Source organism: Paraburkholderia madseniana (genome assembly GCF_009690905.1).
GTDB classification, from domain to species: domain Bacteria; phylum Pseudomonadota; class Gammaproteobacteria; order Burkholderiales; family Burkholderiaceae; genus Paraburkholderia; species Paraburkholderia madseniana.
The window spans coordinates 1-54855 of sequence record NZ_VOSW01000046.1 but is presented as its reverse complement, the minus strand read 5'-3'; the positions used below and the strand labels follow the sequence as shown (position 1 = coordinate 54855).

Annotated in this window: 58 protein-coding genes; 25 read left to right on the top strand and 33 right to left on the bottom strand. The window is 61.4% G+C overall.

From position 1 onward, the window contains the following. Positions 1-48: 48 nt before the first annotated feature. Both FSO04_RS23690 and FSO04_RS23685 read left to right on the top strand, forming a co-directional pair. The gene (locus FSO04_RS23690) at positions 49-252 is read left to right on the top strand and encodes a DUF3562 domain-containing protein (protein ID WP_154563037.1); all 204 of its coding nucleotides are present in this window, start codon (positions 49-51) and stop codon (positions 250-252) included. A 179-nt stretch (positions 253-431) separates the two neighbouring features. Beyond that, positions 432-1535 (top strand): NAD(P)/FAD-dependent oxidoreductase, encoded by a 1104-nt coding sequence (locus tag FSO04_RS23685; RefSeq protein WP_154563035.1) that lies wholly within the window; start codon positions 432-434, stop codon positions 1533-1535. Positions 1536-1573: 38 nt separating this feature from the next. Here FSO04_RS23685 and pdxR read toward each other — a convergent pair whose 3' ends face one another. Beyond that, complete coding sequence (pdxR, locus tag FSO04_RS23680; RefSeq protein WP_154563032.1) at positions 1574-3046, bottom strand: MocR-like pyridoxine biosynthesis transcription factor PdxR; 1473 nt, start codon at positions 3044-3046, stop codon at positions 1574-1576. 157 nt (positions 3047-3203) lie between these two features. Between pdxR and FSO04_RS23675 the strand changes: the two genes are divergently transcribed. The 4 genes from FSO04_RS23675 (at position 3204) to FSO04_RS23660 (ending at position 7470) form a co-directional block, all read left to right on the top strand. Then, positions 3204-3665 (top strand): GNAT family N-acetyltransferase, encoded by a 462-nt coding sequence (locus tag FSO04_RS23675; protein ID WP_154563030.1) that lies wholly within the window; start codon positions 3204-3206, stop codon positions 3663-3665. 286 nt (positions 3666-3951) lie between these two features. Continuing rightward, a complete protein-coding gene (locus FSO04_RS23670) occupies positions 3952-5661 on the top strand; it encodes a molecular chaperone HscC (protein WP_154563028.1) in 1710 nt (569 codons plus the stop codon). A 6-nt stretch (positions 5662-5667) separates the two neighbouring features. Then, positions 5668-7323 (top strand): J domain-containing protein, encoded by a 1656-nt coding sequence (locus tag FSO04_RS23665; RefSeq protein WP_154563026.1) that lies wholly within the window; start codon positions 5668-5670, stop codon positions 7321-7323. Between the two features lie 27 nt (positions 7324-7350). Further along, on the top strand, positions 7351-7470 hold the full coding sequence (locus FSO04_RS23660; protein WP_154563024.1) for a SymE family type I addiction module toxin: 120 nt from the start codon (positions 7351-7353) through the stop codon (positions 7468-7470). A gap of 124 nt (positions 7471-7594) precedes the next feature. Here the strand turns inward: FSO04_RS23660 and FSO04_RS23655 are convergent, their stop codons facing one another. The 4 genes from FSO04_RS23655 to FSO04_RS48545 form a co-directional block, all read right to left on the bottom strand. Then, positions 7595-8113, bottom strand: coding sequence for a hypothetical protein (locus FSO04_RS23655; RefSeq protein ID WP_154563022.1), 519 nt, complete (start codon positions 8111-8113; stop codon positions 7595-7597). Positions 8114-8121: 8 nt separating this feature from the next. Beyond that, positions 8122-8448, bottom strand: a complete 327-nt coding sequence (locus FSO04_RS48760; protein WP_154563020.1) for an RHS repeat-associated core domain-containing protein — start codon at positions 8446-8448, stop codon at positions 8122-8124. Positions 8449-8786: 338 nt separating this feature from the next. Beyond that, the gene (locus FSO04_RS23645; RefSeq protein ID WP_154563018.1) at positions 8787-9044 is read right to left on the bottom strand and encodes a hypothetical protein; all 258 of its coding nucleotides are present in this window, start codon (positions 9042-9044) and stop codon (positions 8787-8789) included. 186 nt (positions 9045-9230) lie between these two features. Further along, positions 9231-9374: a hypothetical protein gene (locus tag FSO04_RS48545; RefSeq protein ID WP_266240399.1), complete on the bottom strand. Its 144-nt coding sequence runs from the start codon at positions 9372-9374 to the stop codon at positions 9231-9233. Here FSO04_RS48545 and FSO04_RS48540 point away from each other — a divergent pair. Next, positions 9373-9573, top strand: a complete 201-nt coding sequence (locus tag FSO04_RS48540) for a SymE family type I addiction module toxin (RefSeq protein ID WP_154563016.1) — start codon at positions 9373-9375, stop codon at positions 9571-9573. The genes FSO04_RS48545 and FSO04_RS48540 overlap by 2 nt on opposite strands. Positions 9574-9623: 50 nt before the next feature. Here the strand turns inward: FSO04_RS48540 and FSO04_RS23630 are convergent, their stop codons facing one another. From FSO04_RS23630 to FSO04_RS23610, 5 genes are all read right to left on the bottom strand, one after another. Continuing rightward, on the bottom strand, positions 9624-9941 hold the full coding sequence (locus FSO04_RS23630; protein ID WP_233464961.1) for a DUF4279 domain-containing protein: 318 nt from the start codon (positions 9939-9941) through the stop codon (positions 9624-9626). Between the two features lie 84 nt (positions 9942-10025). Then, positions 10026-10370, bottom strand: a complete 345-nt coding sequence (locus FSO04_RS23625) for an RHS repeat-associated core domain-containing protein (RefSeq protein WP_233464960.1) — start codon at positions 10368-10370, stop codon at positions 10026-10028. Positions 10371-10573: 203 nt separating this feature from the next. After that, a complete protein-coding gene (locus tag FSO04_RS23620; RefSeq protein WP_154563012.1) occupies positions 10574-10960 on the bottom strand; it encodes a hypothetical protein in 387 nt (128 codons plus the stop codon). A 17-nt stretch (positions 10961-10977) separates the two neighbouring features. Then, positions 10978-14583 (bottom strand): RHS repeat-associated core domain-containing protein, encoded by a 3606-nt coding sequence (locus tag FSO04_RS23615; protein WP_154563010.1) that lies wholly within the window; start codon positions 14581-14583, stop codon positions 10978-10980. 42 nt (positions 14584-14625) lie between these two features. Then, positions 14626-14868 (bottom strand): RHS repeat domain-containing protein, encoded by a 243-nt coding sequence (locus FSO04_RS23610; protein ID WP_233464959.1) that lies wholly within the window; start codon positions 14866-14868, stop codon positions 14626-14628. Here FSO04_RS23610 and FSO04_RS47660 point away from each other — a divergent pair. Continuing rightward, positions 14867-15007 (top strand): hypothetical protein, encoded by a 141-nt coding sequence (locus tag FSO04_RS47660; protein ID WP_233464958.1) that lies wholly within the window; start codon positions 14867-14869, stop codon positions 15005-15007. The two genes, FSO04_RS23610 and FSO04_RS47660, sit on opposite strands and share 2 nt — an antisense overlap. Before the next feature lie 287 nt (positions 15008-15294). On the opposite strand, the gene FSO04_RS23605 is transcribed toward FSO04_RS47660, so the two are convergent. The 14 genes from FSO04_RS23605 to FSO04_RS23540 are packed head-to-tail and all read right to left on the bottom strand — an operon-like array spanning position 15295 to position 28715. Further along, positions 15295-16698 carry an MFS transporter gene (locus FSO04_RS23605; RefSeq protein ID WP_154563006.1) on the bottom strand — a complete coding sequence of 468 codons (1404 nt, stop codon included), beginning with the start codon at positions 16696-16698 and terminating at the stop codon, positions 15295-15297. Between the two features lie 25 nt (positions 16699-16723). Then, positions 16724-17989 (bottom strand): NAD(P)/FAD-dependent oxidoreductase, encoded by a 1266-nt coding sequence (locus tag FSO04_RS23600; protein ID WP_154563004.1) that lies wholly within the window; start codon positions 17987-17989, stop codon positions 16724-16726. After that, complete coding sequence (locus tag FSO04_RS23595) at positions 17982-18947, bottom strand: VOC family protein (RefSeq protein ID WP_154563002.1); 966 nt, start codon at positions 18945-18947, stop codon at positions 17982-17984. The genes FSO04_RS23600 and FSO04_RS23595 overlap by 8 nt, the downstream gene beginning before the upstream one ends. A 26-nt stretch (positions 18948-18973) precedes the next feature. Continuing rightward, positions 18974-20464 carry an aldehyde dehydrogenase gene (locus tag FSO04_RS23590; protein WP_154563000.1) on the bottom strand — a complete coding sequence of 497 codons (1491 nt, stop codon included), beginning with the start codon at positions 20462-20464 and terminating at the stop codon, positions 18974-18976. A gap of 40 nt (positions 20465-20504) precedes the next feature. After that, positions 20505-21335 (bottom strand): aspartate dehydrogenase, encoded by an 831-nt coding sequence (locus tag FSO04_RS23585; protein WP_054034124.1) that lies wholly within the window; start codon positions 21333-21335, stop codon positions 20505-20507. Further along, a complete protein-coding gene (locus tag FSO04_RS23580) occupies positions 21328-22986 on the bottom strand; it encodes a thiamine pyrophosphate-binding protein (RefSeq protein ID WP_154562998.1) in 1659 nt (552 codons plus the stop codon). Before FSO04_RS23580 ends, FSO04_RS23585 begins: the two co-directional genes overlap by 8 nt. After that, positions 22979-23788: an SDR family oxidoreductase gene (locus FSO04_RS23575; protein ID WP_154562996.1), complete on the bottom strand. Its 810-nt coding sequence runs from the start codon at positions 23786-23788 to the stop codon at positions 22979-22981. The genes FSO04_RS23580 and FSO04_RS23575 overlap by 8 nt, the downstream gene beginning before the upstream one ends. Next, positions 23785-24666: an IclR family transcriptional regulator gene (locus FSO04_RS23570; RefSeq protein WP_372342747.1), complete on the bottom strand. Its 882-nt coding sequence runs from the start codon at positions 24664-24666 to the stop codon at positions 23785-23787. The genes FSO04_RS23575 and FSO04_RS23570 overlap by 4 nt, the downstream gene beginning before the upstream one ends. Positions 24667-24687: 21 nt before the next feature. Beyond that, the gene (locus FSO04_RS23565) at positions 24688-25578 is read right to left on the bottom strand and encodes an alpha/beta fold hydrolase (protein WP_154562992.1); all 891 of its coding nucleotides are present in this window, start codon (positions 25576-25578) and stop codon (positions 24688-24690) included. A gap of 39 nt (positions 25579-25617) precedes the next feature. Next, on the bottom strand, positions 25618-26145 hold the full coding sequence (locus FSO04_RS23560; protein ID WP_154562990.1) for a cupin domain-containing protein: 528 nt from the start codon (positions 26143-26145) through the stop codon (positions 25618-25620). A gap of 26 nt (positions 26146-26171) precedes the next feature. Further along, positions 26172-26948: an SDR family oxidoreductase gene (locus FSO04_RS23555; RefSeq protein ID WP_154562988.1), complete on the bottom strand. Its 777-nt coding sequence runs from the start codon at positions 26946-26948 to the stop codon at positions 26172-26174. Then, positions 26941-28038 carry an aromatic ring-hydroxylating dioxygenase subunit alpha gene (locus FSO04_RS23550; RefSeq protein WP_154562986.1) on the bottom strand — a complete coding sequence of 366 codons (1098 nt, stop codon included), beginning with the start codon at positions 28036-28038 and terminating at the stop codon, positions 26941-26943. The genes FSO04_RS23555 and FSO04_RS23550 overlap by 8 nt, the downstream gene beginning before the upstream one ends. Before the next feature lie 49 nt (positions 28039-28087). Further along, a complete protein-coding gene (locus tag FSO04_RS23545; RefSeq protein ID WP_154562984.1) occupies positions 28088-28399 on the bottom strand; it encodes a recombinase-like helix-turn-helix domain-containing protein in 312 nt (103 codons plus the stop codon). Between the two features lies 1 nt (position 28400). Beyond that, complete coding sequence (locus FSO04_RS23540; protein WP_020068683.1) at positions 28401-28715, bottom strand: non-heme iron oxygenase ferredoxin subunit; 315 nt, start codon at positions 28713-28715, stop codon at positions 28401-28403. Positions 28716-29155: 440 nt separating this feature from the next. Between FSO04_RS23540 and FSO04_RS23535 the strand changes: the two genes are divergently transcribed. Beyond that, the gene (locus tag FSO04_RS23535) at positions 29156-30232 is read left to right on the top strand and encodes a porin (protein WP_168435803.1); all 1077 of its coding nucleotides are present in this window, start codon (positions 29156-29158) and stop codon (positions 30230-30232) included. A gap of 2 nt (positions 30233-30234) precedes the next feature. On the opposite strand, the gene FSO04_RS23530 is transcribed toward FSO04_RS23535, so the two are convergent. Next, positions 30235-31206 (bottom strand): IclR family transcriptional regulator, encoded by a 972-nt coding sequence (locus FSO04_RS23530; RefSeq protein ID WP_154562982.1) that lies wholly within the window; start codon positions 31204-31206, stop codon positions 30235-30237. 175 nt (positions 31207-31381) lie between these two features. On the opposite strand from FSO04_RS23530, the gene FSO04_RS23525 reads away from it, so the two are divergent. Further along, complete coding sequence (locus FSO04_RS23525) at positions 31382-31669, top strand: hypothetical protein (protein WP_097395004.1); 288 nt, start codon at positions 31382-31384, stop codon at positions 31667-31669. Between the two features lie 115 nt (positions 31670-31784). Next, positions 31785-33470 (top strand): acid phosphatase, encoded by a 1686-nt coding sequence (locus FSO04_RS23520; protein WP_154562980.1) that lies wholly within the window; start codon positions 31785-31787, stop codon positions 33468-33470. Positions 33471-33524: 54 nt separating this feature from the next. On the opposite strand, the gene FSO04_RS23515 is transcribed toward FSO04_RS23520, so the two are convergent. Continuing rightward, entirely contained in the window at positions 33525-34199 is a 675-nt protein-coding gene (locus tag FSO04_RS23515) for a DUF4410 domain-containing protein (RefSeq protein ID WP_154562978.1), read from the bottom strand. 161 nt (positions 34200-34360) lie between these two features. Between FSO04_RS23515 and FSO04_RS23510 the strand changes: the two genes are divergently transcribed. From FSO04_RS23510 to FSO04_RS23485, 6 genes are all read left to right on the top strand, one after another. After that, positions 34361-34720, top strand: a complete 360-nt coding sequence (locus FSO04_RS23510; RefSeq protein ID WP_154562976.1) for a DUF3564 domain-containing protein — start codon at positions 34361-34363, stop codon at positions 34718-34720. A gap of 379 nt (positions 34721-35099) precedes the next feature. Beyond that, on the top strand, positions 35100-35849 hold the full coding sequence (locus FSO04_RS23505; RefSeq protein WP_154562974.1) for a DNA/RNA non-specific endonuclease: 750 nt from the start codon (positions 35100-35102) through the stop codon (positions 35847-35849). Further along, positions 35842-36102 carry a hypothetical protein gene (locus tag FSO04_RS23500; protein ID WP_154562972.1) on the top strand — a complete coding sequence of 87 codons (261 nt, stop codon included), beginning with the start codon at positions 35842-35844 and terminating at the stop codon, positions 36100-36102. The genes FSO04_RS23505 and FSO04_RS23500 overlap by 8 nt, the downstream gene beginning before the upstream one ends. A 235-nt stretch (positions 36103-36337) precedes the next feature. Further along, on the top strand, positions 36338-36709 hold the full coding sequence (locus tag FSO04_RS23495; RefSeq protein ID WP_154562970.1) for a hypothetical protein: 372 nt from the start codon (positions 36338-36340) through the stop codon (positions 36707-36709). Between the two features lie 292 nt (positions 36710-37001). Next, positions 37002-37343: a hypothetical protein gene (locus FSO04_RS23490; RefSeq protein ID WP_154562968.1), complete on the top strand. Its 342-nt coding sequence runs from the start codon at positions 37002-37004 to the stop codon at positions 37341-37343. 2 nt (positions 37344-37345) lie between these two features. Beyond that, positions 37346-38230: a 4-hydroxy-tetrahydrodipicolinate synthase family protein gene (locus FSO04_RS23485; RefSeq protein WP_154562966.1), complete on the top strand. Its 885-nt coding sequence runs from the start codon at positions 37346-37348 to the stop codon at positions 38228-38230. Between the two features lie 63 nt (positions 38231-38293). Here the strand turns inward: FSO04_RS23485 and FSO04_RS23480 are convergent, their stop codons facing one another. Both FSO04_RS23480 and FSO04_RS23475 read right to left on the bottom strand, forming a co-directional pair. Continuing rightward, complete coding sequence (locus FSO04_RS23480; RefSeq protein WP_154562964.1) at positions 38294-38905, bottom strand: lytic transglycosylase domain-containing protein; 612 nt, start codon at positions 38903-38905, stop codon at positions 38294-38296. A gap of 160 nt (positions 38906-39065) precedes the next feature. Then, the gene (locus FSO04_RS23475; protein WP_154562962.1) at positions 39066-39779 is read right to left on the bottom strand and encodes a Crp/Fnr family transcriptional regulator; all 714 of its coding nucleotides are present in this window, start codon (positions 39777-39779) and stop codon (positions 39066-39068) included. Positions 39780-39870: 91 nt separating this feature from the next. Between FSO04_RS23475 and FSO04_RS23470 the strand changes: the two genes are divergently transcribed. Then, a complete protein-coding gene (locus tag FSO04_RS23470) occupies positions 39871-40410 on the top strand; it encodes an Mpo1 family 2-hydroxy fatty acid dioxygenase (RefSeq protein WP_154562960.1) in 540 nt (179 codons plus the stop codon). Positions 40411-40439: 29 nt separating this feature from the next. On the opposite strand, the gene rarD is transcribed toward FSO04_RS23470, so the two are convergent. Beyond that, the gene (gene rarD, locus FSO04_RS23465) at positions 40440-41336 is read right to left on the bottom strand and encodes an EamA family transporter RarD (protein WP_154562958.1); all 897 of its coding nucleotides are present in this window, start codon (positions 41334-41336) and stop codon (positions 40440-40442) included. Between the two features lie 607 nt (positions 41337-41943). Here rarD and egtD point away from each other — a divergent pair. Next, positions 41944-42927, top strand: coding sequence for an L-histidine N(alpha)-methyltransferase (egtD, locus tag FSO04_RS23460; protein WP_154562956.1), 984 nt, complete (start codon positions 41944-41946; stop codon positions 42925-42927). Positions 42928-43038: 111 nt separating this feature from the next. Here the strand turns inward: egtD and FSO04_RS23455 are convergent, their stop codons facing one another. Beyond that, entirely contained in the window at positions 43039-43332 is a 294-nt protein-coding gene (locus tag FSO04_RS23455) for an acylphosphatase (protein ID WP_120293712.1), read from the bottom strand. A 162-nt stretch (positions 43333-43494) separates the two neighbouring features. Here FSO04_RS23455 and hpnA point away from each other — a divergent pair, with 162 nt between their 5' ends. Continuing rightward, a complete protein-coding gene (gene hpnA / locus FSO04_RS23450; RefSeq protein WP_063500557.1) occupies positions 43495-44505 on the top strand; it encodes a hopanoid-associated sugar epimerase in 1011 nt (336 codons plus the stop codon). A gap of 235 nt (positions 44506-44740) precedes the next feature. Next, positions 44741-45322 carry a hypothetical protein gene (locus tag FSO04_RS23445; protein ID WP_154562954.1) on the top strand — a complete coding sequence of 194 codons (582 nt, stop codon included), beginning with the start codon at positions 44741-44743 and terminating at the stop codon, positions 45320-45322. A gap of 78 nt (positions 45323-45400) precedes the next feature. Here FSO04_RS23445 and FSO04_RS23440 read toward each other — a convergent pair whose 3' ends face one another. Beyond that, positions 45401-46573 carry a glycosyltransferase gene (locus FSO04_RS23440; RefSeq protein WP_154562952.1) on the bottom strand — a complete coding sequence of 391 codons (1173 nt, stop codon included), beginning with the start codon at positions 46571-46573 and terminating at the stop codon, positions 45401-45403. Continuing rightward, positions 46573-47439, bottom strand: coding sequence for a squalene synthase HpnC (gene hpnC, locus FSO04_RS23435; protein WP_154562950.1), 867 nt, complete (start codon positions 47437-47439; stop codon positions 46573-46575). The genes FSO04_RS23440 and hpnC overlap by 1 nt, the downstream gene beginning before the upstream one ends. A 333-nt stretch (positions 47440-47772) precedes the next feature. Here hpnC and ispH point away from each other — a divergent pair, with 333 nt between their 5' ends. Both ispH and hpnH read left to right on the top strand, forming a co-directional pair. Then, a complete protein-coding gene (ispH, locus tag FSO04_RS23430) occupies positions 47773-48717 on the top strand; it encodes a 4-hydroxy-3-methylbut-2-enyl diphosphate reductase (RefSeq protein WP_054034174.1) in 945 nt (314 codons plus the stop codon). Between the two features lie 10 nt (positions 48718-48727). Then, on the top strand, positions 48728-49888 hold the full coding sequence (gene hpnH / locus FSO04_RS23425) for an adenosyl-hopene transferase HpnH (protein WP_063500562.1): 1161 nt from the start codon (positions 48728-48730) through the stop codon (positions 49886-49888). 105 nt (positions 49889-49993) lie between these two features. Here hpnH and FSO04_RS23420 read toward each other — a convergent pair whose 3' ends face one another. Then, positions 49994-50599 carry an MlaC/ttg2D family ABC transporter substrate-binding protein gene (locus FSO04_RS23420; RefSeq protein WP_154562948.1) on the bottom strand — a complete coding sequence of 202 codons (606 nt, stop codon included), beginning with the start codon at positions 50597-50599 and terminating at the stop codon, positions 49994-49996. Between the two features lie 212 nt (positions 50600-50811). On the opposite strand from FSO04_RS23420, the gene hpnN reads away from it, so the two are divergent. Together hpnN and FSO04_RS23410 are read left to right on the top strand one after the other, a co-directional pair. Further along, positions 50812-53433: a hopanoid transporter HpnN gene (gene hpnN, locus FSO04_RS23415; RefSeq protein ID WP_154562946.1), complete on the top strand. Its 2622-nt coding sequence runs from the start codon at positions 50812-50814 to the stop codon at positions 53431-53433. Next, positions 53430-54434, top strand: a complete 1005-nt coding sequence (locus FSO04_RS23410; RefSeq protein WP_154562944.1) for an MlaA family lipoprotein — start codon at positions 53430-53432, stop codon at positions 54432-54434. Before hpnN ends, FSO04_RS23410 begins: the two co-directional genes overlap by 4 nt. Positions 54435-54855 lie beyond the last annotated feature (421 nt).

The following is a 54855-nucleotide window of genomic DNA, read 5'->3' as shown; positions in this document are numbered from 1 at the left end:
CGTTCCCGGCAACCCCGCCGGTCCACCCCGTTTGCCCCGGAGAGTTCCATGTCCCAACCCGAGCCTAATGTCGACGAAGTGGTGAGAAGCATCGCAGAGGAAACCGATACCCCCACGGAAACGGTCTCGAGGATGTATGCAGACACACTGGCCGACTACCGGCACGAAGCGCGTGTATTCGATTACGTGCCGCTGTTCGCCGCGAAGAAAGTACGCGACAAGCTGCGCCATACCTCGAAACACAAACACTGATTTGGCGGCGCGCGGAGACCACCCCCTGCCTGGTAGCACGCTGGATCGACCCCGCTGGCTCGCGCGGCGATTCTTCAGAACACATACCGAATTATTTTTCGCGTTGCCAGAACGCGTACCTGTTTATTTTTCCCACTGCTAGACTCTGACCCGGATACATCGACTCGGGGGAAGATGGCATGCGGGTGACAATCGTAGGCGCGGGCATTGCCGGCTTGAGCACAGCGTGGTCGCTTGCGAAGCTGGGACACGACATCACTCTGATTGAGCAGGGCTCGATTCCGAACCCACTCGCCGCCTCGGGCGACCGGAGTCGCATGATCCGTCGCGCCTATGGCGATGCTGACGGCTACGCACGTAACATCGCCGAGGCATTCGATAGTTGGGATCTGCTGTGGAATGACCTGGGCGTGTCCCACTATGCGAACTGCGGCGTGCTCGGCATTTCGCAACACGCAGGCGATGGCGCCGAGCAATTTCGCACCGGTCTCGATCGGATGAAATTCGAGTACGAACAGCTCGACCCGCGCGAAGCGGCCGAGCGTTATCCGTTTCTCGACCCCTCCACGTTTCGCTACGCCTATCTCGATCAGGATGGCGGCGCGCTGTTTAGCGAACGCATCGCACGCGACATGAAAGCGTGGCTCAAGATGCGCGGCGCCGAAATTCGCACGCATACCAAGGTGCTCGCAGTCGATGCGCATGCGGCCTCCGTGCGGATCGAAGACGACACGATCATTCGCGCCGACCGCCTCGTGGTCACCGCCGGCGCGTGGACGCTGCAACTGTTCCCCTCGCTCGCCGAAAACCTGATGACTTATCGCAACGTGGTCGCCTATCTGGAGCCACCCGCGGATCTGGCGGACGCGTGGTCGAATGCGCCCGCTATCGTCGATATTGGCGGCGCCAGCAGCGGTTACGTGCTGCCGCCAATCGACGACGTCGGCCTGAAGTTCGGCGCCAGTGTGCACAAATCGCGTGCGCCTGATCCTGATGCCAATCGCATCGCGGCGCCCGGAGAAGGCGACAGTCTGCGCCGGTTGTTTTCACCGCCGTTCAGCCGCATCGACGAATATACGGTCACCGAAGTAAAAACCTGCGCTTACACGTTCACTGCGGACGAACGCTTTTTTTCGAAGCGCATCGGCAACACGCTGGTGGTGTCGGCATGCTCGGGCCACGGCTATAAATTCGGCGCGGCAGTCGGGCGCCGGGTCGCGCAAGCGCTGGATACCGGTGACGACGCTGGGCTTGCGCGTTGGCTCAGGGCGGAAGCGGTCTAGTTCTCTTTCGTCACAACAATACGACGCTCGTTCGTGATCTAGCGTAGCCCACGCACCACGGTGGCGAGTCGCGCCACCAATGCGTCCGCTTCGTGTGGCTTGACACCCGCGTAGCCAAGCATGAAACCGTTATAGCGCGCGGCGTCTTTAGCAGGCGGCTGACAAAACGCACTGAGCGCAGCGATGTGCAAACCGTGCTCGCGTGTCACTGCGCTCACGTCCTGGTCGCGCAGCGGCACATCGAGCCGCATCGTCAGATGCATGCCGCCGCCGTCGGACGAGACGGTCACCAGGTCGCCCATATGCCGCTCGATCGCATTCACCAATGCGGTGCGGCGCTGCTGATACAGTCGCCGCATGCGCCGCAGATGCCGCGCATATTTCCCACTATCGATGAAGTCCGCCAACGCGATCTGTTCAGCCACGCGGCCTTGCCGTGCGATCTCGCTGAGCGCCTCGTCGATATCGGCGACGAGGTGCGCCGGCACGACCATGAAGCCCATCCGCAGCGCCGGAAACATCGTCTTGCTGAAGGTGCCGAGGTAAATCACTGGCGTGTCGGCCGCGAGGCCCTGGATCGACGGCAACGGCGGACCGCTGTGGCGCAGTTCGCTGTCGTAGTCGTCTTCGATGATCCACGCGCCGCGCGCCACTGCGTTCTCGATGATCGACCAGCGCCGCTCGAGGCTCAGCACGCTGCCGAGCGGATATTGGTGCGAGGGTGTGATGTACATCAGACGCGGTGGCGTCTGTTCCCAGTGATCGGGCGTCGGCGCCATGCCGGCGGCGTCGACGGGAATCGGCACCAGTTGCAAACCAGCGGCCTGGAATGCAGCCTTTGCACCGTGGTAGCCGGGGTCCTCAACCCAGACGCTATCGCCGGGGTCTGCCAGCATGCACGCGCATAGATCGAGACTCGCCTGCGTGCCCGAGGTGATGAACACCTGCTCCGCGGAACACCGCACACCACGCGACACGCGCACATATTCCGCGATCGAGCGGCGCAATGCAGGGTGCCCGGCGTTGTTGCCGTAACCGAGTTCGCGCGGTTCGACCACACGCCATGCGCGCTCCATCGAGGCACGCCATTGCGCGAGCGGAAATTCATCGAGTGCGGGTACGCCGGGACGAAACGGCGTGGGGTCGTCGGGATTCGTGCGCTCGCGCGGCAGGTCGGCGACACGGCGTGACAGGTGGTTTTCAGGCGTCGGCACGCTGCCGCTTGCTGCCGAGATCGAAGCACCTGAACCGCTTACCATGCTGACAATGGAACCATGCCGGCTCGCCGTGATGAAGCCCTCGTCGGTGAGCCGCTCGTACGCGTAAAGCACCGAGTTGCGCGCAATGCCCAATTGTTCGGCAAGCGCTCGCGTCGCAAGAAGACGGCTGCCGTGGCGGATATCGCCATCAAGAATCGCGCGACGCAGACTCTCGTAGAGCAAGTCCTGCTGCGTAAGCTTGCGCCCACCCATTGCGCGTTCGACGTTCGACATCAACAGGCCGTAGTCCAATTCCGTGGCTCCAAATTCCGGTCGCATTGTGGAGCTAACAATGGTGCCACAATTTTCTTATGCTGACGGTTGGTGCAGCCGTCTACGCCTGTTCGACCCAGCCATAGCGGTCGCGAGCCACTCCCCCTCAACCATCACAACACAAGGAGCCACGTCCATGTCCGACGCGATTCAAATCCGCCCCGTCACGCCCGCCGACTTCGACGCCTGGCTGCCGCTGTGGGACGCCTACAACGCGTTCTACGGCCGCTCGGGTGAAACGGCATTGCCGTTCGAGGTCACGCAGGTCACATGGGGGCGTTTCTTCGACGCCTACGAGCCGATGCACGCGATGGTCGCCGAACGCAACGGCCAGTTGCTTGGCCTCGTGCACTTCCTGTATCACCGTCACACGACCATGGTGGCGCCGACCTGCTATCTGCAAGATCTCTACACGCTGGAAGCGGAGCGCGGCAAAGGTGTCGGCCGTGCGTTGATCGAAGCGGTGTATGCGCGCACCAAGGCCGACGGCTTGCAACGGGTCTACTGGCAGACGCATGAGACGAATCACACGGCAATGAAGCTGTACGACAAGGTCGCGGACCACTCCGGTTTCGTGATCTACCGCAAGGCGTTGTGATACACAGCAGCAGGCCCGCCTAGCGGGGTTTGCGTCCCCGCTTTGCATCCCCTTCTCGCGTCGCCATTCTTGCGCGACCAGGCACCGCATTCGCATACCCGGCGGCCGATCCTGCCGGCATGCGTAGCGCATCGCCCTCATCGACTCTCACCGCACTCGTTCCCCTTCACCGCTCAAGTTTGCAGGCAGCCTGCCGTTATCGCCATTGGACGGAGCGCCATCTGGCTCCCACGCGACCTTGGGCGATCTCCTCACGGAGGGGCGCAAAACGAATCGGAAACTGTACATGCCTTCGATCATCGGCATCGATCTTGGAACCACGCATAGTCTTGCGGCCGTCTGGCGCAATAACGAGGCTGCCCTCATCCCGAACGCACTGGGCGACGTGCTGACGCCGTCGTGCGTCTCGATCGACGACGACGGCTCCATCCTTGTCGGCCGGCCCGCTCATGACCGGCTGCATACGCATCCCGAACGCACCGCCGCCAACTTCAAACGCTACATGGGCACGAATCGCAACGTGTCGCTCGGCATGCAGACACTGCGTCCTGAAGAACTGTCCTCGCTGGTGCTCAAATCGCTGAAAGCCGATGCTGAGGCGTTCCTCGACGAAACGGTAGGCGACGCCGTGATCGCCGTGCCCGCCTATTTCAGCGACGCGCAACGCAAAGCCACGCGCATCGCCGGCGAACTGGCCGGGCTCAATGTGCTGCGCCTCGTCAACGAACCGACCGCAGCCTCGCTTGCGTACGGCGTGCATCAGCGCGACAGCGAACGCAAATTCCTGATCTTCGATCTGGGCGGCGGCACGTTCGATGTCTCCGTGCTCGACTTCTTCGAAGGCGTGATGGAAGTGCGCGCCAGTACGGGCGACAATTTTCTGGGTGGTGAGGATTTCACGGAGGCGCTTGTTGAGTTGTTCTGCCAGCGCAATCGCCTTCAAGTCAAATCGCTCACGCCCATTGCTGCACAACGTCTGCATCAGCAGGCCGAACGTGCGAAGCGTCTGTTCACGCAGAGCGGCGCCGATAGCGTCACGCTCAAGCTTACGGTTGGCGATAACGAGCACAGCCTCGAACTCGATGCGGCGGCCGCGGAACGGACCTGCGAGCATCTGCTGCAACGGCTGCGCAAACCAGTCGAACGTGCGTTGCGCGATTCGAAGATCGCCGTTGATGCGCTCGATGAAATCATCCTCGTCGGTGGCGCCTCGCGTATGCCGATGGTGCGCAAGCTGGTCTCGAAGATGTTCGGCCGTTTGCCCGCCGCGAATCTGAACCCGGACGAAGTCGTCGCGCTCGGCGCTGCTGTGCAGGCAGGGCTCGTTACGCGAGACGCAGGTCTCGACGAAATGGTGCTGACCGACGTCGCGCCGTATAGCCTCGGCATCGAGGCTGCGATGCAGGTCAGTGCCAATCAATATGTGCCGGGGCATTTTCTGCCGATTATCGAGCGTAATACGATCGTGCCGGTGAGCCGCATGCAGCGCATTTTTACGGTCAGTGACCGTCAGCAGATGTTGAGCATCAAGGTGTTCCAGGGCGAAGCGCGTTTGACGGTCGACAACGTGCCGCTTGGTGAATTCACGCTCGACGTGCCGGTCAAGCCGGCCGGTCAGGCCGGTGCGGATGTGCGCTTCACCTACGACGTCAACGGCGTGCTGGAAGTGGAAGCCACTGCGTTTCCCGGCGGCGTGAAGCGTGCGATGGTGATCGAAGAAAACCCCGGCGTGCTGACTCCGGAAGAAATTGGCGAACGACTCGCGACATTGAGTGCGCTAAAGATTCATCCGCGCGATCAACTGGAGAATCGCACGCTGCTCACGCGCGCGGATCGAGTCTATGAGGAAACGCTGGGGGAGCATCGGCAATATCTGGCCGCGCATATCGCGCGCTTCCAGTCGCTGCTCGAGCGGCAGAACGCCGAGGAGATCGCCCATGCGCGCGGCGAATTGAGCGCGCTGCTGGATCGCTTCGATGTGCATGTGACGTACTGACCGGCTATGGATACGACTTCTGCCCACCACTGGCCGTGGGACGTGCTCGGCATTGCGGCAAACGCCGACGAGCGGACCGTGCGCCGCGCTTATGCGCGTCTTTTGAAACAGCAACGCCCGGATGAGGATGCCGAGGCGTTTCAGCGGCTTCGGTACGCGTATGAGTCGGCTTTGCAGATGGCGAGCGGCGGCGCTGCGGGGACGATAGCCGTGGTGTCGGCTTCAGTGCCAGTCTCGGTGCCAAGCCCACCGCCTGAGGCACACCTCCGCGAACACGACGCCTTCGAAAGCGCCGTGCAGTTGTGGCAGCACTTCGTCTCGCAACGGGGTCAGCTCGAGTCGCGTCGTTCGCTGCAGGATCTATTTGCGGTCGTCGTCAATATTCAGACGCGCGACGAACTCGAATGGCAAGCGCTGGTTCATTGTTTGAACGAAGATGCGCCGGCCACGCTGCGTATGAATCTAAGTGCTGTCCTGGGATGGCGGGACAACGCTGCCCACCTGAGGCGGCGCAACGCAGCCATCGCAACACTCGCGCTGGATCGTGTATTCGCCGATGAGGACTACAACGCGTTGCGCCTACGCTTCACAAATGCAATGGCGCTGCTCGAGGGGCCGCAGCCTCAGTTGGCGGCCGGCGCACATGCATTGCTGCGCGCTGGCGTGCGAACCGAGATGGAACAGTTGTTGACCACGCTCGGTCGTTATCATCCGAATGTCGTACGCCTGCGGCTCGACAGCGAGAAGGTCGAATTCTGGACCCGCTGCCTGTCGTTCCGGATTGGCGCGGGCCGCCTGTTCGGTCCAGCGCTTGTGCTGAGCGCATGGTGCGGCTTGCTGTTCGCCAACGCGTCGATGAACCTGAATAGCGATCGGTGGTTCGATCAATGGACGCCCGTTCAGCTGGCCGTGCTTCTGGCCACTCTGATGGTGACGCTGGTCACCAGCGCCGCGACGACTGTGCTGCTGTCTGAACCACAGCAACAGCGGCTGCGGATGCTGCGCTCGATTGGCTGGCTGCGTTACGGATGGATTCCGGTGTGGCTTGGCGCGACCGCCGCCGCGTTGTGCGACGGAGGCAGCGGGCGCTTGACGTCGATCGCAATGGACACACTCGGGATCTGCACGATGTGGGCCGCGCTGATCTATGGATGGCCGCGCATCAAACAACTCGCGATACTCGCCGCCGTCGGAGCGATCGGGTTCGGCTTCGCCGGCCATTGGCTCTCCACGGATCCTCGCGCGTGGCAGATGCCGTTCGCGCACGGCGTGCTGTTTGCTTTCTTCTTCTCTTTTGCGCAGCAGGAGTGTCGCGGCTGGCTCGCACGTCGCCCCCGCCTCGCATGGTTTGGAGCGACGATGTGGTTTGCGGGTTTCGTCACGTTGATCGTTTTGCTGTTGCAAAGGGACGAGCGTTCGACGCAATTTGCGTGGGCGCTTTTTACGGTGATGGCCGCAGCGGGTGGTGTGTTGGCGACGACGCGTTGGGCTGATTTGCGTCGGGTTGTGCCGCCCTTTTTCCGTGGCTACGTACACCTCGTCTGGTTGGCGCTTGCACTCTCCAAGCCGGACATCATCGCTTGCGTGAGCGCGGGATTGATGAGTGTTTGGATTATTGAAGAGCTGAAACAACGACGTCTATCGCAGCGGACGGCGCAATAACCGCTCGCGTGGGCACCTGTGCATGGGATGACCCTACTTCAGTGGATGAAGCTCTCCGGGCGATGGATCGAGACCGTCGGCTTTGAACCTCGATCCCGCGTGCGTATCACCGTCGAGCACAAGAGACTCATCACTACACCGCTTTAAAAGCAGAAGGGCCGTGAAACACGGCCCTTTGTTATCTAAACCACGACAGACAACAAATATAGCGATTTGCAATTCAATATTTGTCTTGTACGGCTAGACACGATGCGGCAACGGCAGCAACAGATCAATCATCTAATGGCTCACAAAGCCAAGTCCCGTCACCTCTAAGCGTCTGCACCTTCTTCGCCTCATAGTCGTAGAGCAGCCATTGCTCCTCATATCGATCTCCCTCGTCCAGATATGGCCATGTTGCAAGCTCTCCGCCGAGATCAAACCGAAAGACCGTCTTTACATCTTTCGGTAAGACCTCGATCGACATCAATATTTGCCCATCGAGATATTGCGACGCTTCATTGATGGCTTCGCTCGACGCCTCGTTGTCCGCGAGCCACGTACCATTCGAGCTTATCGTCCAGTTGCACATATAGATCCAAAGGTGCCACCGACCAGACACGACTACCCGACGACGATCTGCGGACTTGTGCACTTCAGGCAACTCCGATCGCGACAAACGCGGTTCCTGAATCCGCAGATGCGGGTCACCGTACTCCAGGGTAAGGTACGATCCGACGCCTTTCCGGACCTGCCAGGTGGGCAAGCCGCAGACGTCCGAAAAAGCGTCTTTTATGTCATCACGCAACATACTTCCGCCTAGTTATTGGTCGGGCAAAACATACCTATCGCTTTCGCTTTGATCTCATGGTAGCCGTAGTCTTGACCAGTTATCGCGTCATGCAACTTACGACGCTGACCTTTGGTCAAGCCAAGCTCCCTAACGATATCGCTAACTTGTTTGTTTTGAGCTTGATTGTTGCCCGGCGTACCTGTCGACCTGAGACCGAACGGGTCGTTAAGTTGAACCGGATTCCCGTTGACGTGAGCATACGCATTCGTCCGCCCACTGGCCCACCCAATCGGATCCTCACTGATGAACCGTCCGGTCTGCGGACTATAGTACCGGCTCCGATAGTAATACATCGGTACTACGATAGACCAACCCGGTTTGCAGTTGGAAGGTCACGTCATTGTTGCACCAGTCGAACGTACGTACCGCACTATTGACGTATGCCGAATTGCAGGTGGCGCATCGCCGGTTACGCGAGGGTCAGCGGTAGATAAACCCTATACAAAAATTCCCTCACGAAGGCGCAAGCACTCTGGACTTAAAAATCACAACCCCAAGTCGAACGCCAATCCATATCCCACACGCCATTCCGAACGGGAACAATGCCAACGTAGCCTCACGCCACCCGTGCTTCGCCCATAGAGAAAATCCGCTACTGACAACCACAACCATCAAAACCATAGAGTAAAAATCAAACAGTTGCCACGGTGACAACAAACCGTTCGACCATGCCGGCAGCCCCCCATTTTTTACCTTTTGGCCAGAAAAGATGGTTTAAAAAGAGAACACACAAGGCCAGGAAAAAACCCATCGCACTTGCTAGCGCGCCTATGAATACCCAACTCCCAAGCGGCATATTGGCAACGGGCTGCACGGACAATCCTGCCACAAGCACTACCAATAGTATTACCACCTTGATCACAGGCCAGAACATGAATTTATTTGCCACGAGTATAGGTCACCTCAATGCCGACTGCTGCGCAAGCAGCCCCTCCAAAACCTGCACTTGGGAAGCCGATCGCAATACCGCCGCCGGCTCCTCGATAGGGCCTTCCACCGAATCCCGGAAGGCCTGAAGAATCAGACTGGTTAAATTCCACTCCGTTGGAAACACCGATGCTTGTGTTAAAGGGACCTAAGCTAGCAGCCCATCGAGCGTCCTCTTGTGACGCTGCAAACGGTGAATCGCCTCGGTCTGCTCGCGGCCCTCGTCGACCGTCAGGATCAGGCAGCGGTTCAGCAGTTCCTCATCGATCTCGATCGCCGTCGTCGTCAGCATGATCGACACCGGTCCCTCAACACGGTATTCCTGCGTCACTAGGTTACCCGTCTGCGCATCCTCCCATCTGCGCAAGGACCCGCCCACCTTTCCGTGGATGAAGCTCTCCGGGCGCTGGATCGAGACCGCCGGTTTCGGGCCCGGATCCCGCGTGCGTAACACCGTCGAACACCAGAAGCTCATCATTACGCCGCTTTAAAAGCAGAAGGGCCGCAAGCGGCCCTTCTTCAATTCACAATCCCGCTACAGCTACTCTTCTTCCGGCGGGTCAAACCACAAATCAAAGTGCAACTCCATATCCAGCGATGCCAGTGCCGCCATTTGCTTCGGCCCAAGCGCAGGGCCACCATTTCCCGAAACGGAAGACCAGAAGCAGTAAGTTCGGTACCAGCAGCCCATCTCCTTAATCTTTTTCATGTCAACGCCATACGCTTCCAACTCTCGCAGTAAAAGATCCAAATGATCCGCGACGTCGACAGAGTCGAGTTCCTTGGTGTCGAAGAACCAGCCAAGAAGGCCGTTCTTGTTGCTGGTTCTGGTCGGCGACATTTTGATCTCGTCCGCCATGCGATTCATCGTGTCCGCATCAGAACCATAAATACAAAGCGTTACATAGGTCCGCGCACAAGCTGACATGTTTCGTCCAATAAGTTAATACCGCGACTGGCCACCTTTGCCGCTCTTGCCACCCTTCCCCGCCGGACAACCTTGGCCGTTCCACTGAGTCCAGAAGTCGTCAAGCATGGGCTTAGTGAAATTAACTGGACCCGGGATACCTTCGTCCTGCTTTATGCCATGCACCCAATCGCGGAAATTCCTATCGTTGTACCCGTACCATTGGTCGCCCTTATGTAGACCGTAGGGATCGTTAAACTGAACCGGGTTCCCACCTACGTAAGCATACGCATTCGTCTGCCCACTTTCCCAGCCAATCGGGTCCTCACTGATGAATCTTGAGGTTTGCGGACTGTAGTAGCGATTGCGATAGTAATACATCGGTACTGCAGCCCTACTCCGCGGTTTGCAGTTGGGTGGTCGCGTCGTAGCTGCATTTAGATGATCGTATCTATGCTCACTTGGCCATGACCACCTCTAGTTCACTACTCCGCCCAATCGGGGCTAGACAAACGAAAGGCCGCTCGCGCGACCCTTCTGTTGTCTAACTATTTGACCGCCCAGACGAACGAACTGGAAAGAACCTAAGCATCCCTCCTGTTCTCAGCAAAGTAGCGCTTCCCTAACTCGATATCCTGGGGACTACAATCATCAGGCGCAGCTAGGTATTCTCGAAGACGTCGCTCCAGCCGAACCCGGACAGCTTCGGCTCGCAAATCAGATAGCTTGATTCGTATCACATAGGCGGCGACCCCATGCAGAACCTCATAGAGCGCTGTATGCAAATTGCGCATGATCGTCTCTTCAGAGGAGCCAATATACCGACTCTCACGTTCATCGGCCATGTCATAGAGTCCATCAACGGAATATCGATCCGATCCTGATTTGCTCGTCGAGAGAGAACGCAAGTCAATTTCGGCAGGCCACTCAGAAATTGCACGGGAGAACAAATTGCTGAATTCGAGCGACATGTTTTTTCCTTCAGTCATCATTTTCGTATGCGCCCGTCGGGCCAGACGCTTTGGGGAGTTTGCTTCTTTTCCCACGATTTCCGATTCGGCCAGCGTTTCCACTGATCGCCGCCATGACTGGACGTGTCCTTCTCCCAGACAGAGCCGTCGAGACATTGCTTTCCGCGACTACCCGTGATATTGCCGAACTTCTCCGGTGATCCTTTTGGATTGTCAGGATAAACAACAGGATCATCAGCGTTGCTGTCCGCAAAAGTTCCGCCAGAGGGGTTGCTCAGCCAGTCATCAAGTCCCTGCGAACCAGACCCAGGCGGCCTCGGTCCAAACCCGCCGCCTGGCATCGGACCTGCTGGGACCGGAAATCCCATTGCTTGCAATCCGGACGGATCGCTGAACTGGACCGGGTTCCCACCTACATAAGCATACGCATTCGTCTGCCCACTTTCCCAGCCAATCGGATCCTCACTGATGAATCTTGCTGTGGCCGGGTTGTAATACCGGTTCCGATAGTAATAAAGCCCCGTCCCATCATTCTCCCGGCCCGTGTACTGCTGGGTGTTCGCGTCCGCCGCCCCGGCCAGCGTCGTCTTCCCGTACGGCTCGTACCGGTACTGCGTCACGATATGCTGATTCGCGTCCGTGAGCGCGATCACATTGTTGTTCCCATCGCGCAGGACATACCGGTCCTGGCTCGCGTCATCACCAATACGCCGGTAAGTCAGTTCGTCCAGTCCTCCTTCAGGATACGGCGAGAACAGGCGGGTGCGCTTCGACCAGTCGTCATCCGGCAGCAGCAGGTTCAGCTCGTCGCCGACCCAGACCATCCTCGTCTGCTGGCCGTCGACTGTCATGTTTCTGCGACGGCCCGGTGCGTCGTAGCTGAACGCCGCCGTGGTCGGGCCCGTGATCCCACCAAGCAGGCCCTGCAGGTTCCAGCTGTACTGGTTCAGCCCGTCGCCCGTGAGGTTGCCGTTCAGGTCGTACGTGAACGTCCTGCCCAACCAGCGCGTGAGCTGGTTCGCGCCGTTGTACTGCGCGTCGCTTACCGGCTGCGGCAGGTCCACTTTCGCCAGACTGCCACCCATCTTCGTACGGCGGCCCGCCAGGTCGTAGCCGTAGGTCAGGTCACCCAGCACGCTGCCGTCGGACCTCTTGTACGTGATACCCGTCAGCTGGCTCGCGGCATCCCACGTATAGCTCGCCGTAATGCCGTTCGCGAGCGTCGCCTGTGCAAGACGGCCCAGCGCGTCATAGCCATAGCCGAACTGGCGTGGCGCTTCATCGTTCTCCACCGACTGGATTTGCGTGACCCGGTGTTCTGCGTCGCGGCTGTAGGTCACCGTTACGCCGAACATGTCGATGCCGTCCAGTTCACGTGTTACGGCGTTGTACCGGTACGACCAGTCCCCCTCCTGCCGCGGCCACTCAAGCGTGCGCACGAACTTTCCTGTCACGCTGTCGTAGTAGAAGAGCGTCGACGTGGTGCGCCTTTCCGTACCACCCGGTTCGGCTCTGGCGTAGTCGTCCAGCCCCCCGAGGCGGTCCAGCGTGTTGTCCCACGTGTAATTCCACCTACGCGTGGATGCCACGCCCGCCGCGAGCTGGAAGGCAGTCTCCTTTAGCCGGCCAGCTTCGTCATACGAGTAGCCCGTCACCTGTCCCTTGCGATCCGTCACGCTCTGTACTTGCCCCGCCAGCGTCCACGTGTACGTCTCGCTGCGGCCCAGCGCGTCCGTTTTACTCACTGGACGGCCAATCGTGTTGTACGTGTAGCGCGTCGTGACGCCCTTCGGATCGGCCTGACTCAACAGGCGACCGTTGCGGTCCCATGTGAAGTGGGTCACGCCGCCCAGTGCGTCAGTGACGTCGGTCGTTCGAGCAAGTGCATCAAGCGTGCGCGCAGTTTTGTTGCCCAAGGGATCCTGCACTGCCGTCACACGGCCTGCTGCGTCCGCTGTGCACTGTGTGGTGCGGTTCAGCGGATCGGTGACGCCCGTCAGGTCGGCGCGGGTGTACGTGTAACGCGTCACGCCCCTGAGCGCGTCGGTCACCGTAAGCGGGCGGCCCTGGCTGTCGTTCGTCTGCGTGGTGCGGTTGCCCAGCCGGTCGGTGACGGTCAGCAGGTTACCTTTCGCATCGTACGTGTAGACGGTGGTGACGCCCCGCTGCGGATCGCCCGCCTCTGCGTCCGTCAGTACCTGGCTATAGCTGTCGTAGGTGCGTGTGTGCAGCGTGCCATACTGGTCCGACTCGCTCGTGCGGTTGCCGTTCGCGTCATAGGTATAGGTGTACTGCCGATCGGTCGACGTGAGGTTCGTCACCCGGCCCGTCGCGTCGTACGCAAACGTCTGCACCTGCTGCGCCGGCTGCCCTGCCGGATAGGTGTTGCGCACCACGCGGCCATTCGTGTCGAACTCGAGACGGCGGATGCTGCCGCGCCGGTCCGTCACTTCGGTTTGCGTGACCTTGCCGCCGGTCACCGTGTAGGCGATCGCGAAAGTGCTGCCGTCCGCAAGCTTCTGGGCAACCACGCGGTCGCTGTCGTCGTAGGTGCTGGTCACCTGGAGATTGCCTTCCGGGTCCGTGACCGTCACCAGCCGTGATTTGCTGTCCCAGCCGTACTTCCATATGCCGCCGCCTGCGTCGGTCACCTGCGTGAGGCGATCCTGGTTGTCGTACTGATAATTCACCTGGCGGCTCAACTGATCAGTCACGCGCGATATGAGCGATGTGCCGCGCGCACCTACAATCGAGGTGAACGTCAGCGTGCGGCCGTTCGTGCCGGTCACGCTGGTGATTGCTCCGGTTTTGCTATCGCGTGAAATCACAAGCGCATTGCCGTTGCGGTCTTCGATGCGACTGAGACGGTACACACCGCCAATCGACGTGAAGCGCCGCACCCGCCCGTCGCGCAGGCTGAGCGTCATGCCGGTGCTGCCTGCGGCGTCGATGCGGGCGCGGTAGTACTCGCCAGGGCTTGTCAGGTCGTCCCAACCGTTGCCGTTGCTGCCGGCGCGAGGCGTGAACGGCACACGAATGCCCGTTGCCTGACGCAACTCCAAACGCTGCCGGTCCTTGCTCATCGCGAGGATCGTGTCGAACGTCAGTCCGCCGCCCACGCCAAACGCGCCAACCAGTGGCTTCCCGGTGCTGTCGTAAGCGCCACTGCGGTAGACCCGCGCGAGGTCGAGCGCAATCGTATCGGCAACCGCCAGATCGTGGGCGAAGAAATAGAACTGCCCCGTGTACAGATTCACGGGCTCGGCACCCGACGTGCTGTTGCCGCAGCCTGCGGTGGAATCGGCCGAACAGTTATCACCGTTGTCGAGCATGCCGCCTTCCACCGATACGGGTTCAGTGCTGTCGGTGCCCGCCGGTCCGCTGCAGTAAGCCGCGATCACGTTCGGATCGCCGCATACGTAGCCGCCCATGCCGCCGAAGTCTGCTGCTGCGGCTTTCAGCGGACATTGCGGACTGGCGGGGTAGGCGCCTGCGGCGATATAACGGGTGTCGCAGTCGGCGAGCGCGTTCGGCGCCACGAACCACGACAACATCACAAGGAAGAACAGCACGAACGGGCGCAGCAGCGCGCGACGCGCCGCAAGGGCATCGATTGATCGCATAAGGGTCCGAAGGAGACTGGGGAAGGAATCGACCGTGCGGGTCTACCGCGCGCTGGCCCGAGACGGGACAGTCGAAACCGGCAAATCGCCGGCATCCGAAGCCTGCAAGGAACCTGCACGATTCACGGGTGCCGCCGCAGACAGCGCACCCTGCCGACGAATCGCCGTGATATTGCCGGCCGCGTCGTAGTCGTAATACGCCAAAGCGCCCGAGACAGTCACCGAGGTGAGCCGACCCAATGCGTCGTATCCATAGGTGATGTCGTCCGCCTGGGCGGCCATCATGGGCATCAGCAAACAAGCCGCGGCGCAACAACCCGCTGCGAACAATGGGACGAGCGCTCGCCGATTTTTGCGCCGGACCTCGGCACAGATGTATGAACGCCTGGACAATCCGATCATCGACATCTTCCACTTTTTATAGGTTTACTAATTAACTGAAAGTTACTGAAGATCGAATCGAATTGATAGAGGATGGTTCTCTGATTGAGTAGTAAATTCCCTACGCGGAGAAGAAGAGTTGAGGGGTCGTTGAGCAAGCGCAAACTGGCGAACCGAATGCGCGTATCCATTTGTCAATGAACCGCATGAATTACTCTGTGCAGAGCTGCTGCAAAAAACAAAGGGCGCACCACCCAGTGCGCCCCTCGCCTTCCTGCCATTGCGGTACAACATCAACTGCCCACCAAACTCATCACACGCTAGAAGGCATCAAGCCTCGAGCTGCTCCAGCACCTTCCCCTTGGTCTCAATCCCGAGAAAGTGCACCGCAATCGCCGCAATGAACGGCACTGCAGCGAGAATATAAAACGCTACTTCCAGATTGCCGCCGATCATCGTCTTCGACACGATCGCCGGCGCGAAGATCGCCGCTATCTTCAGCCACGCGCCGCCCACACCGCAGCCCATCGCACGGATGCTGGTTGGGTACAGCTCCGGCGTGTACACATAAGCCGTGATAAAGCCGCAAGCAAGGAACCCAAGCGAGAAGGCACAACACGTCGCCACCACATACACAGACGAGTTGTGGAACACACCCGCCAGCAACAGCGACAGCGCGCACGCCACGAACGACAAATTGATAATCGGCTTACGCCCCACCTTATCGACCAGCAGCGCACAGGTCAGCGAACCCACCACGCCCAGCACCGAAGCCGCCACCGCCAGATTCAACGCCAGTTGCAGCGGCGCGTGATAAACCGTGCGATAGATCGTCGGCAGCCAGGTCGACAGACCATACTGAATGAAGCCGCAGGTGATCCACAGCATCGCGACGGCCATCGTGCGCTTCAGATACGCCGGCCCGAACAGATCGCTCATGCGGCGCTTCGGATGGCGATTGGCCATCGCGTCGAACTCGGCCGCATTGGCAACCGGCGGAAGCGGACCTTTCACAGCGCGTTCGAAAGCATGCACTGCTGCATCGGCATCGGCCATCCGTTCGCGTTCGGCCAGCCAGCGCGGCGATTCCGGCACCAGTTTGCGTAGCACGAAGAACAGAATCAACGGCATGCCGCCGATGAAGTACATCGCTTGCCAACCGAAACGCGGCACGATCCAAGCACCCAACGCGTTCGACGCAAGCAAACCAACCGGAAAAACGATTTCATACAAGAGCACGAAACGGCCACGGCCATGTGCACGGCTGATCTCGTTGATATAGGTCGCGGCCACCGGCAATTCGCCACCAAGCCCGAGCCCCTGAATCACGCGCAGCACGACAAATGCCGCAAAGGTCGGCGCAAAGCCGCACGCAATACTCGTAATGCCGATGATCCCCGAGCTCAACGCAATCGCCTTCACGCGGCCTTTGCGCTCCGCATACCACGGGAACACAAACGCGCCGATCAACTGCCCGACCGATCCAGAGCCGATCAGAAAACCGATCTCCCAAGGCGTCAGATGCCACTTCGCAATCAGGATCGGCAGCGTGGCCGCGATTGCGATCACGTCGAAACCGTCGAAGAACGTCGCGAGACCAATCAGTATGCGCGCGCGCACCTGCATCGCATTCTTGGGCAAGCGCTCGAGGCGCGCGATGATCGAGCCCCGGGTCACGGGGCCTGAGACACCGGCGCTGCTGCGGTCCCCCATGGTGTTGTCGATGGTTCTCATGCCGTGGTGCCGTCCGTAGGTGTGGTTAGGCAAGCGCCGTTGAGGCGTCGGTCAGGGTGGCAAGGTCGATAGTCCGGCCCTGGTTCATCCATTTGCGCGACAGTTTCAGTTCGCGCGGCGTGTTGATGGCGATGACACCGCGAATCGTGCCGTCTTCCAGATGAAAGAGCGTGGCGTGTTTGCCTGGCAGATCGCCGCGTACGGCGAGTTGCGCATCGCCCGGAATGTCGCCGAGGATTTGCAGATTGACGTCGTATTGATCGGACCAGAACCACGGAATGTCCGCATACGGTTCGAAATTGCCGAGCAACGCCTTCGCCGTCGAGATCGCCTGGTTCTGCGCGTTGGCCCACGATTCGAGCCGCACTCGGCGCTTCAACCACGCGCTCGGATGATTCGCAACGTCGCCGCACGCGAAGATGCGCGGGTCGTCGGTCGCACCGAAATGATCGACGACGATGCCGTCTTCCACCCTGATACCCGCGGCTTCCGCGAGTGCCGTGTGCGGCGTGAGGCCGATGCCGGCGACCGCGAAATCGGCGTCCAATGTGGAACCGTTAGCGAACGTTGCGCGAATGCGGTTGGCGTCGTTTGGATGATCCGCAACCGACACGAGCGATGCGTTCAAACGCACGTCCACACCATTTTCACGATGCAGTTGCAGCAGGAAATCCGACACCATCGGCGGCAACGAGCGAGCGCACAGACGCCGCGCGCCTTCCACTACCGTCGCTTCCACGCCCAGCTTGCGCGCGGTCGCGGCAACTTCGAGGCCGATCCAGCCACCGCCAACGACGAGCACGCGTTTGCTTGCACGCAGGCGTTCGCCCAAAGCGACGGCTTCGTCGAGCGTACGCAGATAGGTGACGTGCGAGGTCTTCACCAGCGCGTCCGGCAAACGCCGCGCCGCGCCGCCGGTTGCGATCACAAGCCGGTCGTATTGCACTTCGCGGCCCGACTGCGTGCGAACAATGCGCTGTTCACGATCGATCGACGTCGCGCACTCCGGTTGCCATGTTTCGACGTTTAGCGCCTCGAAATCTTCGGGCTTCACGAGGCGCACGGTTTCGATATCGGCGTCACCTGAGAGCACGGCCTTCGACAACGGCGGACGCTCGTATGGCAGATGGATCTCATCGGCGATCATCACAAGGCGGCCATCGAAGCCCTCCTTGCGCAACGTCTTCACGACCCAACCCGCCGCCTGGCCGCCGCCGATCACGACGATCGTGCGCGGCGCTTCGAGTCCGGCGTGTGCAGCTTGAGCCTTTGCAGCAGCAGCGTCAGTCATTTTTCCGCTCCGTCATGAACTTGCCTTCCGGCGCCTTCGCGTTTTTCTGGCGACGTGTATTGCCGTCGATGCCACCGTCGATCGCCCATTCGGCGAATACGGTCGGACCCGGTTCGAAATCGCGCGGCTGCCATTCGGGTGTGAGCTGGTCTTCGTCGGCGTAGTACTCGATCAGGCCGCCAGCCGGATTCTGGAAGTACCAGAAGTAAGCCGACGACACCGGATGACGTCCCGGACCGAGTTGCGTATCCCAACCGCAGCGGCTGATATGCATGCCGCCGCCGAACACTTCGTGGATATCGCGCACAGTGAACGCGACGTGATTCAGGCCGCGCTTACCGCCCGGCAAGGCCAGCAGGAAAATGTCGTGGTGGCCGCCGTGCGGCGCGCAGCGCATGAACGCGCCGCGGCCCGGATAACGGTCCGACATTTCGAAGCCGAGCAGTTCCTGGTAGAACTTCTCCTGTGCCGCGAGTTGGTTCGTAAAGAACACCACGTGGCCGACTTCAACCGGTTCAGCACGTTCGTAAATCGGCGACGGTTGATCGACGCGCAACGTCTGACCCCACACGTTCGACGGCGAACCGTGAATGTCGAGCGCACGCTTGCGGGTCACTTCAACGCGAATCGCCATACCGTTCGGATCGATACAACCTACAGCGTCTTCCGTTTCGAAGTGGCCCGGTTGACCCGCAAAGCGGCCGCGTAGTTCGTCGAGTTCGGCTTTCGTTGCCACACCCCACGTCACTTCACGCAGCGTCGGACCTTCTTCGAATGCGGGCGGCAGCGACGGGTCGCTCGCATCGATCACAAGAATCGTGCAGCCGTTCAACGTTTCGAAACGTGCACGGGTTTCGTCGTGCGCGACTTCCTTCAAGCCCCAGTCCGCGAAAAAGCGGCGACAGGTGGCGAGATCCGTCACGCCGTAAATAATCTGTTCAATGCCGAGAATCGTCATAACGTGCCTCTTGCGTATTTCGCGTATTAGTTCGCCCACGCCAGCGGCGCGTCGTTCAAGCCCCAGTAGAGGCTCTTCTGCTGCATGTATTCGCGGATGCCGAGACGGCCCTTTTCGCGTCCCATGCCGCTCTCTTTCCAGCCGCTGAACGGCGTCGAGATCGAGAACAGCTTGTAGGTGTTGATCCACACGGTGCCGGTTTCGAGCGCACGGGCGATCCGGTAGGCGCGTTTGTAATCGAGCGTCCAGATGCCTGCGGCGAGGCCGAACACACTGTTGTTGGCTTCTTTCAGCAGCGAGGCTTCGTCGTCGAACGGCATCGCGACCAGCACCGGGCCGAAGATTTCTTCCTGACAGATACGGGCGTCGTTCGTGAGACCTTCGAGGATCGTCGGCTGAAAATAGGTACCCTGTTCGCGTCCATCGCCAACCGGACGTTCGCCGCCGCACAGAAGACGGCCGCCCTCTTCCAGACCCAACGCGACGTAGCGTTCGACGGTTTCGCGATGTGCCGCGGTAATCAGCGGACCCATCTGCGTTTCAGTACGCGACGGATCGCCGACGCGAAGCTTGCGTGCGCCTTCCGCGAGACGCTTCATGAACGCGTCGTAGATCGAGCGCTGCACGAACAGGCGCGAGCCCGCGATACACGCTTCGCCCGACGAACTGAAAATGCCGTACAACACACCGTTCACTGCATGATCCAGGTCGGCGTCATCGAACACGATGGTCGGCGACTTGCCGCCGAGTTCGAGCGAGACCGGCATCAGCTTGTCCGCAGCGATGCGCGCGATGCCACGGCCGACTTCGGTGCCGCCCGTGAACGACACTTTCTTCACCAACGGATGGCGCACTAGTACGTCGCCGATCACCGAGCCTTTGCCCGGTACAACGCTGAGGACACCCTTTGGCACGCCGGCTTCTTCACAGATACGGGCCAACGCAAGCGAGACCAAAGGCGTGACTTCAGCCGGCTTCAGTACCACAGCGTTGCCGCCTGCCAAGGCGGGAGCCAGCTTCTGCGCATCCGAAGCAATCGGCGAATTCCACGGCGTAATCGCCGCGATCACACCGATCGGCTCGTAGATGCTCATCGTCAGATAGTCGCCACGCGAGGGGGTCACTTCTTCATCGAGCGTTTCGAGGCAGGCCGCGAAATAGCGGAAGGTGTTCGCAGCGCTCGCCACCAGCACGCGCGTTTCGTTGATCGGCTTACCGTTGTCACGACGCTGCAGTTGCGCAAGCGCTTCGTGACGCGCCATGATCAGATCCGCGATGCGATACAGAATCAGCGCACGCTGATGCGGCTTCAGACCTGACCAATCCGCCTTACGCCATGCAATATCCGCGGCTTCCACGGCTTCGCGGGCGTCGTCGGCATTCGCCGTCGAGATTTCCATGTTGACCGACTGATTCGCCGGATACAGGCTTTTGTACGGGTTGCCACGCCCTTGCCGCCATTCGCCGCCGATGAAAATATCGCCGGTGGGCACGAGGCTGGTATCGAAGTGAGTCATGTCGGTCGTTCCGGTTTGCTTCAGCTAATCAGCGAATGTCTTAAATCACGCAGCGGGCCGCGCGATTGCGTAGCGCACGGATCGCGCTGTACGCGGTCAATGCGGACGTCTTGGGGTTGTCCGGCAGCGGCTTGCCGCACATTTCCAGCGACATCTCGCCGAACGCGCCGCGCGCCACGATACGGTGCACGTTGCGCGATACGTTCGGGTCCGCGATCAGGCGGACCATGGTGTGGTCCAGACCCAGGCCAGCCAGCGCGATCGTCGCTGCGACGTTGGCGTTCTTCGGATACAGGCGCGCCGCTTCGCGCGCGCTGCCTTCGAAAATCACCGTCTCTTCGCTCAGCGTATGCAGATTGCAGAGCTGTTCCGCGGGCGTGCCGAGCCAGCCCGAAGGCGGTTTGCGGCCCGTGTACAGCACTTCGTCGAGGCCGCCGAGCTTGGCGGCAGACAATGCGTCCACGCCACCGATTGCACCCGACAACAGCGTCAACGTTGCGTCGCCTTCATCGGCCGCAGCGGAGAGCGCGTCCAGCAACATCATGTCGGACAGCGCGCCGATCGACGCCACCGCGCAATCCGTACCGGCTTTCAGCAAGGGCACCACGTGATCGACCAATGCGCTGTGCCCCGCGCATTCCAGCGCGAAATGCGGCTGACTGCTCAACGCGGACACGGAGGCCACCACATCGACCGACGCGCCCACCACTTCACGCACCGACGCCATATGACGCTCCGGCACGATCACATGCGACACGCGCACCGTCGGATCCGACTCGACCGAGCGATACACCGCCTGGCCGATCGCGCCGAAGCCGATCATCGCGACGTCGACGGGCGCGTGATGCCCCGCGTAGCCGGTCTCACGCATGTTCCGGCTCCTTTTCCTTGACCGGCGGGCCCGCGAACGCGGTGGCGAACGAGCCGACCGACAGCATGTCCACTTCAACCAGCACCGGACCGGTCTTCGCCATACCCTCGCGGATGATCTCCTCGGCCTGGTCGAGCGACTTGATGCGGTAGTGCGTGAGTTTCAGGCTCTCGCAGAACTGCGCGAAATCCGGCTGGTGCAGATCGACGTAGCAGCGGCGGCCGCCGTATTGCACGTCCTGAATGTTGCGGATCACGCCGTAGCACTGATCGTTCATCAGCACGATCATCACGTTGGCGTTTTCCTGCACGGCCGTTGCGAGTTCGCCGACGTTGACCATCAGGCCGCCGTCGCCAACCAGGCATACGGTCTTCGCGGCATTGCCGGCGAGTGCTGCGCCGATACCCATCTGCATGCCCTGGCCGATACCGCCGCCGAGTGCATGAACGCCCGCTCGCGGCGAGAAGATCTTCAGCATGCGGTTACCCCACGTGCTGTTCGAGATCGTGACGTCGCGCACCCAGTTGTAGTCGCGGCCCACGGCTTGCTGCAGCGCGTCGACGAGGCGCTTGTACGGGCCGAGACCCTTGCCAACATCGGCGACGGCGCTTTCGCGCGCGGCAGCCAGGTCTTGTGCGAACGTCGGATCGACTTTCAGACGGCCTTCGAGCAGCGTCGCGAGTTCTTCGAGAACAGCCGACGCATCGCCGTGAATGAACATGTCGTTGCGATAGCCGCGGTTGTCGGCGAGCGCGTCGGCGTCGATGCGATACAGCGGTTGCGGCAACGCCAGCTTGTACTTCAGCGTTTCATTGCCACGCAGACGCGAACCGACCACCACCAGCGCGTCACACGTCTTGTAGAAGCTCTCGACTGCCGAGTGCACGTTGAACGCGCCGAGCGTCGCCGGATGATCTTCCGGCAACACGCCACGGCCCTGCACGCTGGTCACCACCCCGAAGCCCAACGCCACGAGACGTTCAACCGCAGCACGTGCGTGGCGCGTACCGCCGCCGAGCCACAACAGCGGACGCTTCGCATTCGCCAGTTGATCCGCGAGTTGCACGACACGCTGCCTGCAATGTGTGAGCGTGGTGACGTGCGGCGCGGCCAGATCGGCGGGCCATTCGATTTCGGCGGCTTGAATGTCGATCGGAATTTCGACGCTGACCGGGCCGCTCGGCGCGGTTTGCGCGACACGTACGGCTTCGCGGATGGTCGGCAATGCGGTTTCGACCGAGCGTACGCGGAACGCGGCCTTCGAGATCGACGACAGCATCGACAATTGATCCGGCGCTTCGTGGATATAGGCGAGGTCCTTGTCGAGGTATTCGGTTTCGATCTGGCCCGTCACATGCAGCAACGCGGTGCCAGCGGTCAGTGCTTCGACCATCGCGCCGGCAGCGTTACCCGCGGCAGTGCCCGTGCTGGTGAATGCAACACCGAGGCCGCCGGAGACACGCGCCAGGCCATCAGCCATGTTCACCGCGCCCGCTTCGCCACGTGCGCCGACGTAGCGAATCTTGCCGCGGTTGTGGATCGCGTCGAGAATCGGCATGTTGTGGATCGAGATCACGCCGAATGCGGTTTGAACGCCGCATTGCTCGAGAAAAGCGGCGATCAGTTCGCCAACGGTGGTTTTGTTAGACATGTCGTGCAACGCCTCCAGAAACATCGATGTGACTGCCCGTCGTATAGGACGACAGCGTCGTAGCCAGATAAAAGAGCGCTTGAGCGGCCTCTTCGGGTTTGCCGAAGCGGCCTAGCGGAATGTTTTTCTTGCGCGCCAGTTCGGCGGTCCAGTCTTCCCAGCTCTGGCCCGACTGCGCTTCTTTCGCGTAACGGCGGCGCCATTGACCCGATTCGACGATGCCGATCAGAATCGAATTCACGCGAATGCGCTGCGGTGCGAGTTCCACCGCTAGCGATTTGATGAGGCTCAGCACGCCGGCACGCGCCGACGAAGTCGCCACCATGTGCGGCTCGGGTTGTAGTGCAAGCAGCGAGTTCACGCAGACCACTGCCGCGTTGTTGCCAGACCCGGCGGCGTCGCGCAACATCGGCAGGAAGGCGCGGGTCGGGCGGATCACGCTGAAGTACTTCAGGTCGAGTTCTTCGCGCCAGGCGTCGTCGGTGGTGTCGGCGAACGTCGACACGCGACCCTGGCCGGCGTTATTCACCAGCATGTCGGTGCGGCCGAAACGCGCTTGCACAGCTTGCGCGAACGCTGCGACCTCGTCCGCGTCTAGCACGTCGCAGGTTTGCGCCAGCAATTGCGCTTGCGGAAACTGCGCCTTCAGCGATGCTTCCGCTTGCGCGAGACGTTCGCTGTCGCGCCCGCAGATCGCAACCGAAGCGCCTGCTCGCAGAAACAATTCGGCAGTCGCAAGGCCGATGCCGGACGAACCGCCCGTCACCACCGCTACCTGTCCGGTCAAGTCGATTTGAATCATTTGAGCCCCAGTGCCTTAAAGTATTTCGCGCCTGAGTTCGAGCTACCCGTCGGCCGATAGTTGAGCCGCTGCGAGAGTTCGTCAGCCGCGCGGCGAACCTTGTCGATCAGGCCGCTGTCGAGCAGCGACGCATCGATCTCGTGGCGCGGAATCGTCGTCGTAATCACGGCAACGATGCGGCCCGTGTCGTTGCGCACCGGCGCGCTCACCACCGAAATGCCGCGTTCGAACGACGACTCGCTGATCGCGTAGCCGCGCTTGGCGTCATCGCGAATGCGTTCGTACAGATCGTCGATCGTGGCCGGCGTTTGTTTCGTGAAGCGTTCGAGTTCCGGCTCCGGATAGAGCTTCTTCAAGTCGTCGAGCGTCATGTCGCCCATCAGCACCTGCCCGTGCGTCGTTGCGTGAGCCGGCAGTCGTGTGCCGACATTCACCTTCACCGAGCTGAAAATAGGCGCATGGCTTTGCGCTTTGGCCACGAACACGACGTCACGTCCGTCGCGAATCACGATGTGGCTGGTGAGGCCGGTGTCGTTACGCAGCGCTTCGATGATCGGCAAACCGAGGTCGGTCAATTCAAGCGAGCTCAGATATTCGAAGCCGAGCCGCAGCACCGCGACGCCGAGGCGATAGTTGCGGTCCTTATCGGCGCGCTCGAGAAAGCCGAGCGATTCGAGCGTTTGCAGCAGACGGAACACCGTCGTGCGGGGAATCTTCAGGCGCTTCGATAATTCCGGTGCGCCGAGAACCGGTTCGCGTGGCGAGAACTCCGTCAGAATCTTCAGACCGCGTTCCAGACCCGGCACGCGATAGCTGATATCGCTGCTGGTGTCTGCGTCGTTGCGGTCGTCGTCCGCGTCGCGCTCGGCGCTAACCATGTCATGCGTGTCGGACGTCATTCATTGGCTCCGTTGTCCGTCGCTTGCGCGGCAGAACGTGTCGATGATCGCGGTGTACGCGGCGGGTGCTTCGATGTAGCCGGCGTGCCCGGCGCGCGGCACGACTTGCAGTTTGGTGCCGGCGGCGAGAGCAAGTCGCTCGCAGGCTTCGGGGGGCGTAATGGTGTCCTCGGCACCGACCGCGACGCTGATGCGGCCTCTGTAGCGCGCGAGATCGCTGCCGAGATCGGCGTTGGCGAGCAGATGCGTCGCTTGCGCATAGCCTTGCGGGATCACGCGCGACATGTTCCAACGCACCCATCCGCGGGCTTCGTCGCTCGCGTGGGTGGACAACATATTGGTGCTGCGTTTTTCGGCGAGACATTGCGGGCCGAGTTCGTTAATCATGGCAAGACGCTGATCGCGTTTGGTCTCACGCACTTCCGCCGGCGAAGCGCCATAACCGCCAGCCGGCGACAACAACAGCAAGCCGCCCACGCGCTGCGGATTCGCCACAGCAAATGCACCGGCGATGATCGCGCCAAGCGAATGACCCACTAGCACGCAGCGTTCAATGCCAAGCGCGTCCAGCCATTCCTTCAGTACAGTCGCGTAATCGCTTGCTACGGGCGAATCGGCTTCTACGGGTGTCGATGCGCCATACCCCGGCGCATCCCACGCCAGCACACGGCGCGTCTCACCCAGCACTTCAAACTGCTGCACCCACGAAGCCGCACCCGACCCGATACCGTGAAGCAGCACCAAAGGCAGTGCTTCGCTCTCGGCGCCATCCACGTCGCGATAGCTCACCGCGCGTTGCGATGCCAGCCAGATCTGCTGCGCGGGAAAGCGTGCAAGGCGCGCTTCGAGCGTAGCGTTCTGATCGACGGTAGTGGACGGGACTGCGGACATGATTTCCTTCGCGGGTGTTTTCAAAGCGAACTTGAGGGCTTAGCGCTTAAGCTTGGCCAAAGGAGAATCCGGCGGATACGTCGGCGTAATCGGCTTGGCTGCACCAAGCATCACGCACATCAACGCATCTTCTTCACCGATATTCACTTCCGTGCGATACACGCCCGGCGGCACCGAGATCAGATCGCGCTCGCCGAGCACGGCTTCCCACGTTTCACCGTCTTTCTCGCAGATCACCTTCATCTTGCCGCGCAGCACGAAGAAAATTTCTTCGACATCCATATGGATATGGCTCGGACCGATGTTGCCGGCCGGGATCACCATCGTCGAAAACGTGAAGCCGCCTGCGGGCACCGTGTTCATGTCCTTCGCGACGCCCGTGCCGCCCGTGCCCACATAGCGCATTTGCGCGCGGCGATATTTCGGGTCGTAGTCGGCCTGGAACTTCAGCGCATCCCAGTCATAACGACGCGTTTCCAGGCGCGCGACGCGGCTGTCCAACCATTGTGCAAAGCTCGCGTCCGCGGGTTGTTCCCACGATTTGCGTTCGATATCGGCGTCCGCCATCTCTTTCTCCTTTCGATTCGACAAGATCAATTCATCACGAAGCCGCCGTTGACCGGCAGCAACTGGCCAGTCACGAAGCGCGCGGCATCGGACAACAGGAACAGCACGGGCCCAGTGACGTCGTCGGGCACTTGTGCGCGCGTGAGCGCGCGGCCTTGCAGGTAATACTGATGACGTTCGGCGGGCACGTAGGCGGTGGCCTCGACTTCGGTGAGACCCGGTGCGATGGCGTTGACCGTCACTTGATGTGCGCCGAATTCGCGAGCCAGCGAGCGGGTCATCGAAATCACCGCGCCCTTGCTCGCGACATACGCGAGCAACTTCGGCGCACCCCACATCGCTGTATCCGACGCGATGTTGACGATGCTGCCGCGGCCCGAGTCGCGCAGATACGGCAATGCGGCGGTGCTCATCAGCCACGTGCCGCGCACGTTGACGTTCATCACGGCGTCCCACGTATCGATCGACAACTCGTCGGCGAACTTGCCGCCCGAGTTGGTGATCGCTGCGTTGTTGATCAGCGCGTCCAGCCCGCCGAGTTGAGCCGCGGCCCGATCGGCAAACTGCTTGATGCTGGCGGGGTCGGCGAGATCGAGCGGCAGATACGTCACTGCATGGCCTTGCTCGACCAGCGACGCCGCGAGCGCCCGGCCTTCGTCATGCAGCACATCGCCGAACGCGACTTGCGCGCCGGCTTGCACCAGCGAGCGAACGAACGCCGCGCCGAGGCCGCGCGCGCCGCCCGTCACGAGAACGCGCCTGCCTTGGAGTGCAGCCAATGCCGGGGACGCTTCGTTATGCATGGCTGTGGCCTGCTGCTTCGGTGTGCGCGGCGCCGGCCTGAGCGGCTTGAGCGTGATACGCGTCCAGTTCAGCGAAATGCTGCTGCGCGCGCTGACGGAACATGCGGCGCACACGCGTCATGCCGACGTCGTGCTGATAGAGGAATTCGTGCTCGCGTGCATTCGGCGCCATGCTTTCGAGAACATAGCGGTCCTGTTCCAGCACGGCCCAGTGCAGACCTTCCAGCCGATTGCGATACATGAAGCGCCATGCGTCGCGCTGCCAGCCCGACACCTTGCGCGTGCGCCAGAAGTAAACCTGGCAATTGTTTTCGTCGACCGGCGTAGCAAAGCCGATGATCCCGAAGTTGCCACCCGGGCCGAACTTCTTCTTGTACGGAATCGCGAGGCGCATCCACAGCGCGCCGGTTTCGCCGAGCTCGACCCAGTCGAAATTCACGTCACGCTGGCCGACCTTTTCGAACATCAGACCGGTTTCGGTCTTGCGCACGCGCATATCGGCCTGCTTGTCGCCTTCAGCCATCGAGTGCGACGTCGCGTGCAGATAGGCGCCGTGCATCGGGTCCATCACGTTGTCGATCGCGTATTGGTAATTGCACTTCCAGTTCGACATGCACAGAAAGTTCGCGTACTCGTCGCCCACCAGTTCTTCCGGCAGCACGAGCGGCGCGGATTCCTTATGTGCTTCGTCGCCGAACCACAGGAAGATCGCACCGGCATGCTCTTCGACCGGATATGACTTCACGCACTTCTGGCCTTCCAGCGGGCAGTTCGAGACAGCCGGCACCTTCGTGACCGTACCGCCGCCGTCGATTTCAATGCCGTGGTACCAGCACGCGACGCTGCCGCCGAGGTTCCAGCCGAGCGACAGACGCGCGCCGCGGTGTGGGCAGCGGTCTTCGAGCGCGCGGACTTTGCCTTCCTTGTCGCGCCACAGCACGATCTGATCGCCGAGGCGCGTGACGCCGACCGGCGCGTCGCCGACTTGCCAGCTCGGTGCAACGGGATACCAGTAGTTGCGCAGGCCACGGTTCAGATAGGACTGAATCGGGTCGGCCGCGCCTTGAGTCGTTGTATTGGGGGACGTCATAAAGAGACTCCGGATGCGAAAGCGAAGAGACGTGTGCGGGAGAGCGCGCTTATTCAGCGAGCAGGCGGAATTCGGCGGCAAGGCGATCGGCGTCCCACGCATTGCCTTCCGGCGTGCGAAAGCCCACGCGGTTCAAACCGTCGACAACTTCCTGTAACTCGTTCGCGCCGGCTTCGAAAACTTTTTCCAACGCATCGCCGAAGTCGTTTTCATACTGGGTCGGCTCAGCCTTGCGCGTTTGCCAGATGAAGTTTTCGGTCTCGCCCGGCTTTTCGATCACGCCCTTGCCGGCAACGTTGTTCGGCTGCGGCGCGAGCCACGGCTTCAGGAAGGGATTGAAGTTCACGGTTTGTTCTCGCATGTCATTCCACCTTGATCTGGATTTCTTCGCCGGCGAGGCGTACCGAGTACATCTTCAGGTCGCGGCCACCCGGCTCTTTCAGGCATTTGCCGGTCGGGATATGGAACACGGCCTCGTGCAGCGGGCATTCGACGGTGTCACCGTCGACAAAGCCCTGCGTCAGCAGCGCGTACGCATGGGGGCAGACGTTTTCCAGCGCATACAGCGCATCGCCCACCTTGTAGATGCCGATTTCGGTGCCGTCGAGTTTGAACTCGAGCGGCGCGTCTTCGGACAGGTCACCGGCATGGCCGGCGCAGCGCCATTGTTCAGTCATTTCTCGCCTTCTCCTGAAGCCTTATGTTCCATATAAGGAACAGCAGTTCGTGTATGGATAATTATAGGAGGGGCTTTGGCTCGAGAAAATAAAAATCTGGGCTGGTAGGGGAAAACACCGACTGTGGCGTTCACAACACGGCTTTGCGTGAACTGACGTGAATGGTCCTGTTTGCTTGAGAGCCGTTCTGGGCTTGGGTTTGCCCATAATTTTCAGACAAATGCAACAGCCCGCATGCGGGTTTGTACGGGGTCCGAAAATTTATTTTGGCCGCTTCCAGACTCACTATAATTTTCCATAGGCGATACAAATGCCCATATATGGAACACAAAGCGGAGCAGTTTTGGCGCATAAACCCGAAGCTGCATTCAACCCAAAGCAAGGATCAGGGACGACGAAATCGGCGCGAGCTATCCGTCGTGTGATCAGGAGAACCAACGGTGAAGCACATCATTGCGGCGGCCGGCTTGACGGCAATCTGCGCAACGACTGGCGCCTGGGCGCAAAGCAGCGTGACGTTATACGGCAGCCTGGATGCCGGTATTGCGTACATCAGCAATGCGGGTGGCCATTCGAAGTGGATCGAGGAGCAGGGCAACATGCAGCCGGACCGCTGGGGCCTGAAGGGCGTCGAGGATCTGGGCGGTGGTCTTAAGACGGTTTTCCAACTTGAAAACGGTTTCTATACCAACACGGGGGCATTCGCCAAGGCGGGCACGCTGTTCAATCGCCAGGCTTTTGTCGGATTGAGTTCGGACCAGTTCGGCACGGTGACACTCGGCCATCAGACGCCCTTCAGCTTCGACGTGCTGGGTCCGCTGAGCACGGCCTATCAGGCTGCGAGCTGGTACGCGTTCCACCCGGGCAACATCGACGAACTCGCCGACACCGGCGTGGTGCCGTTCGACAACTCGGTGAAGTTCCGCTCGGCGAGTTTCGCCGGTTTCTCGGTCGGCGCGATGATGGGTCTCGGCAACACGACCAACTTCTCGACCGGCAAGACACTGAGCTTTGCGCTTAGCTATGCGAACGGTCCGTTCAAGGCCGGCGCGACCTATGCGAATGAGCACGACCGTACGCCGTCGATCGTGACGACGGGCATCACCAGCTTCCAGGGTGTCGCGGCGGCTAACTACACGGCGGGCAAGGTCCAGAACATGGGCGCGGGCGCGTCATACCAGTTCGGCAAGCTGCTCGTGCATGGTTTGTACACGCGTGTGAAGCTGGAATCGTCCGGCCATTCGGACACGTATCAGAGCTACGACGTGGGCGCGAATTATCAGTTCACGCCGTTCAACAGCGTTGCCGGCGGTGCCGCGACCACGACGATGGCCGGCCATCGCTGGACGCAGTTCGAGATCGGCGATATCTACGCGCTGTCGAAGTCGACGCAGTTGTATGTGAATGCGCTGTATGAGCGCGCGGGCTCGAATACGGACGCCGCGTTCTTTACGGCGGGTGTGTCGAGCGGCCGGAACCAGACGATTTTCCTGACCGGTATCCACCACTCGTTCTGATATCAGTTCGCCGCAACCGATCTGCGACGCGCTTGAGCCGCGGTCGGATCATCCGGCCGCGGACGATAGCTGAGCCGCTCGGACAATTCGAGCGCCGCCTGGCAAACCGCGATGATGAGCGGTTCGCGTTCTTCCGCTTCGCCGATATCGGAACGGGGAATGGTGACCGTCAACGCGGCCGTGATCTTGCCGCTTTGGTCGCGCACCGGCGCGCTCACTACTGAAATGCCACGTTCAAAAGACGCTTCGCTCAACGCGTAGCCGAGCGCCGCGCTTTCGCGCACTCTTCCGTACAGTTCTTCGACAGTCGCCGGCGTGCGTTCGGTGAACCGTTCGAGCTGCGGCTCGGGATACAACTGGCGCAATTCTTCGAAACTCAAATCGCCCATCAGCACCTGACCGTGCACCGTGGCATGCGCGGGCAAGCGTGTGCCGACATGCACCTTCACCGAACTGAACATTGGCTCATGGGTTTGCGCTTTGGCGACGAACACCACGTCGCGCTGGTCGCGGATCAGCAGATGCGTGCTGAGGCCGGTCGCGTCGCGCAAACGTTCGAGAATCGGCGTGCCGACGTCGGTCAGTTCGAGCGAACTCAGATATTCGAAACCGAGCCGCAGCACCGCGACGCTCAAACGGAAATAACGGTCGCCGTTCACGCGCTCGAGAAAGCCTAAAGCTTCGAGCGTTTGCAGCAGACGAAATGTAGTGGTGCGCGGAATGCCGATGCGCTTCGACAATTCGGGCGCGCCCAGAATCGGCTCGCGCGCGCTGAATTCGGCGAGGATGCGCAGGCCGCGCTCCAGCCCTGGCACGAGATAAGTCGATCCGCCGGTGCTCTCTTCATCGGTGGAATCGGGGGAATCGGCGCCGTCCGCCAAGGACCGCGCCGCGTCGTCTCGTGGAGTCGAAACTGTCGCGCCGCGTGGCCTCGCTTGCTTGCGTCCCGCTCCTGTCTGCTCTTCTTTTGCCATCTTGGCTGCCGTCTTTGCCGTTGTCTCTGCTGTTCATCGGATACAGATCAACATGATAGCGCGAAGCACACGGCGGTCATTTTCGTTTCGCGCGGTGCTATGCTTTGATGCGGTCCATTGCGCGAGGTCTCACTGCCGCGCTTTGGCTCCCGCCAGGCGTCCGGAGGCCATACCCATGTCCGATTCCGTCCAGATCCAGGTTGCCGACTCACATCTATATCCGGGCTGCGCAGTGCAAATCGCGCACCTGCCCGAGCCGGCCCGCGCGGCCGCGGCGATAGTCGAATTCGCGGACGGTTCCGGCGCGCATGCCACTTGCCATCGGCGGACTTTCGATGAACTCGAATTGACCGTTGACGGTTACGCTACTCAGCGGCGTCATCCAGTGGACGCCCGACATTGGCTTCTGCTCGCCGTCGACTCGACGCACATCAGTTGGCGCGTGAAGCGACGATTACCCTAGCCGTACCGGAACCTTCCGGCCACCTCGATTCTGAACCCGGTGCCGCGCGCACGCCGCCCCGAGCGCTAGCTTTCTGGCTGTGGAGCGCCCGTCACGCAAACTCCGAAAGATACCGATGACAGACAACGACTCCACCCTGCCACCGAACCCCGACGACACCCCCGACGATCCTGAACGCCGCCGTGTCCTGACCGGACTCGCGGCGCTCGGCATCGGGCTGGCACTAACCGGGTGCAAGACTGACCAAAGTACCGCGAGCGACCTGGCGCCGCGCAGTGTCGCCGACATGCGGCTCGACGCCGCGTTACGCGACCAGGTCAAGCAGATCGTGGTGATCTACGCCGAGAACCGCAGCTTCGCGAATCTGTACGGCAACTTTCCCGGCGTCCAGTATCCGCTCGATGCGGTGAGCGCCGAGCGTTATCTGCAACTCGACCGCGACGGCAAGACGCCGCTGCCGCGCCTGCCGGCAATCTGGGGCGGCCTCGTGCCGCAAGCGCAGGAGGTGGACGGCAAACGCTACATGATCGGTCAGAAGGATATTGCCAACCTGCGCAACGGCCCGTTCCATATTACCGACGCGCAAGGCGCACCGTTGCCGAATGGTGTGATCACGCGCGATCTTGTGCATCGCTTCTATCAGAACCAGATGCAGATCAACGCCGGGCGCAACAATCAGTTCGCTGCATGGGGCGACGCCGGTGGCCTGGTGATGGGGCACTACCGCAATTCCGCCGACACGCTGCGTCTGTGGAACCTCGCGCAGCAATACACGCTGTGCGACAACTTCTTCATGGCGGCTTTCGGCGGTTCGTGGCTGAACCACATCTTCCTGATCTCCGCGCAGGCACCGTTCTATCCCGACATCCACAACAGTCCGGCGAAGAAGATGGTCTCGGTGGTGGAAGGCGACGATCCGACCGGCACACGGCTCAAGGTGGCGGCCGATTCGCCGGCGTCCGCGCTCGACGGTCCGCCGAAATTCGTCAACGACGGCGCGTTTACCGCCGACGGCTACGCCGTCAACACGATGGCGCCGCCCTACCAACCGAGCAGCGTGCGGCCGGCCGAAGGCGGCAATCCCGCGCTCGCCGACCCGTCGAATCCGCGCGTGATGCCGCCGCAAAACTACGCGACGATCGGCGACCGTCTGACGGACAAGGGCGTCGACTGGGCGTGGTACAGCGGTGCGTGGCAGTACGCATTGGAGCATCAGGACACGGGCGCGGTGCCTGACTTCCAGTACCACCATCAGCCGTTCAACTACTTCACCAATTACGCGCCGGGCACCGCCGCGCGGCGCAAGTATCTGCGCGACGCAGGCCTCGGCGACGACGCGTCCACCAATCGTCTGATCGCCGATATCGACGCGGGGCGGTTACCGGCCGTGACGTTCTACAAACCGCAGGGCGATCTGAACATGCACGCAGGGTATGCGGATGTCGCATCGGGGGACCGTCACGTCGCGAATGTGATCGAACATATTCAGCGCGGCCCGCAGTGGGCCAATACTGTCGTAGTCGTCACGGTCGATGAGAACGGCGGCTGGTGGGACCCGGTCTCGCCGCCGAAGGGCGATCGCTGGGGGCCGGGATCGCGGGTTCCGGCGTTAGTGATTTCGCCATTGGCGAAGAAGGGGTACGTCGATCATACGGTGTACGACACCAATTCGATTCTTCGCCTGATTAGCCGCGTGCATGGACTGGCGCCGCTCGATGGGGTTGTCCTGCGCGATCGGGCTTTTGCGCAGAATGGCTTGGCGCCGCTTGGCGATTTGACCGGTACGCTGGATCTGGCCTGAGCCGCTTGCCTATCGCATTTGCCTATTACGTCGGGGTGGGCAGCAGTGCATCAATCACTGCGCGACCCCGTGCAGCTTGGCAATCACTGCATCCGAGATCTGCTGCGCGGTCTTTTTGATCGTCTTCTTCTCGTCACCGCTCGCCATCACGAACTTCGCCGCGATCACGTACGGATTGAGTTTGATCGCCGCGCCCGGCTTTCCCTTGCTGTCGGCTTCTTCGACGGCTTCATAGAGCGGCGGCAAACCGGCCGTCGCCAGGCTGTCGCACGACACGGCCACTTGAATATTGTTCTGACCCGCACCAAAACCGACCATCGCACGTCTTAGACGATTGCCGTCGTCGACGCTCAGAAACACGCCTCGCACTTGCCAACCCGTTGCGGGTAATGGTTGGCCGGGCGCCATACGGCGCGCGTCGACACCGCCTTTTTTCAGGTCCGCAGTCAGCGCGTCCCCCATCTCGTTCACGATGTCCTTAGCGTGGTCCTGCGGATTCTTGTCCTTGCCCATCGGTCCTGGACCACTCGGCAACAGACCGCGCAGGCGGCGCACACGTTGCCCCGGTCCGCTGTCAGGTGTCACGTTGGCCACGTCGAGGTCGAAGTCGGACACATAGACGATCGGCGCGGGCGCGGCGAAGGGGGGACTGTCCGCGGCTGCACTGAGCGTCGATATCGCACCGAGGCATCCCGCCACCATCGTGAGTTGCAGCAATCGACGCAGCATGGCCCGCCTCCACGAAATGTCTTTCAGACGCGGCTATCGTACAGCCATGCGCGCGGGGCGTAAGTTTTTTCGTGCCCGATCGCCGCGCCTTTTCGCCTTGCATAACACGCGTCGCGACATAGACTGATAAAGCATTACTTCGCAATTTGTACGGAACTGCCATGCGCCTGACCATCCTCATCAACGGTTCCGATCCCACCGTCAGCCACGACTACGCTGTGTTATGGCTCGACACCGACGAACATCGGTGGTCGAGGGAAGCGCATCAAGGGATCGATCTGCCCCCGTGGGGCGAGTTACACGACGACAATGGCGTGACGACCCTCTGTGCGCCGAGCACGGATGCGCCGCTGTGCACGCTGCGCGGATTGCACGTCGATCGCAAACAACGCGTGAGCGCGGCGCAAGGTGCCGCAGCGTGGACAGCCTTGCCGACACACGCGCCGACCAGCGGTTTCTGGCGCTTGCAAGCTGTCGATCGCCAGAATGTGCACGCCGAACACAGTGTTTTCGGCAATTAGGTTTCGGCGCTTTTTTCGTCGGTCGAAATTTCCACCCATCCAAACCGCGCTGCCTGCGCGCGTGGTGAGTGGGTTCGTGTGCGCGTTCGACCGTCGGCCCGCATTTCCGCGTTCCGCATTCCGCGCGCTTAAGTCCGTCTTAAGTTTGCGTACGTAGAGTTTGAATTCCACGCATTAGGGTCGCTGCAAAGCGGCCCGTTTTTTTTGGTGCAGCGGTTTTTGTCGTGCGTCGTGCACTTCTTCCGCCCGCAGCATTTTCATCGCTGCGAGCACTGCGCAAAAAGCCACTTCCGTTCCCCGTTTTCTTCTGCGGTCCACGTCGCTCGACACCGGCTCGCGACGCTATACTTGCGCCCCCGATCAATCAACTGACTGACATATGAAGAAGTGGTTTGCCTGTCTGTTGTTCGCCGTTGCCGCTCACGCGAGCGCGGCACCCTCCTGCACCCAGTTCACCCCGAATGCGCAATGGCCGGTTCTGACCAATCAGAAGATGGCGCCGAAAACGCGCATGCTTTGCTATAGCGATTTCGCGGTTCTGCATTCGGGTATCACGCATGGTCCCTTGTGGTCCGCGGAGCATCTGACGCGCGACCATATCGAAGCCGCCAAAGACATGGTGCGCACCAACAAGTTCTTCGAAGACGCGCGCTTGCCCGACGGTGAGGGCGCGACGCTCGCGGACTATAAACGCAGCGGCTTCGATCGCGGTCATATGAGTCCGGCAGGCAATCGCTGGAATCAGGAAGCGATGGCACAATCGTTTTCGCTAGCCAACGTCGTGCCGCAAAATCGCGAGAACAATCAGCGCTTGTGGGCGCGTATCGAAACGTCGGTGCGTAAGATCGCAATGTCTTACAACGATACCTATGTCATCACCGGGCCGATTTTCAGCGGCCAGCAATTGCAGACCATTGGACCGACACGCGTCTTCGTGCCGACTCAATTGTTCAAGGTGGTCTACGTGCCGTCCCGGCAGATGGCGTTCGCGGTGGTGGTGGACAACGTCTCGACCAACCGCTACGACATCAGGACGATTCACGAACTCGAGACAGCATCGGGCATCCGTTTTCCGGGCATTCCGGAGAATCTCAAAGATCAGCGACCGGGAGGACTGAAAGGTGTTTAAACCCTATTCGAACGATGACGACGTGCTCAACATCCAGGGCGATGCACTCACCGTCAGCAACGGCACCACGCGCGTAGTGCTGAACGGCACGCTGGAGTTGACGCAAGACCAGCGCGGGTTGAAGGCGGCACTGGCGCTGAAGGAAGCGATCGATGCGATAGTGGCCGCGCTGCAGGCACAGGCCAATCTGCCGGCGAAGGTGAAGGACGAGCCGGATGCGAAACCGGGCGTCGTGCAGAATCCGTTTCAATAGCGCATTCACGCATTCACGCTATTGCCCAGGCGCGAAGGTACGGGATTTCCGCGTCGCCTTCGCAGCTGGGAGGTGAAACCGCTTCAGGCTGATTCAGAACCCCGATATGTATCCGCCGTTACGTTTTGTCACCAGAGCGCCGTCAACTGCTGTCTTCCGGCCAACGTTAAACCGGCAGCGCTGAAACATTTCAGCCGCGACATAAAGAACAACCGGTTTAACCAGGAGTTACATCATGAAGACGCTTTTCGCTGCTCTCGCTTCGGCTCTCGTCGTGTCGACCGCATTCGCACAAACCGCAGCACCGGCGGCCGCGCAACCTGCGCAAACGCAACCCGCCGGTCAAGCGAATCTGAAGGCGAGCACCGCCGCGCAAACCAGCGCCACGGACGAAAGCACCGCCACGACCAAAGCGCCGACCAAGGCCGCAACGAAGTCGCAAGTGAAAAAGGCTTCCGCCAGCCACACGGCAAAGACCCATAAGGCCACCAAGAAGACTGCTGTAGATACAAGCGCAAGCAAGACAAAGACGGAGAGCGCGAAAGAGGCCAGCAATGCCCCGGCAAAAACCGACGGCGCAAAGACCGACACGACGAAAACGCAATAACACGTGATCGGCTTTCGGCACGCACCGGCCAGGCATCTGTAGTTAATCGAAGCCGAACTCTGCCGTTCAGGGAGGGCGAGTCTCACGACTCGCCTTTTTTTTATGGGCGCGTCGCATGGGCCCAGTTGAAGCTCACGCAACTTGCCGGCACGGCCCCCGGTTGAATTCGAGCAACTCGTCTAGTCCGCGCGATTTTTTCAGCGGACACACCAATTTTTGCACTGCGTTTACTCGTACACGTCTAATCTCGAACTGTCTTGATCAACCATGGCGTCAACGAACGCCGCATCAAATGGCACTCACGCAATCAATCGACAAATTCGAAACGCAGCCGCTTAGCGCGCCGCCGGTCCAGCGCAACAATGTCATCCCCTTCCCCGCGGCTCGCGCCCGCTTGCAGATCACCCTGCCTCATCCCCCGCACGATCTTCCCGGCAGCCAGCTCCGCACACTGCTTCATTCGCCGCTCGGCGTGTATGTGGTCAGCACGGAGGCCGTGCGCGAAGAAGTGCGCGTGCAACTCGACATTGCGCTCGACGACCTCGACTTCACCTTGCATACGCTGATCTCGACACTCCCAGCAGCACTCATCGGACCATTGAAGCGCCGCCATGCCGTCGCAAAGGCGCGCTAATCATGTTCTCAGGAATCTGGCTGCCCATCGTCACCCCGTTTCGCAACGGTGAAGTCGACGTCGACGCGTTGCAGCGCCTCGCGGACTATTACCTGCGCACGGAGATCAGCGGATTTGTCGCCTTGAGCACGACGGGCGAAGCCGCTTTATTACAGGAATCCGAACGCCTCACCGTCTTGCAGGCGCTGACCGATGTGATCGGCTCGCGTCTGCCGATGCTGATCGGCGTAGGCGGCGCCAATACGCGCGACGTTCTGCACGATATTCAGCGCTATGAGCGCTGGGACTGCGCGGGCTATCTGGTGTCTCCACCATCGTACGTATGTCCGGATCAGGCCGGCGTGCAATGGCATTTCGAACAGGCTGCACTCGCCACCGAACGCCCTATCGTTCTGTACGACGTGCCACATCGAACAGGTGTGGCGATCGCGCCTGAAACGGTTGCGCATTTGGTCGAGTACAGCAACATCGTCGCAATCAAGGAATGCGAAAAGGAACACTTCAGCAAGCTGCGTGGCCTGCCGATCAACGTGCTGTGCGGCACCGATGAAGCATTGGACGACTGTCTGCACAACGGCGGCACAGGTGGCATTCTGGCGAGCGCGCATGTTTGCTCGGACCTGCTGGTTGCCGTACAGGAATTGATCCGCGCCGATCGTGACCCGGACGAGCGCAATCTGTTCGCCAGCTTGCTGCCCGTATTGCGTCTGCTGTTCGCCGCGCCCAATCCGTCCGCGATCAAGGCGATGCTGGCATTCGATCATTCAATGACCGACGAAACGCGTATGCCGATCACGCGCGCGTCGGCACAACTCGTCGAGCGCCTGGGCACCGCGCGCGACAGGTTGCAGGATCTGCGCGCCGAGTTTGCTGGAGCGATGAGCTAAAGCGCTAAAGAGCTGGAGCAACAACAAGAGGTCCCGAGGAGGAATGCGCCACGAATGAGTTCATCATTCGTGGCGCAAACTTGCGTCCAGGCGCTGCATCCGCAGCACGACGCGCTGCGCGTAACCGCGACCACCACCGCTGTAGCGAACGAGCGCGGCGTCGAGATCGCCGCCGCTTTCATCGAGGTAGCCGCGCAAAATGGTCGAGCCGATCCGCACGTTGATTGCCGGATCGGATAAGTCGGTTGTGCCCGCAATCAATTGCGGATGCGCAGCGGGCAAGACCTGCATCAGCCCTCGCGCGCCTGCGATGCTGACCGCGTGGCGATCGAAACTCGACTCGACCGACATCACGGCAAGCAGCAATACCGGCGAGATGGCTTGACGCTCGGCTTCGATCAACACCGCGCGAGCGATCTTCATGGATTCCAATGGTGCAACGCGAAACTGCGCGCGCAGCATGGCGGTGATATCGCTGAGCGCCGGCAAGCCGGCGTCTAGTATTGCGTCGCTCGCGACAGTTGGAGCGGCCAACGGCAACGCCGACTGCACGTCGGCGGCGTGCGATGCCGCGGCGAACGAGAAGACGATCGCCGCGAACATCACCTTCAGGCCGACTTTGCGGCGAAGGTTTCGTTGTACCTGGACACCATCCAGAGCGCTATTTCCATGCATAGGTTCGCTTCCTGACCGAGGTACATCGACCTTACCGGGCTTGGTATAGCGAATCGCCAAAGAAATAGGGGTGCGCCGTAAAATACTTATAAAGATGCGGTGGCGCGTGAGTGGACGTATAGAGGACGCAGCGTCGCGCTTTGCGCGTAGATCGAGGCGATCAGTCCGCGGCCGGATTCAGATCGGCTAGCGCCCTGAGCTTTTGCACGTCGGTGATTTCGATTTCCGCATAGCCCAGCTTCAACGCACCTTGCGTTTCGAACTGCCTGAGCACCTGATTGATCGTCTGCCGCGACAGAGCCAGCATCATCGCGAGGTCCTCCTGCGGTACTTTGAGTACGCGCCGCAATGCGCCGGGCTCGCCGTAGCCGCCTGCCATCAACAACAGGCGACGCGCCACGCGCGGTGCGGCGGGCAGCAAGGCGGCTTCTTCAATGGCGTCGAAAGCGAGGCGCAGCTTTTGCGTCAACAGCAAACCGAAGACATGCCAGTACTCGGGTGTGCGTTCGAGCAGCGAGGCAAGCGCCGCGCGCGACACATGAAACAGCTCGGAATCGCGTTCGGCATACGCGTCGTGGGTTCGCGGGCGATTATCGAACAGCGCGATCTCGCCGAACCAGTTGACCGGCTCGATGACCGCGAGCAACGCTTCCTTGCCTGCCGAGCTGGCCGCGCCGATTCTCACGAGACCATCGAGCACGCAATAGAGGCCGTCGTCGGAATCGCCGCGCGTGAAGAGCCGTTCACCGGCCGCGAGGCGCTCGACACGCCCCGCTTCGACAAGCTGCGCCCGCATGGCAGCGGGCGCCGAGCGAAACCACGCGCTGCGTTCAAGCCGCGCGGCAAGCTCATTGGATGAAAAACTCGCAGTCATAGAACGGCATCCGTGCCCGATTGTCGGCTACCCGATGGTTTCAAATTCCGCTGCCCGCGATTATGCTGGCTTTGATTGAGGAGCGGCATCCATGAGAACGCTGACGCAACAGCTTACGCAATACGCGGCCTACCATCGTGACCGGCGCAATATCGCCACGCATTTCATCGGCATTCCGATGATCGTGCTGGCGCTGGCGGTATTGTTGAGCCGGCCTGCTTTCAGCTTCGGCGCGCTGCCATTTGCCTTTTCGCCCGCGTGGGTGTTGTTCGCCGCAGCGACTGTCTATTACCTCGTGCTCGATGTGCCGCTCGGCGTGATGATGGCAGTCGTATCGGTACTGTGCGTCGCGTGCGGGGAGTGGCTCGCCGCGCAAACTACCCTCACCTGGCTCGCCGCCGGCATCGGACTCTTCGTGGTCGGCTGGGTGTTTCAGTTCATCGGCCACGTCGCCTACGAACATCGCAAGCCGGCATTTGTCGACGATGTGATCGGTTTGCTGATCGGGCCGCTATTCGTTCTCGCTGAAGCGTTGTTCGGCTTTGGCTGGCGGCCGGCGCTGCGCGAGGCGATCGAGGCACAGGTCGGCGCAACGCGTATCAATGCGGATCGTGCGGCAGCGCATCGCTGAACCGCGGCGTGTGATTCAGCGGCCGAGGCTCAGCGCGGCGCAAACCGAATGAGCCGCACGCTATGCAAAGCCGTCAGCGCTACCGCCATCCAGATCGGAACATACGTGGCTAACTGTGCGGCGCTGAGCGTCTCGCCGAGCAGCGTGATCGAGACAAACACGAGCAACACCGGTTCGACATAGCCAAGAATGCCGAACAAGGCGACCGGCAATAAACGGCTCGCCTTTAGATACGAAGCCAGCGCAATAGTGCTGAGCGCGCCGAGTCCAGGCAACAACAAGCACCACATGTCGATACGGCCGCCGATCATCGTCAACGAACCACCGATGATGATGAACACAGCCGCCGCGGGCAACAGCAGCGCCATTTCGACCGTGAACATGGCGAGCGAATCCTGGTTGATTTTGCGGCGCAGCACGAAATACGGCGGATAGCCGAGCGCGACGAGCAACGTGGGCCACGAAAAGGCACCCGTCATCCACAGTTCATGCACGACGCCCAACGCGGCGCAGATAACAGCGAGCCACTGCAGACCGTCGAGGCTCTCGCGATAGTAGAAGCGCCCCACCAGCACCATCACCAGCGGCAGCAGAAAATAGCCGAGCGAGACTTCGAGCATGCGCCCATGCAGCGGCGCCCATAGAAACACCCACAGCTGCGCGCCCAGCAACGCCGCGCTGACGACCATCGCCGCGCCGAGCGTCGGCTCCGTCACCATGCGGTAAAGAAGTTGCCGGAGAATCGGCAGGCGTTTGCGCAACATGATCAGCACTAACGCCCCGGGGACGGTCCACACAATACGCCACGCGAAAATGTCGAGACCGCTCAACGGCGCAAGCAGCCTGGCGTAAGCGGACAGTAAAGCAAACATCGCCGACGCGCCGACCGACAACGCGATACCGCGCTTTGGGTCATACTGGTTCATTGCGCGGCCCGTAGCGCAATCGCTTTGACATGCAGTGCAAGTGCGCGAATGGATGCAGATACAAGTGTGTGCGGCGCAGCATACGGCCGTGCGCCTCGAGTTGTTGTCATTAGGAGTGAAGTCTCACAAGCAGGCAGTGCGGCTGATGGTGCGTATCAAGCGCTGCATTTTTATCTTCGATATGCGATGCAAGCCGGCATTCTAGACGGGTTCCTGAACAACGTGCCCGTTCGTTCCTTGCAGTCAATAGCAATTTTTCCCGTGCGCATCGCGCGCCGATGCACTAGAACATAACTTCACGCGCGACAGGCGAATCCGCAGTTGCAACGCCAGCAACTTTCCGCGCAGTTGCGCAAGCGCGAATCTTGCTACGAAGTCTAGCGGCACCGTTTGCAACGTCATCTGAGACATCTTGGATATCCGTCGCAACCGTCATTTTCAACTGTCATCACTGCATCAATGAGCCGGGCCGGCATAGGCAGTCCATACGGACCGAGCCCGCCCTTCTTTCCCGCGGCATACAGCAACTGCGAGCAACTGCGCTCCGTTGCACCTGCCGCCGCCCGGCCAGCAATCCCGCTCATCGAATGTGACTACTGGAGCCAGCATGACCCAGCCAGCCCTATCGCACGACGCATCGCCCGACCTGCTCCGCGCCACCTTCGCCGCCGAGGTGCGCGCCGGACTCACGCACACGCCGCAAAAAGAGTTGCCGTCGAAGTATCTGTATGACGAAGTGGGTTCTGCGTTGTTTGAAGTGATAACAGTATTGCCCGAATACGGCGTGACACGCGCCGAGGAGCGCCTGCTCGCGAAGCACGCAGCGGACATCGTCGCGCATCTGCCGCACGACGTGACCGTCGCTGAACTGGGCAGCGGCAGCGGCCGCAAAACGCGGCGCATTCTGGAAGCGCTGTGTAAAAAGCGCCCCACTTCTTACTTCCCGATTGAAATTTCGCGCAGCGCATTGCAGTTGTGCAGGCGCGAACTTGGCGACATCGAGCGGATTTCGATCGTCGGTTACGAACGCGATTACCTGGCCGGGCTCGCCGAGGTGAGCCAGGACCGCGCGGCGGACGAGCGCTTACTCGTCCTGTTTCTTGGCAGCACGATCGGCAATTTCGGCCGGCTCGCGGCCACGCGTTTTCTGCGCGATATCCGCAACATGCTTGCGCCTGGCGACGCGTTGCTCCTCGGCACAGATCTGATCAAGCCGATACCGGTGCTGGTGGCAGCCTACGACGATTCGGTCGGCGTGACCGCATCGTTCAATCTCAATCTGCTGGCGCGCGTCAATCGCGAACTCGACGGCGACTTTCCGCTCGATGCGTTCGAACACGTCGCGCGCTTCAATCCGGACGCGCGCAGCATCGAGATGCATTTGCGTGCGAAGCGCGATGTCACCGCGCATGTGGGCGCAGCGCAATTGACCGTCTCGCTCAAGGCAGGCGAAACGATCTGGACCGAGAGCAGCCACAAATATCGCGCGGACGAGGTGCCCGCGATCGCCGACGATGCGGGCTTCGTGTGCAGCCATCAATGGATCGAAGATGGATGGGGATTCGCTGAAAGTTTGCTGGTGGCGCGTTAGGCGCAAAGCGTTATCGGCTGACTAATCGGACAAACAGGACGCGCAAACTGCAAGGCGGCGCGCTATCTAGGTGATGGCGCGCCGCCTTTGTTTTGGGTGAAGCTCGCGTACTCAGTGCTGCTCGAACCGCTCGAAACGCTTTTCGGTTGCGCGTTCCTCGCCGGTCACTTCGGTGACGCGCGCCGCCGGCGGCCCGTGACGCAGCCACGACAGCATCCGGTCGACCTGGTTGGCCGAGCCCTGCAACATGGCTTCGACGGAACCGTCGTCGAGATTCGCCACCCATCCCTTGATACCGAGCGCGTGGGCCTGCCGCACAGTGGCGTGGCGAAAGCCCACGCCCTGCACGGTGCCGCGCACCCGTACGTAATATGTTTCGATCCGCTGGTCCAGATCCGGGGCCATGCCGTCCTCTCGTCACATTCTTTCAAGCCGGCATTCTAGACGTGTCGCGACGAGAATGCTCGGCCGCGTCTCAGTTCGCCTGCGCGCCTCGGTCCCCCGGCGCGACACGCGGCCCGCGCGACACGTACAATCCGTCGACTGTCACGCAGGGAATCAAACAGAATGACCGAACAGAATCGCGATCTCGTGCTCGTCACCGGCGCATCCGGCTTCGTCGGCTCGTCGGTGGCGCGCATCGCGCAACAGAAGGGTTTCAAGGTGCGCGTGCTGGTGCGCGCCACCAGTCCGCGCAAAAACGTCGAGGCGCTGGATGCGGAAATCGTCGTGGGCGATATGCGCGACGAAGCGTCAATGCGCAACGCGCTGCGCGGTGTGCGCTATCTGCTGCACGTCGCCGCCGACTATCGCCTGTGGGCGCCGGACCCGAGCGAAATCGAGCGCTCGAATCTCGAAGGCACCGAGGCGACCATGCGCGCGGCGTTGAAGGAAGGCGTCGAACGCATTGTCTACACGAGCAGTGTGGCCACGCTGAAAGTCACCAGTTCCGGCCAGTCCGCTGATGAAACCTCGCCGCTCAAAGCCGACCAGGCGATCGGCGTGTACAAGCGCAGCAAGGTGCTGGCCGAACGCGCGGTGGAGCGCATGATCGCCGAAGATGGCCTACCGGCCGTGATCGTCAATCCGTCCACGCCGATCGGTCCGCGCGACGTCAAGCCGACGCCGACCGGGCGCATCATCGTCGAAGCGGCGCTCGGCAAGATTCCCGCGTTCGTCGACACGGGGCTGAACCTCGTGCACGTGGACGACGTGGCCGCCGGCCATTTTCTCGCGCTCGAACGCGGCAAGATCGGCGAGCGCTACATTCTCGGCGGCGAAAATCTGCCGCTGCAACAGATGCTCGCGGATATCGCGGCGCTAACCGGCCGCAAGGCGCCGACGCTGAGCTTGCCGCGCTGGCCGCTTTATCCGCTCGCCGCGGGCGCAGAAGCCGTCGCCAAGATCACGAAACGTGAACCGTTCCTCACCGTCGACGGTCTGAAGATGTCGAAGAACAAGATGTACTTCACCTCGGCAAAGGCGGAACGCGAACTCGGCTATCGCGCGCGACCCTATCGCGAGGGTTTGAGCGATGCGATCGAATGGTTCAGGCAAGCCGGATATTTGAAGCCTTGATAAAAGCGCTGACGCGGGCGGCATAAGCGACAGCGCCTGGCCCGCGCAGGGTGGCATGAGCCCAATCGCGCAGGCTACGACGCACCGACTCTCGAAAGCAGCATCACGCAGGTCACGCCGCCCCAAACAATCCGGCGTGGCCCGCACGCACTTTGTTACAACGTCACTGTGTTTGCGACAGGTAAAAGCCTACGCGCAGCAGTTAAAATCGTGGGTCTTACCAGAGAAAGCTCGCATGAATCTTCACGAACAGCTCGGCGCGCTGGAAATGGGCGTCGATCAGCTCATCCAGGCTGTCGTGGCCCCGCAGGCCGAAAACATCCCCGAGACAACCGCACACGCTGCAAACGCCGCAGAGGTGGCAGCGCAGGAAACGCCGGCGGCGAATCACGCCTCATCGGAATCAAAAGCGCAAAACGTTGCGTCTGAGGCAACGACGGCGGCAATAGCGGCAGAAGCAGCGGCGTCCGGCGAAGAGCCAGCCGCCCAGGTGCAGCCCACGCTCGAAATCAACCGCCCCGCGCAAAACGAAATCACGATGACGATCGGCGGCCAGACGGTCGCGCTGCGTGCCGAGCAGATCGGGCAGTTGATCGAGGAATTGTCGAACGCGCGCGCCTCGATGACGCCGGAACCGCCGCCGGGCATCCCGCCGGGCTGGCGTTTCGTGTCGACGAAGAATCCCGTCATGGCCGTGCAGAAACAGTCGAATGGCGACCGTCTGCTGGTCATGCGCCACACCGGTCACGGCTGGGTGCCATTCACGTTCTCGCCCGACATGGTGATCCAGATGTACATGATGCTCACCAAGGGCTGAAGCAAAGGTCGATGCAAAAATAACGGCGCCCGAGAGCGCCGTTATTTTCGTCTGATCAATCCCTGGGACAGCCGCGCCTCAGCGCTCCTGCACCGGCGCCTGCACCCGTGCCTTCCATTGCCCGCCCTTGCCGCGCCAGTAGCGCACCGCCGACGCAAACGTCGCGCCGACATAGAACAGCGCCACCAGCGGCAGAAACGGGGCCCACAGCGGCGAGCGACGGTAGTAGCTGAGCATCGGCGCATACGCGCAGCACATGGCCGCCCAGGCGAGCCACGCGGGCGCACCTTGAGGACCGAGCACCAGCGCGGCCGCCGGCGGCACCAGGTAGATGATCGTCATGCCCAACAGCGTACCTGCCAGCAGCAGCGGCGAGTAATGAAGCTGCGTAAAGGCCGTGCGCGCGATCATGTTCCAGATCTCACGCCAGCTATCGTAAGGACGCAGCGACACGCTGCGCGCCGCCACATCGAGACGGATCGGATGACGCCCTGTGCCGCGATGCTTGATCCGCGCAGCAAGGCTGCAATCGTCGATCAGCTCGGCGCGAATCGACTCGATGCCGCCCGCCTCTTCGAGCGCGCTGCGCCGCACCAGCATGCAGCCGCCCGCCGCCGCGGCCGTGCGGTTGCGCGGGTTGTTGACCCACGAAAACGGATACAGCTTGGCGAAGAAGAACACGAAGGCAGGAATCAGCGCCTTCTCCCAGAACGAATCGCAGCGCAGACGGACCATCAGCGAGACGAGGTCGCGCTTTTCCGCATCCGCACGGGCGACGAGTTGCGCGACGGCGTCGGCGGGATGGCCGATGTCGGCATCGGTAAGCAGCAGGAAATCGGCCGGCAGGCCGAGCGTGCGCACCGCCTCGATACCTTGCGACTGCGCCCACACCTTGCCGGACCAGCCCGGCGGCAGCGGCTTCGCGCTCAGCACCGTCAGACGATCGGGGCATTGCAGTTGCAACGCGGCCGCGCGAGCTGCGTCGGCGGTGCCGTCGGTGCTGTGGTCGTCGACCACGATCACGTGAAATTCGCCCGGATAGTCCTGCTCGAGCAGGGTGGTGACCGCCTGCGCGATCACGTCGACTTCATTGCGTGCCGGCACCACGGCGGCAACCGCCGGCCATGTTTCGCGCGGCTCAAGCGTGAGCGGCGCGGCGGGCCGCGCCCGCCCGAAACCGCCGCGCGCAAACAGCAACACACACCAGATCAGCAGGGAAAGACACGAAAGAAGAAACAGAACCACCGCCATTAAGCATTACCCTCGAGTGAACCCGCTTCTACGCCGACGCGCCGAGACAGGCGCATCACCACAGTGCGTACCGCGACGACGCACCAGTCAAATGTGTTGAGTACCGGCCGCTCGCGAAACACGTCGTAGCCGGTTTTTTCGATCCGCTCGAGGATCCGCAAACCGCCGTGGATAGCGCCGCACAGCTCGATCCCGAGGCGCCCGGGAATCCGCAACGCGAGCGGTGCGCCACGTACCAGCGTGGTCCGCACGAACGAAATTTCATAGGCCATCAGCTTCGTCCAGGCATCGTCGACGACACCTCTCGCGATCTGCGCCTCGGTCACGTTGAAGCGCCGCATATCCGCGAGTGGCAGATACACGCGGTCTTTTTCCCAGTCGGCCGCGACGTCCTGCCAGAAGCTGATCAGTTGCGAAGCCGTGCAGATCGCATCGGCGTCGGCGAGATTCTCCGGCGTGGCGGCGCCCACCAGATGCAGCATCAACTGCCCGATCGGGCTAGCCGAGTGGCGGCAATAGTCGAGCAAGGCGGACCGGTCCGCGTAACGGCGGGTGTCGATGTCCTGACCGCAGGCGTGGAGCAGATCGTAGAACGGCGCCAGCGGCAGTTTATACTGCGCGATCACGCCGGCGAGCTTGCCGAACAGGAGTGGGTGCACCGGCGCCGCGCGCCGCGCCGCTACCGCGTCGAGGCCGGCGCGGAAGTCGGCGAGGCGGGCATGCCGCTCGGCCGGGCTCCAGTCGCCCTCATCGGCGATGTCGGCGGCGGTGCGGACAACCTGATAGATAATGCCGATAGGCGCGCGCAGCGCCTTTGGCAGCAACACGCTCGCGACCGGAAAATTTTCGTATTGATCGACGTCCATCCAGCGAGCCTCGAAACCTTTCTGTAATGCGGCAGCCGATACGTGCCGCAGGACCACGTAGTTTAAGGGTTCCGCCAAACCAGTGCAGCGTGTAATCATTGCCACCTGCGCCACGCGGGCGGCGCCGGGCAGTGGCCCGCAGTGCGGCGCGGCCCCAACACCCTGGCGGACAGGCCAAAGCAAAGCCGGCCTGATAGCGTTAGAATGCGCGTTTGGTTTTGCTGTACCGGCTGGTCGCCGGGGCTCAAGACGTCAACTAAATAGATGATCGCGGCGATAAAGTCATAATTACCGACTTCTTCGAAACCCGCGTCAGTCGGAGTTCGCCAATTTATGCGAGTCATCCTTGCTCAGCCCCGCGGCTTTTGTGCGGGTGTTGTACGTGCAATCGAGATCGTCGATCGCGCGTTACAGCAACACGGCGCGCCCGTGTATGTCCGCCACGAGATTGTTCACAATCGCCACGTGGTGGATAACCTGCGCCAGAAAGGCGCGCGCTTTGTCGAAGAACTCGATGAGGTGCCGCACGGCGCCGTGGCGATTTTCAGCGCACACGGTGTCGCGCAGACCGTCGAGCGCGACGCGGAACAGCGCGGTCTTGACGTGCTCGACGCGACCTGCCCGCTCGTGACCAAGGTCCACGTGCAAGGGCGCCAATATGTGGCAGCGGGTCGTACCCTGATCCTGATCGGCCACGCGGGCCATCCGGAAGTGGAAGGCACGATCGGCCAGATTCCCGGCAAGGTGCTGCTGGTGCAAAGCGAGGCTGAAGTCGCGCATCTGGACCTGCCGCTCGATACGCCGCTGGCGTACGTCACGCAGACCACGCTATCGGTCGACGACACACGTGGCATCATCGATGCCCTGCTGCGCCGTTTCACCGACATCGTCGGTCCCGACACGCGCGACATCTGCTACGCCACGCAAAACCGTCAGGCGGCGGTGCGCGAACTGAGCAAAGAGGTCGAGGTGCTGCTGGTGGTAGGCGCAACCAACAGTTCGAACTCGAACCGGCTGCGCGAGATCGGCAGCGAAACCGGCGTGGCGAGCTATCTCGTCGCCGACGGTTCGGAAGTGAAGCCGGAGTGGTTTGCGAACGTGCAGACTGTCGGCATCACGGCTGGTGCTTCAGCACCGGAAGAGATGGTAATGAACGTAATCGATGCGCTGCGCGCATTGGGGCCCGTCGATGTCACGACGATGGCGGGCCGTGAAGAGAAAGTCGAATTCAAGTTGCCATCGAAACTGATGCAACCACTCGCTGCACGCGAAGTTTAAGGAGGACACCTTGTCTATTCCGCTGCTACAGAAAGTCCGGGTTGGCGCATACATCATGCGTCAGCATCTCTCTGGCAACAAACGCTACCCGCTCGCCTTGATGCTGGAGCCGCTGTTCCGCTGCAATCTTGCCTGCAATGGCTGCGGCAAGATCGACTATCCGGATCCCATCCTGAATCAGCGTCTGTCGCTCGAAGAATGCCTTGGCGCAGTCGACGAATGCGGCGCACCGGTCGTTTCGATTGCAGGCGGCGAGCCGCTCCTGCACAAGGAAATGCCACAGATCGTGAAGGGCATCATCGCGCGCAAGAAGTTCGTGTATCTCTGCACGAATGCGTTGCTGATGGAAAAGAAGATGGACGACTACGAGCCGAATCCGTACTTCGTCTGGTCGGTTCACCTGGACGGCGATCAGCAGGCGCACGATCACTCGGTGTCGCAGGAAGGCGTATACGACAAGGCTGTCGCCGCCATCAAGGAAGCGAAGCGCCGCGGTTTCCGCGTGAACATCAACTGCACGTTGTTCAACGACGCCGTGCCGGAACGCGTCGCTGCATTCTTCGACACGCTCGGCCCGATGGGCGTGGACGGCATCACCGTCTCGCCGGGTTATGCGTATGAACGCGCGCCGGATCAGCAACACTTCCTGAACCGCGACAAGACCAAGCAACTGTTCCGCGAGATTTTCAAGCGCGGCAACAATGGCAAGAACTGGTCGTTCAGCCAGTCGGGCATGTTCCTCGACTTCCTGGCCGGCAATCAGACGTACGAGTGCACGCCCTGGGGCAACCCGGCGCGTACGGTGTTCGGCTGGCAGAAGCCGTGCTACCTGGTCGGCGAAGGCTACGTGAAGACCTTCAAGGAATTGATGGAAACCACGGAGTGGGAAAAGTACGGCACGGGCAACTACGAGAAGTGCGCGGATTGCATGGTGCACTGCGGCTTTGAAGCGACTGCCGTGATGGATACGGTGGCGCACCCGTTGAAGGCGTTGAAGGTCAGCCTGCGCGGCCCGAAGACTTCGGGTGCCTTCACCAAGGATATTGCTTTGGATAAGCAGCGTCCGGCTGAGTACGTGTTCTCGCGACACGTCGAGATCAAGCTCGAGGAAATCGGGCGCGCTGGAAAGGGTAAGAAGGTGCAGACGGCGGCGTCTGCTTCCGCACACTAAGCGCTGCCTGGGGCGGTTTTGTCCGCCCCATGAAGTACATGTTCGGTAGAAAAAAAGCGCGGTGGCCTGATAGCCACCGCGCTTTTTCTTTTTTGCGTTGTTACGTCAGCCCGCGCTTCGTGCGTTATGCGCAGTCAGGAACTTGATCAGCCCATCCACGCCGCCCTTGGAAATCTGATCGGCGAACTGCGTCTGATACACCTGGATCAACCAGGCGCCCATCATGTTGATGTCGTAGATCTTCCAGCCGTTAGCGCCCTTGGTCAGCCGGTAATCGATGGCATCATCGCCGCCATTGCTGATCACGTGCGACTGCACCACCAGGTCCTTGGAGCCGGCCGCCACATTGACGGGCGAGAACTTGAACTTCACATCCTGATCCCGCAACTGCGACAGCGAGGCGGCGTAGGTGCGCACCAGCAGCAGCGTAAACTGGTCATAGAGCTGCTTCTGCTGCTCGGGGGTCGCCGTACTCCATGCCTTCCCTACCGCGATCCGCGTGGTCCGCTGAAAATCGGTAGCCGGTACGAAGCGCGTTTGAACCAACTCGGTGATTTTCGCCATATCGCCACCGCGCGCCTGCGGGTCGGCCTTCATCGCGGCCACCGTGCCTTCGACGGCACTCTTCACAACCGCATCGGGCGCGCTTTGCGCATAGGCCGCCGTGGACACCATGGCCGCGGCCAGAAAAGCAGACAGATAACGTTTCATACGCTCGCCAAAACCCCAAGAAGTAAGCGCCGGCAGGCTCGCAAGCCCTCAGCGAAAGCAGGATAGACCAGTATACCGATATTGCGTTCCCACCCCAGCCGCGCCGCCCGGGCGTCGTCCTTGCTAGCGAAGTGGAGCCGAGTCGCTCCGGCTCTGTATACTTGTGCACTTTCGTCAAAAACACCACTCGTGATAAGGCCACCTCCGCCTACATGCTGAAGTCATCTATCGTCCGTCTCGTCGCCTATTCGGTGCGCCATCCGTTTCGGATCATCGCTCTGTCGCTCGTGCTCGCCGTTTTGAGCGGCTTCTACGTTGCCCATAACTTCAAGATCAACACCGATATCAGCAAGCTGGTCGAGACCGACAAGCAATGGTCGTCACTCGAAAATGCGATGGATGCGGCCTTCCCGGATCGCGGTCAAACCGTGTTGGTGGTGGTCGAAGCGCGCGCCCCGGAGTTTGCCGACGCCGCCGCCAATGCCCTGAGCGCCGCGCTCAAAGCCGATCCGAAGGAATTCGTCGCCGTCTCGCAGCCCGCCGGCGGTCCGTTCTTCGAACACAATGGTCTGCTGTTCCCGTCGACCGATGAGGTGCTGTCCACCACCTCGCAGCTCGTCCAGTCCCGCCCGCTCGTCAATGCCCTCGCGCACGATCCGAGCCTGACCGGCCTCGCCGGCACGCTCACCACGAGCCTGTTGCTGCCGCTGCAACTGGGTCAGGTGAAGCTGGCTGACATGAGCCATTTGCTGTCGCAAAGCGCAACCACGCTCGATCGCGTGCTGGCCGGCCAGGCGGCGGCGTTCTCGTGGCGCGCGCTGGTCGATAAGGACGCCGCCACGGATCCGGCGCGCGCCTTCGTCACGGTGCAGCCGGTTGTGAACTACGACGCGCTGGAGCCGGGCGCGACCGCGTCGAAAGCGATCCGCGACACCGCCGCTTCGTTGCACCTCGATACGCGCTATGGCGCCACGGTCCGTCTGACCGGCGAACAGCCTCTCGCGGACGAAGAATTCGCGTCGGTCCAGGACGGCGCCGTGCTCAACGGCATCGGCACCTTCATCGTCGTGCTGGTCATTCTGTGGCTGGCGCTGCGTTCGGGCCGCATGATCCTCGCCGTGTTCATCACGCTGTTCGTCGGGCTAGCGATTACCGCGGCGCTCGGCCTGCTGATGGTCGGCGCGCTCAACATGATTTCGGTCGCCTTCATGGTGCTGTTCGTCGGGCTCGGCGTCGATTTCGGCGTGCAGTTCGGTGTCAAATATCGTGAGGAGCGCAATCGCGACAACCGTCTTTCCGCCGCCCTCATGCATACCGCACATAGCATCGGCGTGCCGCTGACGCTCGCGGCCGTGGCAGTCGCGCTGAGCTTCTTCTCGTTCCTGCCGACGGCTTATCGCGGCGTGTCGGAATTGGGCGAGATCGCCGGCGTCGGCATGTTCGTCGCGTACTTCACCAACATGACGCTGCTGCCGGCGCTGCTGAAAGTCTTCAGGCCGCCGGGTGAGCCCGCTTCGCCTGGCTTCAAGCAACTCGCACCCGTTGACGATTTCCTGGATCGTCACCGCAAACCGGTGCTGATCGGAACGCTCATTGTCGTGATCGGCGGTATACCTTTGCTCACGCATTTGCGCTTCGACTTCAACCCGCTGCATCTGAAGGACCCGCATACGGAATCCATGGCAACGCTGCTGTCGCTAAAGGATTCGCCGGAAGCCGCGGTCAACAACGTGCATGTGCTGGCGCCCACGCTTGCCGATGCGGACCAGAAGGCCGCACGTCTGCGCACGCTGCCGGAAGTGGGTCGCGTGACCACGCTGAGCACCTTCATCCCGACCGAGCAACAGCAAAAGCTGATGCTGGTGGCAAGCGCCGCGCAGCAACTGCTGCCCGCCCTGCAGCAGCAGCCCGCGCCTCAAGCCACGGACACGGTGCGCGTTGCCGCGTTGAAGCGCGCGTCGAACCAGCTCTCGCTCGCCGCCGACGACCATCCGGGCCCGGGCGCCGCCGACGCCAAACACCTCTCCGCGACGCTGCAAAAGCTGGCTGCCGCCGACGCCGCCACGCGCGACCGCGCCGAAACCGCGATGTCCGAGCCGCTGCGCATCGCGCTGAAGCAACTCGCGGATCTGCTGCAGCCGACCGAGATTACGCGGGACAACCTGCCCAAGGAGATTTCCACGAGCTGGGTTTCGAAGGATGGCCGCGCGCTGGTCGACATCGCGCCGAACGTCAAAACCGGCACCGATCCGAACGACGACGCGATGCTCGCCCGCTTTGTCCACTCAGTGAAGAAGGCGGAGCCGAACGCGATCGGTGGCCCGATTTCGATCCTGAATTCCGCGGACACGATCATCAAGGCGTTCCTGCAGGCCGCCGGCTGGGCTTTGCTGTCGATTGCAATCCTGCTGTGGATTGCGCTGCGGCGGCTCAGCGATATGCTGCGGACCCTGGTTCCGCTGCTGGTGTCGGCGCTGGTAACGTTGGAGTTGTGCGTGGTGTTCGGCATGCCGCTGAACTTCGCGAACATCATTGCGTTACCCCTGATGCTGGGCGTCGGCGTAGCATTCAAGATTTACTTCGTCATGGCGTGGCGCCATGGCCAGACCAGCCTTTTACAGTCAAGCCTCACGCATGCCGTGCTGTTCAGCGCGGCGACTACGGCGACTGCGTTCGGCAGCCTCTGGCTGTCGCACCATCCGGGGACGTCGAGTATGGGACGCTTGCTGGCACTCTCGTTGTTTTGCACGCTGATTGGCGCGGTGGTGTTCCAACCTGTACTGATGGGCAAGCCGCGCCAACGTCGCGCGAAGCACAAAGGAATAAAAGTATGAAGCTGCAAACCACCGTGCTGGCGCTGGCCGCCACCGGTCTGATCTCAGGCTGCGCGACCGGCCCCGACCGCAAGTCTGGCGACCCGTTCGAGCCGGCGAACCGCGTGATTTTCAATTTCAACGACGGCGTGGACCGCTTTGTCGCTGTCCCGGTTGCCAAGGGTTACCAGAAGGTGACACCGCAGCCGTTGCGTACGGCGGTGAGCAACTTCTTCTCGAATCTGGGCGACCTGACCAACGCCGCCAACAACCTGTTGCAACTGAAGATCACCGACGCGACCGAAGACCTCGTGCGTTTCGCGTTCAACTCGACCTTTGGACTTGGCGGCCTGCTCGACTGGGCGACGCCAGCTGGTCTGCCGAAGCACCACCAGGACTTCGGTTTGACGCTGGGCCACTGGGGCGTTCCGTCGGGCCCGTACCTTGTCTTGCCGCTATTCGGCCCGAGCACGGTGCGTGACAGCATGGGCCTCGTGGTGGACGTGAAGTTCAACCCGTTGAACTACATTGAGCCGGCGGTTCGCAATCCGCTGTACGTTCTGCAGTTCGTGAGCGTGCGCTCCGATCTACTGGGCGCATCCAGCCTGCTGCAACAGGCCGCGCTCGACAAGTATTCGTTCGTTCGCGACGCCTACACGCAGCAACGTAAGGCGCGCCTGCGCGGCACCGGCGACAACGCCGTGCCGCTCCCGAACTACGACGACCAGGACGACTCCGGCGCCGCCGCACCCGCCAAGGGTGCTTCGGGGGCCGCTGCTGGGGCCCCGGCGGGTCTACCGAACTACGCGGACCCAGGCGACGCAGCGGAAGCCCCGAACGCGGCCTCGGGAAGCGCCACAGGCGCCCCGGCAGGCGTACCGAACTACACCGACCCAGGCGACACGTCGAACGCCCCAGCGGCGACGCCTGCTGCCGCGTCGGGCGCAATGACGCCGATGCCGGCACCACAAACGGCGCCGACGGACAAGAATCCGCAGGAAGCAGCGCCAGCAGTCCAATAAGGGATGTGAGTCAGGCGCCCGGCGCGCGCAAAGTGCGCCGGGGGCAGCCCTGAAGAGCGGGCGGATGGTGTGCCCAATCGAAGCAGGCGGTTTTATGAATTACGCTTCGGCGCGCGCAGCGCCGCCGGAAGTATGACGCCCTTGCCACTGGCGTATGCAGGTGCACGAACCCAGATTCCAGATGCACCACTACCCTGTGCAAACTACGGGACCCGCTTAGCAGGAGTGGTTTGAGCCGCTTTCTTTGCTTATCTTTCTTTGCGGCGGCAAAGAAAGTAAGTGCCGCCCCGCACAGCAATGCTCTCAACTTAAGCCCGAAAGGGCTTGTATACGGGGCGTTCGACCTGTAAACTTCATCGCATAACTGATTGATAAATCGACGATATGAACTCAAATACCAGCGTCCTCCCAACTCCTGGCT

What these genes read in the sequence shown, in the direction of transcription:
- FSO04_RS23625 (WP_233464960.1), bottom strand. Translation starts at nt 10,370, where the DNA reads ATGTATTACTATCGCAATCGCTACTACAGTCCGCAAACCTCAAGATTC.
- FSO04_RS23685 (WP_154563035.1), top strand. Translation starts at nt 432, where the DNA reads ATGCGGGTGACAATCGTAGGCGCGGGCATTGCCGGCTTGAGCACAGCG.
- FSO04_RS23470 (WP_154562960.1), top strand. Translation starts at nt 39,871, where the DNA reads ATGAGAACGCTGACGCAACAGCTTACGCAATACGCGGCCTACCATCGT.
- FSO04_RS23610 (WP_233464959.1), bottom strand. Translation starts at nt 14,868, where the DNA reads ATGATGGCCGCCCAGGCGGACGACATCACCTATGGATACGACGCATTG.
- ispH (WP_054034174.1), top strand. Translation starts at nt 47,773, where the DNA reads ATGCGAGTCATCCTTGCTCAGCCCCGCGGCTTTTGTGCGGGTGTTGTA.
- hpnC (WP_154562950.1), bottom strand. Translation starts at nt 47,439, where the DNA reads ATGGACGTCGATCAATACGAAAATTTTCCGGTCGCGAGCGTGTTGCTG.
- FSO04_RS23480 (WP_154562964.1), bottom strand. Translation starts at nt 38,905, where the DNA reads ATGCATGGAAATAGCGCTCTGGATGGTGTCCAGGTACAACGAAACCTT.
- FSO04_RS47660 (WP_233464958.1), top strand. Translation starts at nt 14,867, where the DNA reads ATGGGCATCAGCAAACAAGCCGCGGCGCAACAACCCGCTGCGAACAAT.
- FSO04_RS23570 (WP_372342747.1), bottom strand. Translation starts at nt 24,666, where the DNA reads ATGGTTAGCGCCGAGCGCGACGCGGACGACGACCGCAACGACGCAGAC.
- FSO04_RS23670 (WP_154563028.1), top strand. Translation starts at nt 3,952, where the DNA reads ATGCCTTCGATCATCGGCATCGATCTTGGAACCACGCATAGTCTTGCG.
- FSO04_RS23525 (WP_097395004.1), top strand. Translation starts at nt 31,382, where the DNA reads ATGTCCGATTCCGTCCAGATCCAGGTTGCCGACTCACATCTATATCCG.
- FSO04_RS23560 (WP_154562990.1), bottom strand. Translation starts at nt 26,145, where the DNA reads ATGGCGGACGCCGATATCGAACGCAAATCGTGGGAACAACCCGCGGAC.
- FSO04_RS23510 (WP_154562976.1), top strand. Translation starts at nt 34,361, where the DNA reads ATGCGCCTGACCATCCTCATCAACGGTTCCGATCCCACCGTCAGCCAC.
- FSO04_RS23615 (WP_154563010.1), bottom strand. Translation starts at nt 14,583, where the DNA reads ATGCGATCAATCGATGCCCTTGCGGCGCGTCGCGCGCTGCTGCGCCCG.
- FSO04_RS48540 (WP_154563016.1), top strand. Translation starts at nt 9,373, where the DNA reads ATGATCGACACCGGTCCCTCAACACGGTATTCCTGCGTCACTAGGTTA.
- FSO04_RS23675 (WP_154563030.1), top strand. Translation starts at nt 3,204, where the DNA reads ATGTCCGACGCGATTCAAATCCGCCCCGTCACGCCCGCCGACTTCGAC.
- FSO04_RS23505 (WP_154562974.1), top strand. Translation starts at nt 35,100, where the DNA reads ATGAAGAAGTGGTTTGCCTGTCTGTTGTTCGCCGTTGCCGCTCACGCG.
- FSO04_RS23410 (WP_154562944.1), top strand. Translation starts at nt 53,430, where the DNA reads ATGAAGCTGCAAACCACCGTGCTGGCGCTGGCCGCCACCGGTCTGATC.
- FSO04_RS23495 (WP_154562970.1), top strand. Translation starts at nt 36,338, where the DNA reads ATGAAGACGCTTTTCGCTGCTCTCGCTTCGGCTCTCGTCGTGTCGACC.
- FSO04_RS23530 (WP_154562982.1), bottom strand. Translation starts at nt 31,206, where the DNA reads ATGGCAAAAGAAGAGCAGACAGGAGCGGGACGCAAGCAAGCGAGGCCA.
- FSO04_RS23565 (WP_154562992.1), bottom strand. Translation starts at nt 25,578, where the DNA reads ATGTCCGCAGTCCCGTCCACTACCGTCGATCAGAACGCTACGCTCGAA.
- FSO04_RS23605 (WP_154563006.1), bottom strand. Translation starts at nt 16,698, where the DNA reads ATGAGAACCATCGACAACACCATGGGGGACCGCAGCAGCGCCGGTGTC.
- FSO04_RS23630 (WP_233464961.1), bottom strand. Translation starts at nt 9,941, where the DNA reads ATGGCGGACGAGATCAAAATGTCGCCGACCAGAACCAGCAACAAGAAC.
- FSO04_RS23620 (WP_154563012.1), bottom strand. Translation starts at nt 10,960, where the DNA reads ATGTCGCTCGAATTCAGCAATTTGTTCTCCCGTGCAATTTCTGAGTGG.
- FSO04_RS23515 (WP_154562978.1), bottom strand. Translation starts at nt 34,199, where the DNA reads ATGCTGCGTCGATTGCTGCAACTCACGATGGTGGCGGGATGCCTCGGT.
- FSO04_RS23590 (WP_154563000.1), bottom strand. Translation starts at nt 20,464, where the DNA reads ATGACTCACTTCGATACCAGCCTCGTGCCCACCGGCGATATTTTCATC.
- FSO04_RS23580 (WP_154562998.1), bottom strand. Translation starts at nt 22,986, where the DNA reads ATGTCTAACAAAACCACCGTTGGCGAACTGATCGCCGCTTTTCTCGAG.
- FSO04_RS23585 (WP_054034124.1), bottom strand. Translation starts at nt 21,335, where the DNA reads ATGCGTGAGACCGGCTACGCGGGGCATCACGCGCCCGTCGACGTCGCG.
- FSO04_RS23485 (WP_154562966.1), top strand. Translation starts at nt 37,346, where the DNA reads ATGTTCTCAGGAATCTGGCTGCCCATCGTCACCCCGTTTCGCAACGGT.
- FSO04_RS23420 (WP_154562948.1), bottom strand. Translation starts at nt 50,599, where the DNA reads ATGAAACGTTATCTGTCTGCTTTTCTGGCCGCGGCCATGGTGTCCACG.
- FSO04_RS48760 (WP_154563020.1), bottom strand. Translation starts at nt 8,448, where the DNA reads ATGTATTACTATCGGAGCCGGTACTATAGTCCGCAGACCGGACGGTTC.
- FSO04_RS23665 (WP_154563026.1), top strand. Translation starts at nt 5,668, where the DNA reads ATGGATACGACTTCTGCCCACCACTGGCCGTGGGACGTGCTCGGCATT.
- FSO04_RS23455 (WP_120293712.1), bottom strand. Translation starts at nt 43,332, where the DNA reads ATGGCCCCGGATCTGGACCAGCGGATCGAAACATATTACGTACGGGTG.
- egtD (WP_154562956.1), top strand. Translation starts at nt 41,944, where the DNA reads ATGACCCAGCCAGCCCTATCGCACGACGCATCGCCCGACCTGCTCCGC.
- FSO04_RS48545 (WP_266240399.1), bottom strand. Translation starts at nt 9,374, where the DNA reads ATGCTGACGACGACGGCGATCGAGATCGATGAGGAACTGCTGAACCGC.
- FSO04_RS23555 (WP_154562988.1), bottom strand. Translation starts at nt 26,948, where the DNA reads ATGCATAACGAAGCGTCCCCGGCATTGGCTGCACTCCAAGGCAGGCGC.
- FSO04_RS23445 (WP_154562954.1), top strand. Translation starts at nt 44,741, where the DNA reads ATGAATCTTCACGAACAGCTCGGCGCGCTGGAAATGGGCGTCGATCAG.
- rarD (WP_154562958.1), bottom strand. Translation starts at nt 41,336, where the DNA reads ATGAACCAGTATGACCCAAAGCGCGGTATCGCGTTGTCGGTCGGCGCG.
- FSO04_RS23475 (WP_154562962.1), bottom strand. Translation starts at nt 39,779, where the DNA reads ATGACTGCGAGTTTTTCATCCAATGAGCTTGCCGCGCGGCTTGAACGC.
- hpnN (WP_154562946.1), top strand. Translation starts at nt 50,812, where the DNA reads ATGCTGAAGTCATCTATCGTCCGTCTCGTCGCCTATTCGGTGCGCCAT.
- FSO04_RS23440 (WP_154562952.1), bottom strand. Translation starts at nt 46,573, where the DNA reads ATGGCGGTGGTTCTGTTTCTTCTTTCGTGTCTTTCCCTGCTGATCTGG.
- FSO04_RS23600 (WP_154563004.1), bottom strand. Translation starts at nt 17,989, where the DNA reads ATGACTGACGCTGCTGCTGCAAAGGCTCAAGCTGCACACGCCGGACTC.
- FSO04_RS23490 (WP_154562968.1), top strand. Translation starts at nt 37,002, where the DNA reads ATGGCACTCACGCAATCAATCGACAAATTCGAAACGCAGCCGCTTAGC.
- hpnA (WP_063500557.1), top strand. Translation starts at nt 43,495, where the DNA reads ATGACCGAACAGAATCGCGATCTCGTGCTCGTCACCGGCGCATCCGGC.
- FSO04_RS23550 (WP_154562986.1), bottom strand. Translation starts at nt 28,038, where the DNA reads ATGACGTCCCCCAATACAACGACTCAAGGCGCGGCCGACCCGATTCAG.
- FSO04_RS23690 (WP_154563037.1), top strand. Translation starts at nt 49, where the DNA reads ATGTCCCAACCCGAGCCTAATGTCGACGAAGTGGTGAGAAGCATCGCA.
- FSO04_RS23575 (WP_154562996.1), bottom strand. Translation starts at nt 23,788, where the DNA reads ATGATTCAAATCGACTTGACCGGACAGGTAGCGGTGGTGACGGGCGGT.
- FSO04_RS23660 (WP_154563024.1), top strand. Translation starts at nt 7,351, where the DNA reads ATGACCCTACTTCAGTGGATGAAGCTCTCCGGGCGATGGATCGAGACC.
- FSO04_RS23540 (WP_020068683.1), bottom strand. Translation starts at nt 28,715, where the DNA reads ATGACTGAACAATGGCGCTGCGCCGGCCATGCCGGTGACCTGTCCGAA.
- FSO04_RS23545 (WP_154562984.1), bottom strand. Translation starts at nt 28,399, where the DNA reads ATGCGAGAACAAACCGTGAACTTCAATCCCTTCCTGAAGCCGTGGCTC.
- FSO04_RS23595 (WP_154563002.1), bottom strand. Translation starts at nt 18,947, where the DNA reads ATGACGATTCTCGGCATTGAACAGATTATTTACGGCGTGACGGATCTC.
- FSO04_RS23520 (WP_154562980.1), top strand. Translation starts at nt 31,785, where the DNA reads ATGACAGACAACGACTCCACCCTGCCACCGAACCCCGACGACACCCCC.
- FSO04_RS23655 (WP_154563022.1), bottom strand. Translation starts at nt 8,113, where the DNA reads ATGTTGCGTGATGACATAAAAGACGCTTTTTCGGACGTCTGCGGCTTG.